This window comes from Aeromonas sp. Marseille-Q7275 (assembly GCF_965119515.1).
Genome location: NZ_CBCPLW010000019.1, coordinates 1 through 55494, shown reverse-complemented (window position 1 = coordinate 55494; position 55494 = coordinate 1). Strand labels below are relative to the sequence as shown.

Sequence of the window (55494 nt, the reverse complement as noted above, 5' to 3'; positions counted from 1 at the left end):
TCAGAAATGGTGTCCGCAGCTACGTGCAGGGTGCCGGCATCGTCGTCAAACGCCGCGCGACGGATCAATCCTTCCTTGGCATCCAGCCCCAGGGCCCCTTCAAGCTCCCCCTGGGTGGAGTGGATCTGCACCTTGATGCCGCTCGCCCCCCGGTACTGCTTGAACCAACCATGGGAAACCAACTCAGCTTCTTTACGGGTCAGGTGCTTGGCCGGCTTGTTCCCTTGTGCCATTGCCTGCTTTGAGAAGCGGATTATGCGTTCAGGCTTGTCGTCCTTGGCTGGCTCATCGGCTTGCTTGCCGATCACCTCTTCGCCCGTGCGGATGTTCTGGCGGGTGCGCTTTCCGCTGCGAATGCCTTCACCAACAGCCCGGATCAGGCTATCGAGCTCGTGCTCCTTGATGGGGCCCTTTGCCAAACCGGCCTTGCGCAACATGCGGGAGAACTCGGTCTTGATACCGTTCCATGCCTGGATGGTGCGCGACGGCAACTCGTTTTCAGTAAGGTGGGCAAACACCTCTTCCGCCTGGTGCTGCTCACTTTTATCGCCATACATCTCCGGGCGGGAGATTTCTGACCAGGCAGGAGCAAGCCATTTCTCACTTTTGGCATCACTCAGCTTTTGGAGGAGAGCTCGCTTATTTTCAGGCGTAAACGTGTCCAGGCCATAGTGACCCAGGACCTCATGACGTAACGTAGAGACGACTTCCGCTTTTGCTCTTTCAACTCCTCCCATACCCTGTTCATTTCGTGGCGCAGGTCTGTTCTGCTGTAAAAGACGGGGATCTCCAGATACCCCTCTTTCTCCCCCTGCGCCTTCGTGAACACCCTGACGCCCGGCTCTGCGGGTGATGCTGTCTGCGATGAGGTGGACTTGCTGCTTGCCGGGGAGGTATCCCCCATCCCGCCATCCAATTTGCTCGGGGCTGCCTTCTGGTCCATAAAGGTCCTCTTGAGTTTGACCAACAATAAAGTCGAGTGACTGAGCCCCTTTATACTCACGTCTAAAGTCAGAAACAATCTGAGCCACATCGTCAGCGGACAGTCCCTCCCGCTGCTGAGACATGCGGACTTTCTTGGCGACTGGCTTGGTGGTATCCCCCTCCTTCACCCAGCGCTTGAACGATTCCACCGGCATCGCCTTGATGGCACCCAGTCCTTTCCAGCCCGCCTCGTAGTTGCCAAGGTAGCCTTCCAGGGCGGCCTGCTCGTCGGCAAAGCCCATCATCACCTTGTGCTCGTCAAACTTCCCGGTTTTGGGGTCCACCTGGTCCACCACATAGACCGTCTCACTATCCGGCTTATCGCCGATGAACACATCGACATGATCGCCGTCCGCCCCCAGGGTACGCTTGATATAGCCATAGTCGTGGGCCATGGTGGATTGCCACTCCTTGCCATCCGGGTCAATACCTGAACGGGTGGATCCCTTGGGGTTTTCGAGCGCAATATCCAACCCCTGCAGCGTGAGGTGGCCCTTCTTGTAGTTCCCCGCCTCCTTCTGCGCCTCGGTGGGTTCCGGCGCAACCTCGGAGCGAGCCGCCTCTATCATCCGAGCCGGCGCACTGCCTGCCATCTCTTCTCGATCACGGCGCAACTGGATATAACGCTCGAGATCCATCTTCTCTTGGCCTGCCTGACGAGCCCCCTCATTGGCTACTGCGGCACCGGTGCGACGCCCACCATTGCCATTCATCTCGTGCCGACCAGCCAACTGCAAATCCGCAATGGTACCGCCGAGGTTCTGGTGGCGTTTTTCCAACTCATTTATGGTCATCCCGCCAAAGCGGTTGTCCATGCGCCCAGCAAACTCGCGCTCAGACTGTTCCCAGCGCTCCTCGCGAGTCGGCACGGGGTCCCCCTTCTCGAAAGCCCTCCGGTAGGCCTCCCGCGCCCTGTCAATAGCGCCCTCTTTGGTGTTGGAGGTAAACCAGCCAGCCCCAACAGCAGATCGGTACTTCCAGCGTCCGGCATGCTCCTTCAGCAAGTCGCGATCAATAAGATCTACCTCGGTTGGCTCCGGAACTACCCCACCTCGAGCAGCCTCGACCAGTGCCGAAGGCTCATTGGCGGCCGGAGCAGTAAGGCCTCGCACCTTGGCAGTGAACGACTTGGCTACTACCAGGCCACCCTTACCCGGGATCGCCTTCACGCCGTTATCCTTAGCCCACTGCTTGATGATCGGCACTTCGCCTTTCAGGGTGATGGTGCCATCAGGGTTATCAATCATCTCCGACCAGGGTGTCGGCGCCGCCGCTGGCCCGGCAGTCGTGCGAGCCTGTTCAGCTTGCGCCTCTTCAGATACAGCAACCCCGGCAGGTGCCGGGGCTGTCAGTGAATTTTCCTCTCCTGGTTGGGTAACAGGTACAGGTGCAAGAGAAGTGCCATCTGCCGGATCTCCGGGTCCAGCTCGTTCCGCGAGTTCGGCAGGGGTTGGTCCAACACTTGTTGCAACCGGATCGCCTGCGCCAGGCTGATCGCGTTGTCCTTCACTGCTGATTGCAGGTACTGGGGTAACTGGCTCATTGCTCACCTCTGTCTGGGGTTGGTTGACGGGGATCACCTCGCGGTATCCGGTATCGATAGCTGGTACTAATTGGCTGGCCTCGCCCGCTGTGGCAGACGGTGCCGGAACTGTTTCAGCGCTTACGCTTGCAACTGGCTGATCAGATGGTTGATTCGGGTCGGTGACACTGATGTCGTCGAGTTGTGGGGCGCTTGATTGCGTGGTTGCAGCCGCCTTCACCTGCTCGACTTCGGCGATCTCGGCCACCCCGAAGCCGCCGCCATTGAGCGGAACCGGGGTTTCCTTACCCTTGCGGCTGGCTATGGCGGCCTCTTTCTCGCTGGCGAACGGCTTGCCTTTGCGGGTAATGCGCAGAGATTGCAGGGGGCCAAACACGCTATCTGTGGCGCTGCCAGCCTTGACGATGGATTGCCTGACTGGGGAACGCGGATCCCGGGTGGACTCCTCCCCCAGGGTGTTATCAACCTGGTCGCGGGACAGGCGCGGCGGGGTGTACGCGCTATTCCGGGTGTCGGAGCCGGGTTTACCACTGGCGAAGATGATATCCGACTTGCCGATCTGGGCCGGCATTTTGCCCTGTGGCTGCGCTTGCTGCTCACTACCGTTGGATTTCCCAGCCTCCCGTTGGCGCTGGTCAGCACCGTAAATCACGTCTCGGTGAGGCAACTCGGTGCCCACCTCACGGGCCTCGCCATCGACCACGGCTCCCGGCAGCTCGCCGGCAGGGTTGGCGGTGGCCGCCTCTGGCGGAAGCAGATCCCCCTCCTGCCCACTCTGCCAGTGGGTGCGCTTATTTCCTCGATACTGCGGACCGGTGCCGGCCTGACGATCATCATGATCACCCGGTGCCGCAACCGCCTTTCCCTTGGGCTTGGCATTGGCATCACCGGCAAAGATAACATCCTTGAGCGGCAGCGCCAGGCGCTGGTTCTCCATAGCCACTTGCTGGGCGCTCTTATTGCCAGCGAAAGGGTCAACCCCGAGCTCACCGGCCTGAGCTCGCTCATAGAGGCTCTTGCCCTGATCACCCGCCTGCATCTGGGTGGCCACCAGATCCTGCACGGTCTGGCCGAACTCACCCGCCAAGGCGCGCTGCACCTCGCTATCAGCCGCCATCCCCTTGTAGCGATCAGCGGTATCGTCTTGACGCAGATAGGCGGGAACATCACGCAGCTCGTCAAACTGGCTCCCACTGGGACCGAGCGGGTTCAGATCTCCCTCAGCCTGTGTGGCGGAGGGCGCCTGCTCGCCACCCTCCTGTGGACCGAATGCAGAGACCGGATCCCCTGCGGGGCCTGCTGCTTCCTCCGTTACCGTCGCGGAAGGTTCTGAAACCGGATCGGTTCCTACGTCCTCCTCTGGGCCGGCATGCTTACTACCTCGCGCCCCACCGACAGCACCTACCGCACCACCTGTCCCCATCCCTATCAAGCCGCCCTCGATCGCGCTCGACATGACCCCCTTCATCGGGTCGATATCGGCGGCGGCCACCTCGTTGAGGGATTCGTTGACGGCGTATTGCTGCACCCCCTCCTCCAGGGTTTCACCCACACCCTCCCCCATGGCCCCTTTGGCTGCGCCTTTCAGCACGCCACCGGTGGCCGCCTTGCCAGCCAGCATCTTGAACAGCATGGCGTCGCCCATCATGGAGCCCATGGCGGCGGCGCCCCAGGTCTTGGCGTCGCTCATGGTGGCGCGGCTGGCTAGGTTCGCCGTCTCTTCCCGGGCCAGCGCCAGCTTCTCCTCATCGGAGAGGTGCTCAGTCTGCTGGTCCTGGTCGATGCGAGTGAAGGACTGGCGGAAGGTGTCGCTGGCCGCCAGCTCGTCAAAGCTCATGCCCAGCACGGTGTCACGAGTGTTCACCCCCGCACTGCCGACTGACCCGGTCGCACCAGTGGTGACGGCGGCGCCGGTGGCAATTTTGGACACGGCCTTGGCGGCAACCGCTTCGGCTATCTCCTGGGTCGCGCCACGCTTGACCATGGATGCGGTGACAGCGCGGCCAATAGAGGCTTTGGCTGCCACCCCTGTCACCCCGCCTGCCGCCAGTGTCGGCAGCAAGGAGCCAACCCCCTGCGCCATCTTCATGGCCCAGACATCGATATCCCCCGCGCCATCCCCCAGGGTCAAGCGTCCCTCCGGCGTTTCATCGACCAGTCGGCGGCTCATGGCCTCTTTGGCATCAGGGCTCATACCTTCGGAAAGCGACTCGGCGCCAGACTTTGCCAGATCACCCGCTCCCGCAACGAAGTCCAGCACAGGACTGAGTTTGCTCGCCAAGTTGGCGCGGGACTGATCCAGGTAGTCGCCCCCCTGCTTCCCGGCATTCTCTTTGCCGAAGTTGCTTGCCTGCCGTGCCAGCTCACCAATGCCGCCCACCAGATCAAGTGCGCCAGCGCCCACCCCGCGGGCGACATCGCCCAGGCCGACATCAAGATCACGTTTGGCTACAGGCTCGGATGGTTGGGGTGTTGCAGCCGCTGCGGCAGACAGGCTGCTATCGAGCGAGCTCCAGAAGGGGTCATTACGAGTGTCAGATTGTCGCGGTTGTGGCAGGGCGTCACGCAGTCCAGGTTTGTCCATGGTGTCCTCGGCTTTCGGGCAAAAGAAAAGCCCCGAGCGGCGAACCGATCAGGGCTTTTGAGATGGGGCGATCAGCATGCAGACTGACCGACGATGGAGAGATGCTAACGCTGGGGTGGGTGAAAGGCAACTATCGGCGGGCCTGGGCTAGGCTCATTGCCTGATAGGCGTTGGTCTCCGTGTCGCGGAGTCGATTGGCCGTGACGGCTGCCTGCTCAGTCTGCCGCTGTTTGGCCGCCTGCTGGCGCCACAGCTCAAAGGCGGTATTCATCCTGGTGGGGTTATCCAGCAGACCGCTCAGCTTACCATGCTGGTTGGCCTCCTTCACGAACTGCAGGCGCTCGGGATCGCCGCTGGTCCACTCCTTGATGGGGGCCTCCTGCTTGGGCGCATCGGCCTTGCTGGCCATGCTGTAGGTGTCCGCCAGCGCCGCCTTGCTCTGCTCAAACTGGGCGTCCAGCGCTTCCTGCTGCAGATCCTTATCATCCGCATTGCTGGCAGAGATGCGCGCCTTGTTCTGGCCATGCTGCTTCTCAAGCTCGGTGACCGCCTTCTTGTAGCCAGCCTGGTCTGGGCCGGCGGTCAGGCCGAGAGAGGTGCGCAGCTGATCGGCATTGCCAATCATGTGCTTGGCCAGGGCCGCCCGCTGGTAGGCCGGCTTCAGGAAGTCGTTGATGGGGATGACCTTGGGATGATCATCCGGTGCCGAGGTGCGGTTGTTGGTGACCGGGCGAACAGCCTTGCTACCGTCGTCATAGGTGACTTCCACCCCCAACACCACGCCACGTCCGTCCGGGGTGATCATGATGTTGTTCAACTGCTTGTCGGTGATGGTCTTGCCGCTTTCCGGGTCGATATCGCCCACCCCTTTGCTGACTTCATCCTGGTAGAGGGTGCCGGCGGCCTTGATAAATTGCGGGTTGTTGACCGCGGCGTGCCCTTCCGGCGTGCTGGGGTCCAGTTTTCCTTCCTGTGCCTGGCGCACCAGGTTTCCAGCATAGGTGACGAAGGTCTTGCCAGCCTCGGCATAATCCTGCTGCAGATAGCGCTCAGGGTTGAACGAGCCTGCACGCGGATCACGCACTACCCCCCAAAATTGCTGGCCTGGGTCTTTGCCCTCGGCCACAGCTTGCCAACCAGACTGGATGATCGGCAAATTCTCCTGCTGGAAGAGTTGTTTATTCCGCTGCTCTTTCTGCCACTCATACTCCTGCTGTTGGCGAGCCTCCTGTGCTGTGGCACGCCGTTCAGCAGCACCAGCGCGCGCCTCGGACGATTTCACCTGCCGCTCGGTCAGGGCGAGCTGTCGATCATAACGGGCATCAGCCAGCTTATCGCGCCCCTTGCCGTACTCCAGCTCCCCCTGGTAGCGCTCGTCTGCCACCTTCTGCCGCTCCTGCTCGTTTTGCCACATGGCATCCCGCAGGCTCATGGCCTTATCCATCCGCTCATCTTCTTTCTGGCCACGCTGATAGCGGTCCATGGTGTTGAACCCGGCCAGAAAGCCTTCGGCCAATCCTGAAATGCCCATCCCCACTCTCCTCAAAATAAGCTGCTTGCCAGAAAGCCCACACCCGCGCCGATAATCGCCCCGACAGGGCCGCCAGCCGACCCGTAAGACGCGCCGATCATCGCGCCAGTGGCCGCCCCTGTCCCCACTGCGGACATTTTGGCCTGCTTCTCTTGCGCCTTGAGCTGCTTGTTGCCAGCCTCAATTTCATCTTCACGGTTGGCTGCATCACGCAGCCCGGCCATCCCCTGTTGGCGCGTCTGGGCGCCAATATCCAAAATGCCATAGCCCATCAGCCCTGCCCCCCTGTCTTGATTGCCTCGCGTAACCCGGCGTCAGCCCCCGTCAGGATCCCCATCTGACGAGCTTGCTCCTGCTCACGCAGCCCGTTCTCGGTACCCGCCGTCATCAGGGCCATGCGCAGCCCCTGGCTGTTATCGTTGGCATTGCTACTGGTGCCCAGCCCCATTCGCGCATTGCGGTTGGCCGTGGCCTGCTGAGCAGAGCGCAAGGCGTTGGTGTTGTTCTCGCCCACCCGGCCCAGTTGTTCCCTGAGCAGCTCGCCGTTGGTGGCCAGATCCATCAGCTCCTGCTGCTTGGGATAGAAGCGAGTCTTCCAGTCCTGGTACTGCTCACGGGTGATTTTGGCGTAAGTGTCTGCTGCGTAACCCATGGTTACCTACCTCCCAAATACGTTTTTGCGTTGGGGTTATAGACGCGGTTATCAGCGAGCGTCTTGGTGCTATCGAGATGTGATGCAACATCACTGTTGCTGGTAACCGTCGGCGCTTTCAGGCTGGCCAGCCCATACGACGCCCCAGCCCCCAGCACAGTACCCACCATGCCGGCCGTGGCCTGTCGATTCTGGAACGAGATCTGCGCATCATTCACCGACTTGCGCAGGCTGGTTGTGGCCACATCCCCCATGCCAGCCAGGGACTCCGCTTTCTGCCCAGCGCCAATGCTCACCACATCCTTGAGGCCAGCCACATGCCTATCTTGCTGGCTGGACTGCGCTCGATTGGCCGTGTCCGTCTGGCTCAGGGCCTGATCCGTCTCAAGCCCGGCCATCGTCTCCTGGTACCGCCCACTGGTCGGGTCGATGCCGCTGGCAGCCATGGCATCGGCCTGCCCCTTTCTGGCGTCGCCAAAGGTTTTTGCCGCTCCCAGCGACGCAGTGCCAGCCAGTTTGTCGAACTCCCCCTCGCTGTTGAGGTCATCCACCTTCTCCATGAAGATGTCCTCGTACTTCTGCAGGTCGTTCTTGTAGAGACCCCACTGCTCCATCGCCACATCGGCCGCAGCCTTCTGAGCCTCGGTCTCCTTGATTTCGTTCGAACCGCCCTTCCCCATCACCCACCCCTCACAGGTTGATCTGAAACACATAGAACCCGTCAGCATCATCTTGCTGGCGGACCCATCCCATTCTTGGCGCAACCTTGAGCCACCCCTTACGCGCCGAGTGGAAACGCAGCCAGCGTGCTCCTATAAGTCGCGCCAGGCGCTTCACTTCTGGCAGATGCCGTTCAGGGGCACCGCCATCCCCCCATCCCACCCAGACCAGGACGCCGATCACGCCATCCGCAGCCTGCGGCTTGAGCACAAACCCGTCATCACCACGCACAAACAAAAACGCCACCCGGTTTCGGATGGCGTCTTGCAGTTCGGCGGATAGGTTTGGGTTGCCGGTATCGCTGGCAATGCGGTGCAAAGGATTGCCCATCAGAACAACCCCATCAGCCAGATGCTACCGCCATCTATTTGCTGATTGGTAATGTCGCTGACACTACCAAACGGTACAACTTCGAAGGTGATGGTGGCGCCGGTATAGGCCGGGATCACGAATGCTTCCTGCAGCGATACCCGCATAGTGATTCGATTGATCCCTGTTGGATAACTTGCCTGAGTGGTTGCCCTACCCTGCTCTACACCATTCATCCTGCAGATCAGCGTAACCCCGATGGTTCCAGAGCCAGACACAGCAGCACTACCCGATACCGGCTTGATACACACGATATTGCGGGCACGCTTGTAGGCAGGAATGTTGAAATTACCTGACGGCTTAACCAGCGTTGTCACATCACCCACAATCCGATCTGCCTCCAGTGTCCCCAACACCACACAGTCGGCCGCAATCGTGCAGTTGTTCATGGTCATGTTTTTCACATAACCACCTTCGGCGCGGAGTCGGTTGGTATAGATGCTGCCATCCGCATAGATCATCGTGTACCAACCGAACCCCCAACTGGCATAAGGCCCACCTTTACCAAATCCGGCCGCGCCGCCAGACAGGAAGGCATTGCCCATATCCACGGAGCCACCCGAAATAGAGGGGGCCGAGATGCTGACCCCTGCCTTGATGTAGTCCGCCGTGATCTTCTCGGAAGTCAGTATCTGGATGGTAGCCTTGCGGATGATGGCCTCGGCAATGACAGCCTGGCCATTGTCGATGGCAAACAACGGAGCCATTGGTGTTGAACTGTTCGGGTTAAACACGAACACCTGAGAGGCAGAGATTGCCACCTGGCTAGTGCCGTCAGACTTGGCAACCAGGCCGATCCCGGCTGTGATCTGGCCAGCACTAGCTTTAGCCGTCCACATTGCCTGGGCCCCATTTTGCAGGTTCGCAATCGCCTGGCTCTGGGTCTGTATGGAGGCCGCATTGGCAGCAATCCGGGGGTCGTCGGTGGCTATCCAGGCCGTGCCGCTGTAACGGTATGGCCGATTGTTGCTGTCGGTGTCGAACCACAGATCGCCGGTACCCATGCCGGTGCTGGGAGCAGAGGCTTGGAAAAAGGTTTTGTTCTTGCTGCCAGCGACCGCCGAGACCGTGTTGATCTGGCTACCAAGCGACTGCACGGCATTTGCCCTGGCGACCGACTCCGCCGTGATCTGGCCGGCGAGTTGCTGATCCCCCTGTTGATAGTTCGCCGTGACCTGCTGGATCTGCTGGGCCATGGCCGAATCTGCGTCAGCCCGCGCCTTCGCTTCGTTGTTGATGGCCGCACTGTTCTGGGCAACGCCATGATTCGCCCGATCCGCAGCCTCCTGCGCTGCGGCGGCTGCCTGCGCTGCGTCGATTGCAGCCTTGTCGGTCACGGCGATCCAGCCAGAGCCACCCCATCGCTTCGGGGTGTTGATGCCGTTGCTGGTGTCAATCCAGAGGTTCTGAGCAAGCTGGTCGCTGGCGCCTGGGGCAACCGGCTGAATGATCACCTTCCCCTTCCCATTGGCAATCCCAGCCGCCTCTGCAGCATCTAGCTTTGCCTGATCCGCGCTTTTCTGAGCGCCGGATACAGCGGCGCCCGCCGATTCAGCAGTGGCTTTCACCTGACTCAACTGCTCAGAAAGGGACTGGCTTGCCTCGGCGCTGACCCGTGACACTTCATCGATGCTGGCAGCCAGGGTCTGCTCAGCCCCCTTGAACTCTGCATCCATCGTGGACAACTGTTCAGCCAGCGCGCTATCAGCATCGCTACGCGCCCGCACTTCAGCAGCCACGGCAGCATTGGTATCCGCATTGGCCGCCTTGAACTCGGCATCAACAACGCTGATCTGTTGAGATAGAGCCTCATCCTTTGTCGCCCTGACCAACTGCTCGTTGGTGATCTGCGCCTTCAGATCTGCTGTTTCGGCATCAAACTCTGCGGTCAGCTGCTCGATGGTCCTGGCCTGCGCCTCCTGCTGATTTGCCAACGTGCTCTGCTGCTGGAGGATGGTGCCGCGAGCCTTGCGGTTCTCCCGGTCGCGCTCATCCCCGGTCAGGGCGCCTTCGACCAGACTGGCGGCGCCGATATCTACCTCTGACTCCAGTTTGTCCTGACGCTGGCTCAGCGACTCCTCATTGCTCACCACGGCCTGCTGGAGTTCTGTGATGCTGGCCACATTCTCCCCGACCGTCGCATCGATGGTAGTGATCCGCTCCCCCAGCGCCTGCTGGGCATCTGCCAGGGCTTTGCTGGACTCAGCGAGTGAGGCAGACAGCGCCGTATCCGCGGCCTTAAACTCAGCATCTACAGTGCTGATCTGCTGGGCAAGCGCCTCATCTTTTGTTGCCCGAGCCAACTCCTCGGCCGCCACCCTCGCATTCGTATCCTCGAGGTCGCTGCTGAACTGCGCCTCCACTTCGGCAACTCGCCTCGAAACGGCCTCATCGGCGGTGACCCTGGCTGATTCCTCTTGGGTGATGTTTGCGACAAGCTCGGCAGTAGCATCTGAAAGCGCGGCAGCAAGTTGATCCTGGCGAAGAGACAACGCTTCGTTTGCCGATGCGCTCGATTGTTCCAGCGCGCTGATAACGGCATTGGTATCCGCATTGGCCGCCTTGAACTCGGCATCAACAACACTGATCTGCTGAGACAGAGCCTCATCCTTCGTCGCCCTGACCAACTGCTCGTTGGTGATCTGCGCCTTCAGATCTGCTGTTTCGGCATCAAACTCTGCGGTCAGCTGCTCGATGGTCCTGGCCTGCGCCTCCTGCTGATTTGCCAACGTGCTCTGCTGCTGGAGGATGGTGCCGCGAGCCTTGCGGTTCTCCCGGTCGCGCTCATCCCCGGTCAGGGCGCCTTCGACCAGACTGGCGGCGCCGATATCTACCTCTGACTCCAGTTTGTCCTGACGCTGGCTCAGCGACTCCTCATTGCTCACCACGGCCTGCTGGAGTTCTGTGATGCTGGCCACATTCTCCCCGACCGTCGCATCGATGGTAGTGATCCGCTCCCCCAGCGCCTGCTGGGCATCTGCCAGGGCTTTGCTGGACTCAGCGAGTGAGGCAGACAGCGCCGTATCCGCGGCCTTAAACTCAGCATCTACAGTGCTGATCTGCTGGGCAAGCGCCTCATCTTTTGTTGCCCGAGCCAACTCCTCGGCCGCCACCCTCGCAGTCACCTCATCAAGGTCGCCGCCAAACAGCGCCTCAACCTCAGACACCCTCCTCGAGATGGCCTCATCAGCGGTGACCCTGGCCTCAGACTCACTGGCGATATCCGCACTCAGCGTGTTATCAGCCTCAATCATCTCGACGCGCATCTGATCCTGGCTCAGTGCAAGCGCAGCGTCAGCGTCGCTCGATACCTTCTCCAGTGCCTTGATGGTGGCGATCGTCTCATCAAGGGCTGTGTCTGTTGAGGCGCTCAGGTCGTCGATGCGCTGGGCCAGCGCGCTACCGGCGTCGGCAATAACTTCCTCCACGCCGCTGATACGTGCCTGGGTGTTGGCATCCCTCCCCTCAAATTTGACGTTCATATCGGTGATGCGCTTGGCTTGAGCAGACTGCTCATCCACGATTACCTGCTGCTGGGTGCGAATGGTGCCAAATGCGCTGCGATTTTCCCTATCCCGCTCATCACCGGCCAGCGCGGCATCAATGGCAGCCTGGCCGACATCGGCAGCCCCCTCCGCCTTATCCTTTGCCAGCTCAATCTCGACCTGAATTTCATCAAACCGCCCGGCAGTGATCCCGCCCTCCGACTCGATAACCTCCTCCAGCGCTAGGATCTTGCCCTCCGCCTCGCTGGCCCTCACCTCCAGTCCGCTGACTCGCTGGGCGGCCACCCCGTTGGCATCAGCTGTCACGCGCGCCAGCTCGGTGATCTTGGCGTCCAGCTCTTCATCACTGCTGCTGATAGTGGCCTGCAGGCCATCGATGCGTTGTGCGGCCACCCCGTTGGCATCAGCCGTCACGCGAGCCAACTCAGTGATCTTGGCGTCCAGTTCTTCGCTGCTACTGCTGACGGTCGCCTGCAAGCCATCGATTCGCTGGGCCTGGGTGGATAGAGCATCGGCATGCACCGTCAGCTTGCTTTCTGCGTTGGCCAGCCTTTGGCCCTGCTCGTCCACCTCTTGCTGGGTGGCCTTCTGGGTCAACTCCCCTTTTGTGGCGTTGAGCTCCTGTCCAATCTGGGTGACCCGCTGTTGTTCGTCAGTGAACTCCCCCTTGGTGACCGTTTGACTCAGGCTGGCATCCAGACCATTAATGCGCTGCTCTGCTTCTGTGAGACGCGAGCCCTGACTATCCACGGTCACATTGTCGGCCTTGCTGTCGATCTGGCCGGCGACGGCATCGAGCCCCAGATGGACTTCAGTGATAGAAGTCCGCATCTCCTCCCGCACCGCATTGACCGCATCCATGGTCATGCTGCCGTTTTCTGGGTCGATGACAAATACGGCATCCCGGAACGAGTCAAAGTCGCCTTTGTACTTGTCCAGCTTGGCATTGAGGCGGTCCTGCACCAGACCAAGCTCAATGCTCGACATCCCAAGCTGCTGCTGGGCATCATCCAGCAGCTCTTGCGCTACCTTCTGGCGCTCATCCAGCCCGGCCAGCTCCTGCTCGATGCCGGGGATCTTGTCCTCGATGGCGGCAACCTTGGGGCGAATCACCTCGATTTCATCAATCTTGGGGAGAATGACCTCGATCTCATCCACCTTGTGGAGAATGAGATCGATCTCATCGACCTTGGGGCGCATGACCTCGATTTCATCGACCTTGGGCTTCAGGATCGCAACGTCCAGCTGAAGTTGGGGGACTTGCTCTATTGGCGCCAGCAGCGCCTGCGCCAAGTGGCTCTCCTCTATCTTCCCCTGCAGTTCGTCGAGAATGTCCTGCACATCTCGGCTGGTTGCAGCCTCAACGCCCTGTGCGCCCTGGAAGGGCCCCCTATCATCCTTGCCGTTGACAAAGCGAACCCAGTAGTAAAATGTGGCGCCCTTGCCAATGGCGTCAGAGAAAAGGTTTGCGGACGAAGTGCCAACCAGGGTGACATCGGACTGGTTATTGCTCTCCGCTCGCCAGATCTCGGCGTGAGCATGCCCCCGGTACCGCGGCGGATCCCACTCCACCAGGACCGTGTGAAACGCGCCATTGGCGATCACGTTGACCGGGGCGTGGGGAAACTCCATCTGGCCCGCAGGGAAAAGGTCCGGGTTCTTGCCGGGGACGTACACGCCACCCGCACCGGGGCGCAGCGTGGACAACCCCAGGGCTGACAGCTCCCTGAAGGTCACGGCTTTATCGAGGCGATCGCCACGCTGACCGGTGAGCAGCTCCACGTTCTCGGCTGTTGCGGCCTGGTCACGGCCGGCGCGATATGCGGGTTTCTTGGCCATCAGTTCACCATCTCCGCCATGCTGCTCGCGAGGGTGATGCGGCTCACCACCGAGGTGCCAAAGACTTCTATCTGCCACAGCCGGCCGCGCACAGGTGGCAAGCGGAATGCCCCAGGTACCAAGTTGCCAGGGGCAAGCTCCATCACCTGCTCCCCGTCAACGAACAACTTGATCCCGACCAAGCCAACATCCTGAGCCAACACCCGGCAGCAATTGAAAGACGTTCCCTCTGGCACCATGAAGAGCTTCGACCGCCAGATGAATTGGCCATTGCTGGCGCTCCCGCCCCGCCAAATCTGCAAGCTTCGGCCCTTGGCAACGTAGAGGGAGTCGCTCTCCATATCGGAGACAGCCGCATCCCACCGGTTCGTCAGCTCACGCAAGTCGCCACTTTTCGGGTCAAAGATGAATGCGTGAGTGTCAGTCATGCCCACATATTTGCCCTCGTGGTGCCATGCCCGCATAGTTTCAGGCTTCATGGTGCGCCACTGCTTGCGGGTGATGATCTGCTCGGTCACTACCTGCCCACCGTTGGCGCCGATGCCGACCAGCCCGTCCGGGGAGGCATAGAGCACCACCCCATCCATGGCGACCATAGAGCGCCCGCTGATGCAGGCTTGCGGCAGTTGGCTCAGCTTCTGGGTGGTCACGGATGCCGGGCTCACGCCCTGGGCCAGATAAGGGTATCCCTTGGTCCCGATCACCAAGGTGGTATCGATGGCGGCGATCGCGACAATGTCGTGCTCGGTGGTCAGTCGGTACTTCTCCGGCCAGGCGTAGGGAAGGTAGGGTTCACACAGGTAGAGTGAGTTGCCAGCAAACCCGGCACACATGCCATTCGCCATTTGACACATGCCACGCATGCCATCAGGCGGCATGGTGTAGTCGTAGGTCTCCAGCACGGCGCCCAACTCACCATCTTCGCGGGTATCGACAAACGATGCCTGAGCAATGGGCAATTCGGCGACCAACAGGTAATCAGCAAGACCACCACCGGACACCGACCGATATATCCGGCGCTTGGTGATGTTGCTGTTCTGGGCAGTTGGCGGGCTCAGCATCAAGGTGACGGATGACCCCGGGATCGCGATGTTCACCTTGCCACTGGCCGGGCCCGGGGGCCCCTCCTCCCCCATCGCGGTGACGAAGGTATCCACGTAGAAGCGAGTTTCGTCGTCTGTCAGATCATCATCCACTCCACCAACTGGCGGGGTAATGCTGCCAATCCCGACCGGAACACCAGGAGCTGGAATGCCTAGCCGATACCATGCCGTCGGTTTGTTGCTGCCGCCGGTGGCGATCTGGGCATGGGTTACCTTGGGATATTCGCCGTCCGTGTAGTAAACCCGGCCATACGGGTCCTGGGCAATCGGGGAGCGAATAACCTCCACCACCTTGTTCCAGGCGAACCAGTGCTGACCATAGCGAAAGAGCGTGGTCGGCACGACCGGTAACTCAATGCCTGCGCTGGCGTCATCTTCCAGCGGGGAGATAACGCCATGGTCAAAATGGCAGTCACGTGCAATCACCGCGACTTCGTCGGACAAAAGATGTGGCTCCACGCGCGGCATAGTCCCTCGCATGGTGACGATATCGAGTACGGGCATGGGGATCTCAGAGAGGCGGAAACGAAAAAGCCCCACTCGGGAGAGCAGGGCCATGATGGGTAAATCCTAACGCTAGGCGCGTCAGGAGGCAAGCACCTGGCTCACGCCCACACTCTCACGGGCGTCTCGGGGTGGGTGCGCTGGGCATCCAGGGCAGTGGCTAGTGCCGCTGACCTGGTACGCACGTTGACGTGGTAACCAGGTACAGGCGCCGTCACCGATACCACCTCCCCCTCGATCATCATGGTTTCGCCTGTCGGCGCGTAGATAGTGCCGATCACATCGAGTGCAGCATCAGGGTGATAGAGGGCCACGCTGTCGGGGTCTTGGCTAAAGCCCGCCGCCTTGAGGGCCAATGTCATCGCCGACTCGCTGCCGGCTTTGAGGTACAGATCGATTATTGTCATGGGTCTTATCCTTCCAGAAATACCAACCGCCAGCGCGGCAAGCGGCCCAGAACAGCCAGGCCATCACCGGCTTGCCCTGGGCAATCATGCACTGGCGTAAGCGCCTGTCAGCCTCGGCGCGGGATACCCTGCCTTTGGCGCCATAGTCATTGTCGTGCTGCTTGCAGCAACTGTTAGTACCAGTGGGAACGGGGCCTAGCCCCGTGCAGTAATGGCGGGTCATTTAAGGGACATCACTTGTGAGTCAGCCAGCTCCTTGTTGTACAGTTTAAAGTTTCGGATGTGACCAAAGAGAGGGAGCGACCCACCTGCGCTTCCAATCCCCAATGACAGAGGTGATCCGGGCTTGACCGCCGGCGCGACACCTCCGCCGAATGCCTTGCCGTTGACAAACAAGTTAGTCGTGTTGTCCGCTTTGACGCGCACCGCTGCGACCCCAGAACGGTCGGACGCGCTGACGTCCGCCTTGCTTGTCGTAGAAGCCCCTCTATAAAAACTCATATGGGGCCCCCCTAAGTCCAACCGCAAGAGGAGGTTACCTTCTGCGGCCGGCCCCCCGGAATGCGATAATAGAATTCGATGTGCGTGTGAAGACCCGGCGCCCTTCAGCGAATATTCCACTGCTGCGGTGGTTTTATTGCCAATGGTCAGCAGGGGCTCTAGGTTACCTTTCCATGGTATGTAAGCAATGTCAGAGGCTCGAGTTGCAACGGCGCCATTCGTCGGGATATACGACGACGGAAATGGAAGCTTCTCGACTTGCTGACGCCTAAGGCGAATAACATCGCCTTCCTTGGCCAGGGCGGTGTTGAACGAGATCCGCAGCTCACAACGATTTTGAGCAACTTGACGGGGAACGCCCGTTAGTGAAACGAACGCCTTTTCTTTATCCGCAATATCTTTCTGGCCTGCCACGTAGCCCGCGCCATCACCGTGGACCATCGAAACAGACGCACCACCAGAGCACAGTGATGTATCTACCTCCACGGAGCCCGTGTAAGTATCTATGCCATTAGGAGCTTCACCTGTTGCGTAGATACGAATGTACGTCCCCTGACCCACCCCAGCAGCCTTGAGGGTGAGCACAAACCATCCCTCCAAATCAACTGAAATGCTCAGTCGATCTGCTGCGATTGGGGAGGAAACAGCAGGGTCAACGGCAGTGGTGTTAATGATGAGGTTGGACGATTGCCCCTCGATCAAAAGCCCCTCTTTTTCAAACCGCGGCTCGTTGATAGCGGCCGTCTTTAACTCGCCACTTTTATCAATGTAGGTCGCCGTGGTTGCCCGACTGAAATTAACATACCTGCCGACCACATCATCACCGACCTTCACTTCCCGGCCATATCCAGCAAACATGCGAAGCGAGTCGTTTAATGGGGCCCACACATCCGGGAACGGAACTGCTGCTTCCCGGACTGCGTTAACGGACAATGCGGCGGCAGCGGTCGCCTTGTCCGCTTCGATCTTCGCACGGGCGGCCTGCCCTTCGCCTTCGCTCGTGACTCGTTTCCAAGGGATCATGGTGTGACTGGTGCCGTCCGGGGCGGTCACTGTCACGCTGGAGGCGTCACTGGTCAACAGCAACTGCATCACATCTGACTGCCCCTGGTAGACCCCCAGCATGGCTGTCATGCGGCGGGCGAATTCCGGAATGGAGTCTGAGAAAGTCGTGATGACCTCGTAGGTTTTGCCTGTGGCAGTAACGCCGCGATAGGCCTGCACCAGATAGAGCTCGGTGTTCGACACCACGTAATCCACCTCGTAGAAATCCACCGAGGTGCCACTGGTGATACAAAAAAGGTGGCCCTTGGCCACCCCGTTCTTGGTGTCTGCAAAGGTAGTCCCGGTGCCGGTCACCTTCTTGTTACCATTGGTGACGGCCACCGTACCGTCACGCTTCCACACTCCAGCCATGACGCCTCCTTACTGCCCGGTCACGCGGGAGAAGCCTTCGGACTTGCGCTGCTCCAAGTTGGTATCAACCTGGGTCTTTTCACCCAGTTGCTGCAGGTAGGCGTTGTAGTGGCCGACAGCCCGATTGGAGTTGGCGCTGTACTCGGAGTCCTTCGAGAAGGCCCGGTACATGATGAAGTCGATCAGCGGGTTGATGTAGATGTCATCCAGATCGGCCAGCGCCGGCGTGCCCACGTTTTCCACGTCCGTCAGCACCTTGGATTGCGGCGCCACGGAGTAGATCACATCCACCTTCACCGCGGCGGCAGGGCCCGGGTAGAGATAGAAGTTCTTGGGATCCCGATCGTCATAGGTGTAGGCGGCCACACTGGTGCCATCCTTGCCAGCATGCCAGTCCGGGTAACTGTCATCGAGGGCGCGCCGCGGCACGAAACGGATCACCTTGCCATCGGCATTACGAAGCACCTCGATCAGCCGCAGGGCATCTGCCGGCAAGCTCTGCTTGGTGCCAGCCGCGCAGCTGAACTGGACGTTCTTGGTATGAGCATCCGGACGCATCAGCACGATGGCCTTGGCGGCGTCGTTGTAGTAGTCCAGAAGCTCCTGCTTGGGCCAACGAACCCAGGTGCGATCGTTGAGCAGGGTGTTTACCCGCTTCAGGATCGAGTCAACGGTAACGGTTGCCATGTGTGGGGTCCTTTAGAAAAATGAGTGTTTGCGGGACGGGTTGTGAAATTCAACTTGGGTCGGGGCGCTGTGCTCTTTGCGGAACCGGCCGGCGCGGCGCCAACCTTCGACGAACTCAGCCCGGTGGTACCCTGCACGCTTAGGGTCAGACCAGGGGCGGTCTGGCTGGGCATAGAGCAAGGCAGCGACGCCATGGGCAATGGAATCAGCGTGATCGTGGTAGAGCTGGGCTGGGAGATCGGTGGCACCTTTGACCGGGGCAGCCACATACCAGATCCGCGCATCGCTGAGATCCGCCAGGATGCTCAGCTCATTGGCCGACATGGCGAAGTAGTCTCGCCCGCTGACAAATGGCGTACCCCCTTCACTGGTCAGGTGCAGCACATTGCACGATGTCATCCCGCTGATGTTGCAGACCTCCACCAGGCTGCCGGCTGACGCGCTTGGCAATAGTCGGTCAAGGGTCAGCAAGGCCGACTCCCGGCAGAACGTGATGGCCGCCTCGGTGACGGCCTCACCCAGCATGACTTCGAGCGGGCCGGTGATGTGCAGCCTGATGGTGGGCAGGAACTGCTCACGCGACACCATCTGCATGCTATTCCCCCTGCTCTGCCAGCTTGGCCTTCAGGGCATCACGCACGCGCACCCGGTATTCGGGCACCTTCTCCTGCGGGCCCTGCGGCTCGATATCCAGGTCTTCCCCCTCCACCAAGGTGGCCAGTTGGGCAGAGGTCATCTTGGCCAGGTCACGCTCACCGACCACCATGCTCTGCTCTTCGGCCAGGCGGGCAGCTTCCGCGGCGAGGCGCGCCTGCTCGTCGGCAGCAGCCAGGGCAGTAGCATCCTGCCGCTCCAGTTCGCCTGCCAGTGCCTCATGGCGGATCCAGACGCTCGGGAACTCCAGCAGTTGCATGGCGATGTGGCTTTCCACATCAACAGCGGTGTGGCGCGGGAACACCAGGCGGGAGCCGGTGACGGTGTCTTTCTTGCTCGGCTTGTCGCCGATATAAACCACGGCAATTTTGTCGCTCATGGCGATGACTCCTATTCAGAAACGAAAAAGCCCGGCACAGGGCCGGGCGGACAGTGATCGGCAGCCTTACAGGTTGCCGACTACCTCGTAATGCAGCTTGAGCTTGACTGTGCCCGTCGCAGCGCCGCCGCCAACCGTGAGGGTGATCTCCTGGTCAGGCTCGGTCATCAGGTCATCAACCGGGTAATACTTTGCCACCGCCCCCACCGTGCTCTCGGCGTTGATGATGGTGGTCGTGCCGATCTTGGCCGTGATGGTGGTACTCGCGCCCAGCCCAGTGCTGAACATCGTCACACCCACCACTTTCAGGTTGGGCTCCACCTTGTCGCCGTATGCGACAACATCGCCAGCGGGTACGGCAGCCAGCTTGGCCACCAGGGTCGGGGAGATAGAGAGGTTGCCGAACGCGCCGACAAACCAGCGGTACGCTTTGGCAATCAGAGTAGTCTTGGCCATGATATGGCTCCTTGTCTGGTCAGATAGTGTTGGAATGGGGCCGTGAAGCCCCATGGGTCAGCGGCTTAGCGGCCGATGGCACTCACCGAGGTATCCAGCACCATGCAGCCGTGGTCCTGGATGTTGCCGTTGCGCTGCTTGAAGCGGATCTTCTGCAGACCGGACACCCAACTGATGGACATCTCGGTCGCGTTGCCATGGTCGGTTTTCTCTTCGTGCATGCCGAAGGAGCCGCCTTGCTCGCCGGAGCCAAAGGCGTTGGCCAGCGCCTGGCCGCCCAGTAGCACTGCGCGATCGATGGTGGTACCCGCCACCTTGTCCACCTCAACACCTGCCGTGGAATTGGCGGCGCAGACCTTGACTGTGCTGCCCTGATTGAAGCGGATTGGCATTCCCTTGTACTGCTTGACCAGGATGCCGCGCCACATGGCCCCTTCCCCGCGGAAGATGGGGTGGTTCCAGCCTTTGGCGCGCTCTGCCACCGCGGCCAGCATGGCATTCCAGTCTTTACCGGAGCTGGAGGTGTAGAAGTCATGCCACTGGCGCGGAGTGACGTAGAGCACGTAGAGCGGCTCGCCACCGGACGGGTCGGCCACCATACGGATCGGCTGGATGGGGTTGGCCATCTCGGACAGATAGAGCGCCATGTTGTCCACGCAGCCGAGATTGAAGCGATCCGCCGCGTCGATGGCTTCGAAGGTGGTCGCGTCACCACCGAAGAAGTGGCGCTCGTAGGTCGGCGCGGTCAGCGGGTTGATCATGATGTCGGCAAACTCAGCATCGTCTGCCAGCGGCAGAATGATATCGGTGGCCGCATAGTCGCCGCGTGCGCCGGCCAGCTGGGCAAAGCCGCGCTGGTCAACCAGGCGGCCGTAGTAGCCATCCGCCAGCAGTACACGGGCGGTCTTGATCAGGTCGTGCTTGGTGCGCTTCTGGCTCATCTTGCCGCCAGCATCCACACCGTGCCGGGTCTGATTGATCTTGAGCGAGAAGTCGGCGAAGGACATGCTTTCGAGCCGGCCAGCCAGCTTCTTATCGCCCATGGTCGGGCGGCCAGACAGTTGGTGGAACAGCTGCATATCTACTTCGTCGCCAGCACCCTTGCCGAGATCGGTGATACGGACAACGGGGGCACCAGCGCTGGTCTGCTTGCCGCCGTTGACCTTGGCACCCTTGGGAGCCTCTTCGGTCAGCATGTTCACCAGCGAGTGGGAACGGTTGGCAGACGTAAACAGTGCCGCCTGCAAAATCTTGTTGGCTTGCGCCGAGGTGACTTGGGTCATGGTCCTCTCCTACATGAAAACAAAAACCCCGACACAGTGGTCGGGGTTGGCTTATTGAAATGGGTGGTGGGTTAGTACCCGGCCTGCTCCAGCAGCGCCTCCATTTGGGCGTCCGTCATGGCGCCCATCTCGCCGATAAGCTCGGCCTGAGACATGGTGCCGAAGCGCTCCACACCAGTGGGGGCTGCATGATGGGTCTGGCCGAGAGCCGAGGGGCTGGACGGGATAAAGTCGGTAGGTTTCTCCGCCTCCTTGCTGGGGGCCTTGGCGGGAGGGATGACCTCATCACCAAAAGCCAGCTTGGTGCGGCGCGCCGCCTCTGCGAATCGCTCATCCAGCGACTTGCCTTGCCACGCGGGATCAGCCTGGAGCTTTTCATCGACGATGATGGCGAAGTCGAAGCGGTCCTGGTCCTTTTCCCGCCAGCTCATCAGGTCAGGTACCGCCTGCAGTGCGGCCTGAACCGGATTGGTGGCGAGGGTAACCTGCTGCGGTGCTGCCTGCTGCTCCAGCCTTTGGAGCTTGCTTGCAATGGCCGCGATGGATTTGCCCAGATCCGGGTAGTCCTGCGCCAGTTGCGCCAGCTCTTCCTGGCTGATGTCGTCCGGGTCAACGTCGGGGTTGATCCCGTGCTTCTCCATCAGCGCCTGCAGCTTGTCCCGTTCGGCCTGGGCTTGCTGCGATGCGGCCAACTGCTCACGCAGTACCTTGACCTCATTGCGCGACTGCTCCAGCACCTCATACGGGATGGTGTGTTGACCGCTCTTGGCCAGGATCACCTTCTCAGGCTCCGTGGCCCCTTCACCGCCCTGCTCGGTGTTGGCTTGTTCGTTACCGGCTGCCACCTCACCCGCCGACGGCGCGGGGTCTACGTCCGTTTGCTCGGTAGCAGTGCCATCATCCAGCTCGGCATCGGGCTCACGCTCGATCGCCTCCAGCATGGCTTCCAGTTCGTCCAGGCTCTCAGTGCCGGTCAGGTTGTCGATGTTCTTATCCATGGTTGTCCTCGTGGGTTTTCAGTGGGTGGTATCGCTGCCCAAGCGGGGGAAGGCTCTCGGTGAAAGCACTCCCCGGCTGGGGCTGGGCACAAAAAAACCAGCTCGAGGCTGGTCCATAAAAAAAGCCCGCGTGGGGCGGGCTTAAAACAAGTACGGGAGTCATAAGACTCATCGCAAATCATACGCAAAGAGAGTCCGTTACGCTACTGACTGTCAACTCAATCAAAGAAAAAGGCCCAATCTCGAGAGACTGGGCCATGTTGGGGAAATCGTAACGCTGGCAGGTCAGGAAAGCAACTATCAGAGCGCGATGGCGTCGATCTGCTGTTGGATGGTGTCCAACAGCTGGGCCTGCAGCACGGCCTGCTCACCCTGGATGCTCTGCTGCTCGGCGGCGAGCCGCTCCATCTCCTGCAGCGTCTTGCCGGTCTGGGCCTGCTTGAGGGCGTCCTCGAACCGGATAGAGTCGGTCAGCTTGGTTATGCGCTGGGCCTCAGCCTGCCACTTGGCGGCCTTGCCTTCCAACTCTGCCAGCTTGGCCTGCATCTCGCGCATGGCCAGCTCCTGCTGCATCTGGGCCTGCTGAGCCTGCTGCTCGGCAGCAGCGCGCTCCTCGTCGCTCATCTCGTCCGGGTCTTTCGGGATGTTCAGGGCATTGCGGATCCGCTCCACAAACTCGGCCTTGCGCGGTACATCCATCAGCTCGACCAGCAGGTCAAAGCAAGCACCTGCCGCCGCGGGCGGAAGTTGCGACATGGCCTGGGTCATCCGCTCGGCCAGTTGCTGCTTGTAGGCGGCAGTCTGCTGGATCGGCGCCAGTGCGATATGGGCCCGCAGCCGGGTCACATCATTGGTGAGTTTGCCATCCTCCTGCTCCACGTTGACCACCACGGCTTTACGGCGGCGGGGGTCATCCCGGTTCACAGTCACCTTGTAGTTGCGCTTGTTGGCCATGTCTTCCAGCAGGTACGCCAGAGCCAACTGCCCCACTTGCTGGCAGCCCATCCGGTAGTTGTCGTTGATCTCGGAAAGCGTGGTTGCCCCCTGCTCCACCAGGTTGCTGATCGCCACGCCGGACTGCCCGGTGGAGCCCTGCCCCAGGAAGGCGGCATAAACCCCCATGGTGTCCTGGATCAGCTTCACCGAGTCCTGCATCACCTGAAACTGCTGGGCCGCCACGTTGAAGTCCTGCTCCACCTTGAAGGCATCGCTCACGCTGGTCTTGTTGGCGCGGTCCGGGTTGAGCTCGATGTAGCCATCAGGGCGCTCGACCTGCTCCAGCACCTGACTCTGGCTCATGTTGGTGGCGTCCTTGTCCGTGATGACCCGCTTGGCCTGCAGCAGGAACGTCAGCTTGATGCGCCGCAGGTTCACCTCGTCCTGTGCCGGCATGGCTCGAACAATCAACCCATAGGGCTCACCGGTGCGGTCTTTGCGGTAACCCCAGAACGGCACCAGCGGATACATGTTGTGGGGCGCAGAGCAGGGTCGATCAACTAGGTGATGGGGGCCGACAAACCAGGATTCCCGGATCACGGCCACCGGGCAGCGCTCCAGCTTGGCGCGCCCCATGGCCACAGCAGCGAGATGCAGTTGATTGGTCTTGTCGTACTCCAGTGCCCGACCGGAGTCCAGCATCAGCACCTGACGCATGGTGTAGGTGCGGTAGTAGACCACCTGCAGAAGCACCCGATCCCGCTCCCGGCTGCACCACTCGATCTCCTTGCCGCTGAATTGGCTCCACTCGTCATAGGCGCTGACCAGATTGGGGTCCAGCCCCTCGATGGAGGCCAGGCTCACGACCCCCTCCCAGTCGTTGACGCCCCACTGCAGCGCCTGTGCCTTGCTCGGGAACATGGTCTTGGCCTCATCCAGATCAACCCAGCGGCGTCGCATCAGCCAGCGGCAGTCGCTCAGATCCGGCTCCCTGCTATGCCAGTCCCAATAAACCTCGTCACGGTGGACGTTGCTGAACTTGTAACGTGGGCCGAACGGGTCATCGCGGCGACACACCTCAACCCAGCCCAGGCCGGTCTTGATTTGGCCGCCGTAGGCCTCGCCCCGGGCGCGGTCCAGTCCGCCAAGGCGGCACATATCGGCGTATTCAGCGTTGACGGCCTCGGCCAGTTGCTCCAGCTCGTCGTCGTGGTCATCGGCGATCACCATCAGATCGGTACGGCTCTTGGCTTCCATTCCCAGCACGCCGTCAATGGTCGGCGCGATCAGGTTGTGAATGGTGATGGGCTGGCCCCGCGCCTTGAGCACACTCACCACCTCGGGCGGCAGTTGATCGCCGTCGTAGTAGGCGCACGCCCGATTGGCGATAGAGCGCCAGTCCGGCTGGCCATTGATATCGCTCATCAGTTTGAGCAGGCGCGGGGTATCGAGGCCGCCTTTTGCAGGGGCCTTGGGTTGGGCGTTGATCATCAGTTGGCCATCCAGTGCTTGGGTTTGCGGGAGGTTTCGGGTTTGACGATGCGGGCCGGCATCCGGGCGCGCATCTCTTGGGCAATCATGTAGCTCATCAGCTGGTCGTCGAAGCAGCCGTCCTGGGCGTTCATGCTGCCGCTCTTGTCGTAGACGTAGGTGGTTGCCTCGTGAATGGTGCCTATCCAGCGGATCCCGGACTGCCCGGCACGCAGCAGGGCCTTGAGGCCATCAACCAGGATCGGCTTTGACTGCCGGGTGGTAAGCCAGCCAAGGCGCGGCGTCTCGTCGTCGCGGTCCCGGTCGATGTGCTCCTGGGTGTAGATGCGCCGGGTTGGGTAGATCTCACGGAGCTTGAGCAGCACAGCGTGGCCGTGGTTGTTGCGCTCTGGTCCAATGTAGGCCGGGCCATGCTCTGCGGTGCCGTAGAACCTGCCGACGTGGGCAAGCAGCTGGGCAAACAGCCCCGGGTCGAGATGCCCGAACCAGTGGGCCACCTGCCGGCCGTCGCTCTTGGCCGTCACATCCAGGCTTGAGCGGTCGCCGTGCTCCAGCCCTTCCGCCACGTCGGCGCCGATGGCGTAATCCTCGTCAGGGTCTGGCAGCTCCCAGACCAGCAGCATGTTCTCGAGGGAGCGCTGGCCACGCTCGTCCAGCTTCTCAGGCTTGCGCGCCTTCTCGCGCCTGCCGGTCACCGGGTCGATGTCGTAGACGATGAGCGGGGCCATGCAATCGCCCTCGGCATCCATGGTATGGATGGGGTCGAACACCCGGCGCCCGGAGGTGAGGAAGGCTTCCAGTGGCGTGCTGGGGAACTCCTGCTTCATCTCGGCGCCCAAGGTGGACTCTTTCAGCACGTACCATTGCCGCTGTTCGTCGGTAATGGTGCAACCCATCGACTTCTCGACCGCGGCGAAATACTCCGCCTGGGTCTTGCTCATCACCACGCCGGATGCCGGCACGTCGGCACGATACTTGGGGTCTTGCCACCAGGCGAAGAAGTGGAACTTCCAGTCGAGCTGGCTGAGCTCACCGTAGGCGCGTGCCAGCTCGAGGGACTTCATGCTCATGGCGTGGAAGTCGCCGCCCACGCCTTCCGCTGTTGATTCGATGAAGGCCACGGCGCCCGGGTGGATCGCCTGCAAGGTACCGGTACGCACCTCCTTGGCCTTCTCGGGGTACTTGGCGCAAATCTTCCCATGCTCGGAGACATGCAGGCGCTGGACGGTACCGGAGCGGAACGAGGTGGCCACCTGGATGCTGGAGCCATGCCGGAACAGGATGTGTCCGCCATTCGCCCCGCCGCGCCGGGTCACCACCTTGAACTGGGCCTTGAGCCAGCACGGCAGGTTATCGAACGGGACTTCAATCTTGGTGCGGTAGATCTCGCCGGCGGCCGTCAGGTCCTGGGCGATGATCCCGCACTTGATGTTCTTGTTGAACAGCGCCTCGTCCAGCAGATAGATGTCGATGGCCGTAGAGAATCCGAGCTGACGCGCCTTGAGGATGATGTTCAACCACCACATGGTCTTGAACAGCAGCTCCTGCGCCGGGCGCAACCGGAAGCGCACCAGCTGGCCCTGTTCATTCTCGATCATGTAGAGGTTGTTCATCCGCCACCACTTATCGCTGAGCTTCGAGCGGATGTAGGCCATCTGCTCCTGCTCAGTCATGGCGGAGATGTCGAGTTCGGTCATAGGGGATCTCAGGCAATAAAAAACCCGCCGAAGCGGGTTTAGATATAGTTTATTCAGTTTGCTAACTCTGACTTACTGACATCGCCCCAAGTGTGAACCCAGATACGTCGCACAACCTACCGCGCCAATATCCACCACTAGTCGGCACTGGCGTAACACCAGAGTAATGCTGAGCATCTTTGAGATGAATGAAAACAGTCTTGTTGCTATCAGGATCACTGTAGATATTCTCAGACATCCACTTCATCTCTCTTGAAAGAGTATTTGAGACAGAGTCCTCTGCATGGTCATCCCGATGCAGTAAATTTGCGAGATAGTCAAAATACTCTTTTCCAGAGATAAGCTGCCCAGATATTAACGTCCCACCAACAGTGAGTGTGATGCCGAAGCCAATCCCTGGATTTTCGTTAAACAGCCCCACTAAAGTAGCTAAGTGCCCATCAATTACAAAACCATCGTGCTGAGCGGCTTGCTCATTCAGGGTATTGCTAGCACCTACATCTTTGCTCATACCAAGCTCCATTTGATGACAAAAATACACATTACATCCGGTTCAATTGTTCATCAACCCACCAGTCCCCATCCCCTGCAGCTCGGTGACCATCTCGCTGACGGGCGTTGCCTCGCTGCCGCCATCCTTCTCGAGCCGATCGGCTTCGGCGGTCAGCTTGCGGGCAGCAGCCCGGATGCGCCGAGTATCTTCCTCAATCTTCGGCACACTCACCTCGTCGATGCGCAGGGCGCTCAGGGTCCGCTCGATGGACTCAATCCGCTGGATGTTGCGGTCTAGGGCCTGCTCTGCTTTCAGGATCTTGTCGTAAAGCGCTATCCGGTCGGTCATCTCGGTGGCAGTGACCAGGTCCTGCTGCAGCCCCTTGAGCAGCTTGGTGACGGAGATGACGCGAGCCCGGGTGAAGTCCAGCTCGTCGCGCAGTTGCAACTCGCGGGCCTGGTCGAACAGCTCCTCGGCATCGAGGTACTTGGCATAACCGCCGTGGGTCTTGGCTATCTGCATGCCCGGCTTGATGTTGGCTGGCGGGTTCGGGTTGCCCTCGTACTCGCCACGGACGAAACGGCCGGAGCCATCACGCCCTTTGTTTTTCGAGGTCTGGTCAGGCTCGGGCTGGGATTGTGTCGATGAGGATGGCTTCTCCCCTCTTCGCTCTCCCCCTTTGGCCTTGGCCTCATTCCCTTTGGCTTGCGCACTTTGCGCAGATTGCGCAGTTTTGCGCACTTCGGAATGCGCAGATTGCGCAGCTACGCGAGATTTGTCAGGTTGCGCAGGGGATTGCCCCCGGGATTTCAAATAGCGACGCGCCGAGTTGTAGTTCAGGCCGCGGCTGTCACACCAGTCTTTCGCACTGATGCCGGTCGCTTCATGCTCCTGCAGGAACTCTGCATTGAGCTGTGCCCAGTCGGTCTTTGCCATTTAGAGGGATAACTCGCCTTCCACAACTGCATCACCTGGTGCCGGCTGATGGGTAGCCGTGAGCTCGACGGTGACGCCAGTATTGAGCAGCACCAAGGCGGTGCCTTCTTCGTGGGACAGGACGCAGCGCACAACGCCGGTCGCCAGCCCCTCCATTTCCAGTTCTTCGTTCCAGTGCATGCCGTCCCCCACAAAGAGAAACCCCGCCTATCGGCGGGGCTGTGTGGCTGAGAGGGAATCGTAAGCCCGCTCGCAGGCTAGTCCTGATGCTCGAGCTCTGTCATACGCTGCTGCCAGCTCACCCGCTCTTTCGTCAGCCCTGCCGAGCAGGTCGGCGAGCACCACGGCAGGCTGTTCAGCTGCCTGGCTTCCTTGGGTAGGGCTGGGATGGCTGGCGCACTGACTTGCTCTGGCTGCCAGGCGGCGGGCTTGCTCGCGCAGCCGGCCAGACTCAACGCCAGCAGCAGCGGCATCAGCCTGCGCTTGGGCGATTTCTTCTTGTGCATGGTCTCTCACCTCATCGATTTCAGCCTGCCGGCGTTGCTCCTCCTCCCGGGCCTCCAGCTCTGCCTTGGTCCTGGCAGTAGCGAGGCGGGCAGCCTCTTCATTCCACTTCGCCTGCCAGGCCTTGCGCTCCCCCTCCTCCCCAGCCGCATGACCGGAGCGATAGAGCGCCACCCCACCGCCTGCCAGGGCGGCTATCACCAAAGCGCCAGCCAGGAACGGCACAGCCTTGCTCTGCGGAGTCATCCCCATCATGCCCCCTTGCACTTCGCATTGAGGCGCAGCCGGTCTTTCCAGAGCCCGGGGCATACCCGGTTCCCCGGCGCCGAGCAATCCTGATTGCCGGCACGCTTGAACAGCAGGATCGCCTCACAGGCCCCGGGGTAGTCGCCAGCGTTCAGGCGCTTCACGATGGTGGAGCGGCAGAAGGCGCCGGGACCGATGTTGTGGGAGAGCTCGACATAGGCGTCGAACTCATACTGGTGGAGGGGAGCATGGATACAGGCCTTGAGGGAATCCTCGAACACCCGCACCTCCCGCAGGCTCCGATTCACAGCAGCAACAGGGGTGATGGTGTCGCCCATCCTCACCCCTTCAGTGCTCCCGAACCCGATGGTGGGGAGCTTGGTGCCGTGTACCGGGTCGGGGTAAGCCACCGGCCCCCACCCCTCCCGATTCAGGATCCCCACAAAGCCGGCGGCGCTCAGCGTGAGAGCTGCGATTGCGATGCGGACCTTGCTCACTATGCACCTCCCTGCTGGCGGCGCGGCTTGATGATGTTCGACCAGATAAACCAGCCCATCTGAACCGCTATCCACATCAACGTGGCGGCCAGTACCCAGTCATTGAGCGAATACCCGGCCAGCGTCATGCCGGACACCACTACCGGCGGCGCGCTCTTTGCCACCCCCGCAGCGGCCGCAGCCGTCGCGAGCTCTTCTTCTTTCCCCATGCATCGCTCCTCCAGAAACGACAAAGCCCGCACGAGGCGGGCCAGAAATGAAAAAGACCAGGGTCACGGGGACTCTGGCCATCTTCTAGAGATGCTAACGCTATGAGGTTGGGCTTTCAACTCTTCATTTAGATGAAGGCCACCACTTCCAGCCCCTTTTCGAATCTAGGGTCTCACGGGCTAAAGCTTTCATTTTAACCCCACCATCCATTGCAGCGTTGATTGCATTTTTTATTTCATCCCTACTAGAACTTAATTCATCACGTGCCCGTTCATAACGTTCTTTTGCATCATCTTCTAGGCAATATATATCCTTATTGTACGAAGATAGTTTGCCATGATAACTCCGCAACATAACATAAATTTGCTCATCTATCCAAAATCGATTCTTCCCCATCAATACTGATGATGACTCAACAATTTTATTTAAGCTATCGACATATGGCATAAAATCTTTCTTTACAACAGCATCTACGGCCTCTTTTCCCAATTTTTGAAATGCCATTATAATTATATCTCTAGCCTCATCGAATGAAATACTCTGACCTAACTCAGGAACGTTTTCGATGCCATGCTTCCTCATCTCCCTTACTAGTATGTCACTAAACCTGTATGGGGAATGAAGTACCATGATCTCAAACTCTGCCAACGAATCACAAACAGCAGTTAACCTCACAACCTTTTGCTTTTGAAATTCATCAGAAAATGCTTGTCCGCTTTTGTACCTCTCAAGCATTTTACTGACTTGATATCCAACAAGTAACAGTATCGCTCCAATTAATAGCTTATCAATAACCAATAAGCCCACTTGTGAATTCATAAAACCTAAGAACCCCATAATTCTCCTAGCAGTTTTACCGATAATACTTATAATTTTAATGACATGATTTTTATCATATCGCTCGCATTTTATCTAATGTTACAAACATATTTCAGGTTCAATGCACACACTACTAATATTGCCATTTCATCGTATGTTTTTCCGATACTGCTCTACCCGCTGCAGGAAGTAGGCCTGCATCTCCCCCTTGTAGTTCCCGGCCTCGCTCTCGGCTGGGATCTTGATCTCGGGGTTCCTTTCCTTCCATACCGCATAGGCGGCGGCCTTCTCTACCTCGACCTTCTCCTGCTCGTCTTTCGGCAGGGAGCACAGATTGAATGACATTGGCGACTCCACGCATAGGGCACCTGCCGATATTACCCGAATCCGGAGCCAATCGCTCCACGGTGATCTTCGCCATGGGTATCGTTATACTGTGTTTATATACAGCATTGTGAGCCTAAAACCATGTTTGCAGTTCCCGACCTCGACGCCCCAGCGTTGGAAATCCCGTTGTTCCTCTCTCCTGCCGCCTGTGGCTTCCCGTCCCCCGCCCAGGACTATGTGGAACAGACCATCGACCTGAACCAGCTATGCATAGCGCACCCGGCCGCGACTTATTACGTTCGGGCAGCCGGTGACAGCATGGTAGAGCACGGGATCCACGATGGTGACATGCTGGTCGTAGACCGCAGCAGCAAGCCAGTGCATGGCAGTGTGGTTGTTGCGGCCGTAGATGGCGAGTTCACTGTGAAGCAGCTCCAGCTCAGCCCCTCAGTCTGCCTCCTACCAGGGAACCCTGCCTATCGTCCCATCCACTTCAGTGACGGGCAGCACTTGGAGATCTTCGGTGTGGTTACCTTCGTCATCCACAAGATGCCCGCGCCATGAACAAGAGCTGCGCCGTTGCCCTGGTTGATGTGAACAACTTCTACGCCTCCTGCGAACGGCTGTTCCGGCCTGATTTGAAGGGGCGGCCCATCGTCGTGCTCTCCAACAACGACGGCTGCGTGGTGGCCCGTTCGGCGGAGGCCAAGGCGCTCGGCATCAAGATGGGGGTGCCCTACTTCCAAATCCGCCAGTTCTTCGAGGCCATGGGCGGGGTCTGGTTCTCCAGCAACTACGCGCTCTACGGTGACATGAGCCAGCGGGTGATGAGTATTCTGGAGGGGATGGCCCCGGCTGTGGAGGTCTACAGCATCGACGAGGCCTTCATTGAGCTGAGCGAGTCCTGGGCCGGTGACCTGGTGGAGTACGGGCGACAAGTCCGCGAACGGGTGCAGCAGTGGACCGGGCTGGTCGTTGGGGTCGGCATCGGCCCCACCAAGACGCTCGCGAAATTAGCGAACTACGCAGCCAAGAAGTGGCCGGCCACCGGGGGCGTGGTGGATCTGCGGGATGAAGCGCGGCGCGCCCGGCTGATGGCGATCACCCCGGTGGAAGAGATATGGGGCATTGGTCGGCGGCTCACCGCCAAGCTGGAGGCCCAGGACATCAAGACCGTGGCCGACCTGGTTGCCGCTGACCCGAAGAGCCTCCGCCGCCGGTATGGCGTAGTCGTAGAGCGCACTGTGCAGGAGTTGCGGGGGATCCCCTGCGCCGAGCTGGAACAGGAGGCGCAGGCCAAGCAGCAGATCATCTGCAGCCGGAGCTTCGGCGAGCGCATCACCCAGATCGGCCCCATGCACCAGGCGCTGGCCGGCTACATGGAGCGGGCCGCCGAGAAGCTCAGGGGGGAAGGGATGTGCTGCCGTCATGTCACCCTGTTCATTCGCACAAGTCCGTTCAGCGACCGAGAGCCCTACTACGGCAACCAGGTGAGCACCAAGCTGGCGATGCCCACCCATGACACCCGGGCGCTGCTGGCCCTGATCCCGGAGCTGCTCCCCCGCATCTGGCGCGACGAGCAGCGATACCAGAAAGGGGGCGTCATGCTGGCCGACTTCACTCCCGCCAACATGCAGCAGGGCGACCTGTTCGCAGCGGAGCAGCAATCGCCCCGCAGCGAGGCACTGATGCAGGTCATCGACAAGATCAACCAGGGGCGATTGGGATCGGTTTACTTTGCCTCGAGGGGCCGGGATACCCGGGAGTGGATGATGAAGCGGGAGCAGCTCAGCCCCCGCTACACCACCTGCATCAGCGAGCTCCCCGAGGTGAAGGCATAGCCTTGGAAAGGCGGGCCAGCTTTGAGTGCAGGACATTGAGCTTGAAAGATTGTGAACCTTGAGGCGGTTCGGGGTGGATGGCCAGGACCTTGATAAACACTCGCTTTGAGCTTCTCTTGCCCACCTCACGCTTGCAGCTTCTCGACTCCGCCAGCGTCTCCACATAGCGGAGTGACCGGAGGTAGACGACCGCCTCGCGAGCAACCTCCGCAGGTATGCCCAGCCGTTCGGCCACCTCGTGAAAGTCAAAGAAATCGCCGTGTAGCAGCCCCCAACCAGCGACCTGAAGAGCGGTAGGTTTCAACTTGCTTTCCATGCGCGCAGCCTAATGAATGAGGGATGTCAAGGTCCCGAATCTGACCCAGACTCCGAGACATAGCTAAGTTCACAGAAAGCAGATTAGCCGACAATGGACTCGTTTTCCCTGAATCCCTTACGTAACAGGGCATGCAGAGTGATTTTGCTACGAAAATCACACGGTTTTTGCAAGCAAAAAAAGTTCAATAAAATTACTGCGCACAAAAATCAGACTTGCATTTACCGGATCAATCTGATGTAAGCCCACTCGCCGTGAGCGTCCACTAACCCCCATCCCAAAGCCCACACCTTATCCACAGCTTATGGGTTATTCACAGATTGCAATGCCGCGACGACCTCACTATCTTGTAGTTCGCATTGAAAACAACACTATATCTTGGGTTTACAGCTCAAGAAGCTAAGCTCAGTGACACCGAGCAGGTATCAAAAAAGGAGATATGGGATGAGGCAATACGTGAAAATTTATCCACCGCCGTGCAAGGAGAAACGATATGGCGAAATCAAGACGCTCGATAGGGCGACGAAGTGCGGCTTCGGCCGAAAATGCAAAGACCCCACAGCTTGCAACTGCAGGGCCTTCGAAGCTAGCTGATAAGCTACTTGCAATAGCTAACTCAGCAGAATCAGTCCTCAAGCTAGCCAACGCGTGTATCAAACTTGTCAGGCTTGCTATAGATGTTTATAAGCATCTCGAGGACAAAATCACCTAAATCCAAGGGCCTTCGGGCCCTTTTTTACACCTTTAACTTACGATTCGTTAGTCAAACGTGTAACTGGAATCATGGACAATCATGACCTAGCCGTCAACAAAATTATAGCACTATCTGTGCTACACCAACGCTTAGAAAAAGCAAAAAATAGTCAATATTCAACAAGTTACACCATACACCTTTGCCTCGCAAATTTTGCGTTTCGCAAAATTCCATTCTGCATGGTGTATGATGATTGCCTACGTCGCCCGCATCTCCCTCACCTGTCGGTCCATGAGCTTGGACAAGTCTGACGCTTGGTGGATCACGTCATCGACCACTTTCTCAACGAGCTGGCGCATCTCCTGCCCGAACCGGCGCGACACCAACTCTACGTGTGGCTCGACCCGGCCGGTGCCTTGGCACTTGGGGCAGTCGTCACCCTTACGCGGGCGGATCCCGGTGCCATTGCAGTGCGGGCAACGCCCTGACCGGAGCATCTCGGCGACACAGTGGTCGCGGGCCAACTGCAGGATCTCGTTCCGCTCGGCCAGCAGGCGCTGGTACTCGTGGTCATTGCCGGACCGGTGGGCGCGCTTGGCCTTCTCCATCACCACGGCGGCCCGGCGGCGCTCCTTGTCATAGTGAGGGTGAGACAGCACCAAGTGCTCCAACTGCTCAGGCAGCGGGCGGCGCAGCAGGATTGCCATGGCCATACCACCGGCCTCGTCACTGTCCAGCGTGGCGCTGAAGTGGGCCAACAATGACGCCAGGGCTTGCTCATCCCCCAGGTGGTCAGCCATGAGGAACTGGAGTCCTTGCGGGTTGCTCTTTGCGGCCACCTGCAGGGCCCCCAGAAACTCCTCCCTCCCCAGCGTGCTGGAGCGACCAGACGAGGGTTCATGTAGTGCGCCTTTCGGCGAGAAAAGGCGCAGAGCCATTTCGATAGCGTGGGTCATGGTTTGGTCCTCTGGTCTGGGTCCTGATTGAAGGCGGCAAGCAGCCAGGCGCGCAACTGGCCGGATTTGATGTGCTCCGGGGTAACTTCCAGTACGGTCCACCCGAGCAAGGTGGCCTCGTTCATCTTGGCCCGGTCCTCTACGAACCCCCTCCCCCGGGTATGCCGGCCACCGGAGTGGATCCCGCCGTGGACCTCAAGGGCGACCATGCGGGTGGGCCAGGCATAGTCGAAGCGCCATTTGCGCTTGGGGTGAAACAACAGCTCGGTGGCGGGGTCAGGAAGGCCGACCAGTTGGCTCAGCACCTTGTCGTGCAGAGAAGTGACCTGCTGGGCTTTCTTGACCTTGTTCACCACGGCCTTGGCTTTCGGGTTGTTGCCGAGCAGGCGGCTGGCGGCGATAGCGGAGAGGTGGATCATGCAGTCCCCTTCACACTGACGAGCCCACGCACCACCCAGCTGTGCAGCTGACGGGTCAGGGCGCTATAGGTGACCTCTTCACGCTCCCCGGGCTGCCAGTCGTAGGCAATACGGCCATCAATGGCGTCATGGCAAGCACAGCACGCCTCAACCGCCACCAAATCATCCCCCTTGAGGGCCATTCCATGCGGGGCGCTTGGCAGGTGAGCCAGCACCGTGGTTTCGGAGCCACCGATGCAGACCCCGGCAAGCTGGATCTTGCAGAGCTGGCCGCGAGCGCCATCGCGCAGGTCGCTGGAGCGGATTGGGCTGGTCTCGAATCTCATCCGGCAAACCCCATCAGCTGGGCGCAGGCGTTCTCAGCCTCCTCCTCGGTGGCAAACTGCTTGCTCAGCACATAGCGCCAGCAGACCCCGAACACAGCCCGGTACAGGTCGGAGAACTCAGTCTGATCCATCTTGGCAAAGCTGACGCTCTTGGCCTCCTTGCGCATGCCGCCATCCGGCAGCATCACCACGGTGTAATAACCGGCCTCGACGGTGAGCCACTTGCGCATCACCTCAAACGACTTCTCAGCCTGGGGGCCGTGGCGCTCGATACGGCTGCTGGCCAGCTGGTCGATAAACTCATCCTTGGCCTTGTTCAGCACGTTGCCAGCGCCGAACTGGGCGAGGTAGCGAACGAACCGGGACAGGATCCCCTGCTCGGCTGGCGATACCATGCCGCCAGTTGGCTCCCAGTAATCGAAAGTCAGGTTGAGCAGGGCGAAGAAGCGGCGATGAAACGCCAGGTTGCGGCGCCCCTTGCCCTTGGCCAGGATGGTGGTACCGATCGGCATCAGCTTGATGGCTTCGGCATCGGCCGGAGTGGACGGGGCAAGTACCCCGCCGGACATTTTCAGAAGGGTGAGTTCCATCCTCACCCCCGCTTGGCTTTGTTGCGGCGCTTGGAGGCGGCACGCTGACGCTGTGCGGCCCGGTCATTGCGCGGGTTGGGGATGCAGAAGCCATGGCCAGGCTTGAAATCAAGCGGGTTGAACCAGGGCGATTGGGCAGCAGTGGCGGCCAGAACGGCTGCGATAGCGTGGGTGAATCTCATGCTGCCACCGCCTTAGCCGCTACGGCCTCGGTAGTGGGGAACGGGGTCAGGTGGTAATGCCACACCTGCTTGCCGTCGATGACCTGTTTGCTGGAATACTTCGCCCAGCCGTAGCAGCAAACTTCACGCAGTCTGGCGCTGATGGCGGCCTGGGTGTCGGCGTGGCCGTAGCGGCTCCAGCACTCGCGCTCGATGTCGCGCAGGGTGCGGGCCTTGCCGTCGCTCATGATGGATATCACGCGCCCCAACTGGGTCGCGATGGATAGATCTCGGGTATGCGGTTTGGTCATGGTCTGGGTCCTTTGGTCAACGGCCGGGTGGTCTAGGTCCGGCCTGAAACATGTTACGGCGCGATATACCGATTGTCACTGGTTGGCAAGGCCCTCCCCTTCGAAGTTATCCACAGCCCCAAACGAAGCATCACACCGCAACGCCAGCACTGGCGCGGCTCTCAGCCGTGCGGCTTCCTCCGCCACTCGCTCCGGCGTCGTGCTCTGCACCAACCAATGCCCTGCGCCACGCTGCTGATCGGTGTATCCAAGCGCATCGATCTCGTCGGCGACCTCGAGCTGCACCCGCTCCCCGCACCAACCCCGCACGGCGGGATAGATCACCACCCGGCAGAACTTCGCGGCCACGACCGCGGCGATCACGTCAGGATTGAACATCGGACAGCCCTCCCCGCTTGAACAGCGCCTTGAGACTTTTCACGCCTCGCTGGCCGGTCTGCTGGTAAAACTCAGGGCTGTGCTGGATCTGCTCCCGCGACGGCAACCCCTTGCGCACCTGGGCCCCCAGGTCCTCCCCGGCGACAACACGGCGCAGCAACTGCGCGTAGGCCTGCTCGAACACCGGGCGGTAGGCGTCAAGGCTCAATGTCTGGCGCTCCCAGCTCGTCGCCTTGGCGGCCAGCTCCACGGCGGGATGGGTAAACCGGCGGGTGCGCACTTCGACCAGCGCAGTATCCAGTGTCGGCAGCCCCAGCGACTCCGGCGTGATCTGGCACCACCGGATAAACCTGCTGGTGCTCGGAAACCACTCTCCACCCTGGCTGCGTGCAGTGCGCATTCCCTGGCTTAGCTGATCACGGCTGGTGCAGTTGGCCTCGACCAGCGCCACGGTCCACTCTCGCAACGCCCTGGCCTGCATCTCGGGATTGGGGAAAGCCCGCTGCCAAGCAGGAAAGATCACCTTGAGCTGCTCGAACAACTTGGCGACCACCTGGGTATCCTGCTCGGTTACCACCGCAGCAACCGGGCGAACCGGCACGGGAGGCAGCTCGCTCGGCATGCTGGCCAGGACTTCGCTCAACGGTTTCATGGTCATCAGTACCCCTCCTGGATCAGCTGGTTGAGCTTGTCGGCGGTCATGGTCTTGGTCAGATCCCACTCGTCCCCGCGCGCTGGCTGGCGCACCACCCCGGCACGCTTGGCGGTGAGCTTGTCCCACTGCTTGCGCAGGGTCTTGGGGCACAGCACGTTGGCTGACCAGAACGGGTCGAGGTTGGCCCACTTGAACAGCGAGCAGATTTCGTGATGGGTGTACCCCAGTTGGGTGCGCATCAAGCGGATATCGTTCGCCCACTGCGCCCAGTTGGGGGCCTTGGCAGTCGGGTTCACCACCAAGACCTTGCCGTGAATGAACTCGGCTGCCGTCAGGTCATCCTGGGTACCCCAGAACTTTCCACTCGGGGTCTGCACGGCGGCATCGGGTCGGATCTTCTCGACAGCAGCAGAAACCGATTCAACAGCTCCGGCGTCGGGGGGCGCGTCAGCGTTCTTCGACGAAGAGATCTTTATCTGTTCTTTTCTTTTGTAGTTTTCTTTTGTTGTGGACGGATTTCCGTGATTCGAATCTCGGATTTCCGTGATTTTATTCACGGATTTCCGTGATGCTTTCACGGATTTCCGTGCGGCATCTCTGGACTCAATTTTGTCCGAAATCCATTCAGAAATGACCTTGTTTACCGCCACCATGAAGAAGATGCCACTCCCCCGCTCTATCTTCAGGATGTTGCGCTTCTCCAGCTCCACCACTGCATCCTTGATGCGATTACTATGAAGGCCTGTCAGCTCAGCCAGATAACCGGTATGAACGCGATCCTTCGCCTTACGGTAGCCATAGGTTTGACGAATCACAGCCATTACCACCTGACTCTGTGTGCCGCTCATCTTGGTGCGCATCAGCGCATCCAGAAGCTCATTGGCAACACGGGTAAACCCATCATCAAGATCTGCGACCACGCGGGCCTCCTTCTGAGGGGGGTTATGTGGGGCGCTCGGCCCCGGGAATTTGATAACGGCGCTCATGCGGCCTCCTCCTGCGCATCTGCGCACATCTCTGGCAGGTTTGCGCGCACCAGGGCGGCAGCCAGTGGCGGGCACACGGCATTGCCGCAGCGGGCCACCTGCGCTGTCTTGGTGAACTTCTTGCCGGTGGCGTCGTGATCGATCACGTAGTCGGCCGGGAACCCCTGGGCGGCGAACAGCTCATGGGGTTCGAGCATCCGCATGCCGATATCGACGATCTGGTAATCCTCGCCGCGCACGGTGACCAGACCGAATCGGTCCCGGGTGGTCACGGTATGCAGTGGCTCAGAGCAGGGGATGGTTGAGTCGGTTCCGTAATACTTGAGCAGGAAGGCCCGCACCTCGCCGATGTGCAGTCCCCCGGCGGTGACGGTGGGCATGGGTTCGGTTACTGGCTGGCCGTGCTGACAGGTGCCGCGCAGTTTTACCAGGTGGCTGGTGACCAGCGCATTGTGGTCAACAGTGGTCACGGTCGGCAGCGGCTGGGTCAGCTCGGCACCCACGACGCCTGTGTAATGCTTGGCCAAGAAGGCAGACACCAAGGCAAAGTGACCTCCCTTTACCTGGGCGCAGATGGTGCGCAGCGGCTCATCTGCAGGCATGTTGCGCTGATGGCTGGCGTTGGCGAACTCGGTGATGAAGGGGGCAAGCGCTGAAGTGTGGCCTACAGGCACGATAAACGGCTGGGCTGTCTCGATGACGAACCGCTCCAGCCCCTTGGCAATCCGGCGCAGGGTATTCTCGGCCAGCGGCCGCTTGCGCTCGAAGATAGAGGGACACGGGATCGACCAGTCGATCACGTCAGCAGCGGTTGGCCACGGCAGCAGCTTGCCCGCTTTCACCTCGGCACTGGCTGGATCGCCATGGGTCGGCTTGGGCCACACGATGGGGGCGCCATCCCGGCGGGCGATCAGAAACAGGCGCTTGCGGATGGTGGGGGTGCCGTAGTCGCAGGCGCGCAGCTCCCGCCACTCCACCTTGTAGCCCTGGCGGCGCAGGGCGTTGATGAAACTGTTGAAGGTGCGGCCCTTCTTGGCCGGGTCCGGGCGAGCGTTACCCTCAGCGTCGATCAGCAGCGGGCCCCAGGTCTGAAACTCCTCGACGTTCTCCAGCATGATCACCCGGGGGCGAACAGTCGCAGCCCAACGCAGGGTGACCCATGCCAGCCCCCGGATCGTCTTGCTGACCGGGGTCGAACCCTTGGCCTTGGAGAAGTGCTTGCAGTCGGGAGACAACCAGACCAACCCCACAGGGCGGCCGGCCACCACATCACGCGGCACGATGTCCCACACCGATTCGCAATAGTGCTCGGTGACTGGGTGGTTGACGGTGTGCATGGAGATCGCGTCAGGGTCGTGGTTGATGGCGATCTCCGGGCTGCGGCCCAGCGCCATCTCGATCCCGGTAGACGCCCCGCCGCCACCGGCGAAGTTGTCCACGACGATCTCATTGAAGAGGCTGAAGGTGTTGCGACAGACAGCAGCCAGTGGCGATTTACGCATGAGCCACCTCCTGCTCGGTGTACTCACAGGTGGGGCACTCGTAGGCGCGGTCATTGGTGCCGGACTGCAGATCACTGCCGCACAGTGGGCAGTGGTTGAGGTCGTTCAGCAAGGGGTGGCCCCCATGGGCCATGGTTGAATTGGTCATTGCTGGGTCCTGTTGTGTTGCTGCCCGGTGGTGAGACGGGCCAAAGAGGGTTATGCGCTGGGTTGTGCTTCGGCACGCTCCAGGGTGCGGGCTTCCAGCTCGCGGGCCAGGCGGACGGCTTGGCGATCGGTGCCAGCGGCGTGCGCGGTCGAGATCAGCGGCTCGTCGAGGGCTAGGGCCAGCTCGTGCATGACCGACTTCAGGATGATGTTGTCGCGATCGCTGACGTGCTGGGATGCCGGGCGCGGCGGACGGTGTTGCATGGTCATGGGTTACCTCCCGAGGACAAAGTTGATGAGTTTTTGCAGGGGGCGCAGCGGGCGCTCCTCGTTGTAGGCGGCCTCGTCTTCTTGGCTGAACTGGAGCAGGCCGCGCTCGGGCAGGCCGGAGCCCTCCAGGATCTCCTCGACGGTCACGGGCGGAAAACCCTGCTCCAGCAAGCTCCGATTGGCCCGTTTAACGGCCCTCGCCAATATGGTGGGCTCGTGCTGAGATATGGCCTGGAGCAGGATCAGCAGCGAGGTGCGGGCAAATGCGGTTTCGGTCATGCCACACTCGGCGCCTACTTCCTGCCATACCTGGCGCTGAGCTGGGGTGCCGCGCACCCGCAGCGGGGAGCGGGTGCTCATATTTTCATGATCGGGGAGCGATACTCTTCCCATGGGGTTGGTCCTCTATGTTGGGTGGAAAAGCTGGCCGGTGGTCAGGCGGCCTGCTGGGTAGAATGGTCTTGCTCCTTGAGCAGGGGGTAATCCTCCAGGCCCAGCCGCAGCTCGCCGTTGCTGGCGATGACAAAGCTGACTGCATGCTGGGCAGGGATCACCTCCCCCCACTTCACGGCAAGACTGCGGGAAATACCGATCGCTTTCATGGCGCGGGCCATATTGCCGAAATAGCCGATTACTTCATGTTTCTTCATTGGTCTGGGTCCTGTGCATGGTGACATGCAAATGATGTCCTCTATAGAGAACGATGTCAATCTTCAACGTCTCCCAAAGTGATCAGTCAAGGAATTACAATTTAGTCTCTAAAGAGAACAAGAGGTTATTGATGAAAACTTTCGGGCAACGCCTTGAGGAAAAGCTGCAAGAGTTGGGCATCAGCATGTCTGAGCTTGCGCGCCGTACCGGCTTATCCAAGAGCGTGATTAGCAACACCATCAATAACCCGAATCGTGAAATGCGAGTGTCATCCCTGATTTCCATTGCCAGGGTGCTGAAGGTTGATCCCATATGGCTATACACCGGCCGCAGCAGTGGTGATCTGCTGAACGACATTCAGTTCAATTCGGATAAAGTGCCGGTCTGGACCTTGGATGACGTGGGGAACCTGGCAACAGATATGCTGCCGAACATGAATAGCGGGCGGTATGTGGTGGCAGAGAACCAAAGCCACAGCATTGCCATCGAGGCCACAAACGATCACCTATCAAAATCAGGCATTGTGGCCGGTGACATCTGCATCTTCAGCTTGGCTGACCGCACTCCAGAGGAGGGTGCTGTAATGCTGATCAGGCTCGAAAAGAATGATCAAGCGCGGCTGCTAAGGGCAATGTCGGGGATTGATGGATGGGTTTACGGTGTAGACGATCCAAGGCTTGGCACGGTCACATCCAGTGAGGCTATCGTGCTTGGCAAGTTGTCAGAACTGAGGCGCAACGAGATCAAGTAACCCCCCTCTCCTCTCCCTCCCCTTAACCCGCTTCGGCGGGTTTTTTGTTGTTCAAAAAAAATATCGTTTATTTTAGAGATCGATGTTGACCAATCGTTCTCTAAAGAATACAGTTTGCACATCGTCCTCTTGAGAGAACGACCAAAGCCGGGAGCAACAAGGGGCAGCGTGGAAGGCGGCCAATCGTGGTGAAGGTCTTGGGAAACCTCCCGCTCTGGCGGAGTAAAAGGCCAGAACACAACTGGGATTGCATTCCTAACTGGACTTAGGGCGTCAAACAAAACGCCCGGAAGACACACTTGAGTGAGTGCAATCCACAGTTGTGGTGAATGCGCAGGCTGATGCTACGCCCATCGGTGCGGTTCAAGTCCATGAGGGTCTTCCTCGAAAACAGAATATGCCGGGATCAGCTCCGGCCACCACACAGAACTTAGACACCCGGCAACAGGACCCAGCCCCAACCAGGGCAGCAGTGAAGCGCCTGACCAGCGCGTAAGAACGACAAAGCCCGCACAAGGCGGGCTTCGAAGGACCGGGTACCACCCGGTCAGTGAAAGCCGAGGGACCAACCCCAGCAATCAGGACCCAGCATGACGAATCAACTGGGAATTAGCGAGGACCAACTCGCCAACAGGAGTGAATGTACCATGACCAGACGCCTTTTTTCCAGAGCCGCGAAACGCGCCGACCAGATCGTTGCCGCCATCGCCGACCGCCTGAACGGCAACGCCGCCCGCCGCCGAGCCATCAAGCAACGCTTGACGGTTGCCATGATGGCCACCGAGCGGCACCAGCTCGTCGCCGCCCGCACCGCCCAGTCTGCCAAGGTGCGCACCCTGACCGCCATGAAATGCCGCGCCCTCCTCCACTGGCGCGCCGAGTTCCACCGCAACGCCGTCTGACCCGGGTCTGGCGCTTCCCTCATAGCGCCGTAGCCAAAGCCTCTTTCTCAAGCACCGCAAGGATGCTTTGGCTTCGCTCACGCCAAATTCGGCTGGGCCTGCTCTTTAACAACCTGGAACCGGCTCACAACCACGAATCCCGATGCCGGTAGGGATGCGCCGATACCCCGTTCAAACCGGAAAGCAGCGCGTGAACGTGAACGCTGGCCACTGGCAACAGTGGCCAGCCTGGAGCCCCTTGCATCAGGGGGTTGCAGGCTGGAATCGTTGACAGATGTCAGATCTACGCAATAAATAGCGATATAGCCTCAACATCATTATCATGGGTCCATCTGACTCAAATTAACGTGATGCTGTGGCTCTGAATTTTACCCCCAAAAAAGGTCAAATCCTTCTTTGTGACTTTGAACCTGGCTTTAAAGAACCCGAAATGACCAAAATGGCCAGGCCCGTGATCGTGCTCGCAGCCAAACACGGCCTAGTGACCGTGGTCGCATGTAGCACGGTTGAGCCGGACAAAATTCAGGAATGCCATTATCAGCTTCCCCGACAATCGATGCCTAAGTGCAAACACTTCATGGGTCGAGACAGTTGGGTTAAAGGCGACATGGTCTACACCGTCGGTTTTCATCGTCTGACCGCCGTATGTATTGGCAAAGAAGCTGGGCGGCGGATTTATCACAGGGACACCCTGGGCAGAGAGCAGATGGCAGCCATTCACCGCTGCGTCCTGCATGGCATCGGTATGGGCTTTCTGGTCCACCACGTCTCGGCAACATAGCTCAACGTAACCTGGCTTAATGAGTTCTGCTTGCCTGTAATCGGCCCAACCATTATCATTCTATTGTCTCCTGCGTACTCATCGAGTAACGACAGGCATCTAGACTACTCTAAGGTGCGTCCATTGTAGCCAGCGCGGTAACCGAGCGATAACAAGCTCCCTCCGCTGCTGTGTCAGCCCCCACTTCTGGGGGCTTTGTTTTATCTGAACGCTACAGAATTTTTAAGCCCAGCCCTCGCGCTGGGCTTTTTGTTGACTTGCCCACCAACCCCAGCCCTCGTGCTGGGGTTTTTGTTTTTAACAACCACAGGACCCAGACCATGACCATGACCAACGAAACCGCCCTGCTTGCCATGCTGGAGAGCCAGGAGGCCGAGGCCAACGCCAAGGCCGAGTGGATCGCCGAGTGGGCCGCGACAAACCGCCCTCTGCTGCTGGCCGGGATGCTTGAAACCGACCCGGCCACCCTGCTCGCCGAGGTGAATGCCGACCAGCACCGCCACTACAACCAGGCTATCTGGCTGCTGATGCACGAAGGCCGGCAAGCGCCACTGACGCAGTTCATTGACCAGGTGGTCGATGCCGGGCTGACAGAGCTCGCTCAGGCCGCCTGGCGCAGTCACCTCGCCGCCCTGCACGACGCCATGAGCGACCAGCAATGGGAGCAGTACCAGCAAAGGAGCGCCGCATGAATGCCATCGCCGACACCTCCACCGCGCACCCGCTTGGCCGGGTGTTCGGCCTCTCCAACGAGGAGTACCACGCTGGCCCCGGGGTCAGCAAAAGCCAGCTCGACCAGATAGCCGAGAGTCCGGCCACCTATATCTGGGCCAAGAATGCCCCGGTAGATGAGGATAAGCTCAAGGCCTTCGACATGGGCAGCGCCATCCACTGCCTGCTGCTGGAGCCCGACGAGTTCAAAGACCGCTTCATCATCGCCCCACCGTTCAACCGCCGCACCAACGCCGGCAAAGCAGAAGAGGCAGAGTTCCTGGCCAGCTGCGCCGAGCTGGGCAAGACGGTGATGGATGCCGAGGAGGGACGCAAGCTCTACCTGATGCGCGACAGCGTGATGGCCCACCCGGACGCCCGCTGGCTGCTGGAGCAGGAAGGGCACAGCGAGGCCTCCTTCTACTGGATTGACCCCCAGACCCAGGAGCTGTGCCGGATCCGCCCCGACCGCCACCTGAGCAATCACCCCGTCATCATTGACGTGAAGTCGGTGGACGACATGGGCCGCTTCGAGCGCCATGTTGAGGAGTTCCGCTACCACGTTCAGGACGCTATGTACTCCGAAGGCTTCCACCGGGTGATGGGCGAGGAGCCGGAATTCGTCTTTCTGGCGGTAAGCACTAGCGTGAACTGTGGCCGCTACCCAGTACGGGTGCGGCCCCTCCCCGACGACTGGAAGGATGCGGGGAAGGACCTGTTCCGCCGCGATCTCCAGCGCTTCCACGACTGCCGGGTCAACAACGACTGGCACGACTTCAAACCCCTCCAGCGCCCAGCCTGGGCGACAAGGAAAGCCGCATGAACGACGTATCAAACGTAGAGACTTTGGTGCCATTAGAGGGCAGCTCTGGCCACTTCTTCGCAATGATTGCACCCCAGCTTCGCAGCCAGGGCATTGAGGCCCTTCTGCCGTCAGGCGTGAGCTTTGAGGCTTTTGTGCGGGCCGCCGCCACTGCCATGGCACAGAACCCAGAGTTGGCAAACGCCGACCAAAAGTCAGTCATCCAGTCCCTTATCCGGTGTGCGACACACGGGCTTGTGCCGGACAACCGAGAGGCGGCACTGGTCACCTTCAAGGAGAAGCAAGGCACCAACTTCGTCCTCAAAGCGCAGTACATCCCCATGGTTGACGGCGTGCTAAAGCGCGCCCGCATGAGCGGTCAGATTGCCGTCATTGCCGCCAAAGCCGTGTTTGATGGCGACGCCTTCGATTACTGGATGGACGAACAAGGTGAACACATCAACTACCGCCCCACCTTCAAAGGCCGGGGCGAGTTCTCACTGGCTTTCGCTTTTGCCAAGCTGCACTCAGGCGAATTGATTGTCGAGGTCATGCCAAAAGAAGATATCGAGCGCGTCAAAAGTGCCAGTAAGACCGGTAATAGCGAATACGGGGCTTGGGCCAAGTGGTACGACAGGATGGCGGTAAAAAGCGTCCTACATCGCCTCGCCCGACGTCTCCCGTCCGCATCAGAACTGGTTACCTTGCTGGAGTCTGGCGATGAGTTCGACTTCTCGCGGCAGCCAGAGAAACCCATCCCAAAACAAGGCGGCAGCCGCGCCCTGGATGCCATCCGCAGCCAGAGCACCGAATCGGTCACCCTGGAACATGAGCAGATGGCCGAACCCGCCCAGGCGGACCACGCCAACGCCTACGCCGACCACTGTGCCGCCATAGAGGGATCCAGCGATACCGCCGAGTGGCAGCAGGCCTACACCACCGCCTGGACCTGGGCCAACGAAACCGGCGACCAGAACATCATTGCCGGTATCAAGCAGATCGCCGGCGAGCGCAAGAAGCAGCTCAGTACCGGGCACAGCGCCCAGCAATAACCAACAAGGCCCGCACACTGCGGGCCTTTTCAATCCCAAGGACCCGCCATGACCGAACAAGCCAAAACAGAGACAACCCAGGCCCAACTGGTTGTCATCGAACCCACCACCGCCGTCGCCCTGTTCACCGAGGGCCAGGGCGTGGCTGAACTGCTGGCCGACATCCGCCAGAAGGCAACCAGCCTGGTGCCCGACATTACCACCCCCAAGGGGCGCAAGGAGATCACCAGCATCGCCCATGCCGTTGCCCGCACCAAGACCTACCTGGACGGGCTCGGCAAAGAGCTGACCGACCAGTACAAGGAGATCCCCAAGCGCATCGACGCCAACCGCAAAACCCTGCGCGACACCCTGGACACCCTGAAAGACGAGGTGCGCGCCCCGCTCACCCAGTACGAAGCGGCAGAAGAAGCCCGGGTGGCAGCACTGCAATCCCGACTGGCCCGCCTCAATGAACTGGGATCCTCTGCCAGCATCGAGATCGCCGCCGCCGACCTGCAGGTCATGCTGCAGGAGGTCGAGCAAAGCGCCCTGGACGACACCTGGCAAGAGCTGCTGCCCCAGGCGACCGTCGCCAAGGAGCTCGCAGCCAAGCGCCTCGGCGACGCCCTGTCTGCCCGCCAGAAGTACGAAGCCGAGCAGGCCGAGCTGGAGCAGCTGCGCCAGAAGCAGGCCGAACAGGATCGCATCGACCGCGAGCGCCTGATAGCCGAGCAGGCGGCGGAGCAAGCCCGCCGGGAGGAGGAGAATCGCCAGCGCCTGGAGCGTGAAGCCGCCCAGCACCGCGAGCAGGAGGCGCAGCGCCAAGCCCAGGCCGCCCGTGAACGTGAAGAACAAGCCCGGCGCGATGCCGAAGCCGCCGAACTGGCCCGCCAGCAGGCCGAAGCCAACGCTGCACGCCAGGCGGAAGAGGCCGCCGCTCGCGCTGCTGAGCAAGAGCGCCAGCGCATCGCCGACGAGCAGCGCCAGAAAGCCGCAGAGGATGCTGCGCGCTCCGCCGATATGGAGCACCGCCGCACCATCAACAACGCCATCCTGATGGACCTGATGGGCTTGGGGATCGATGAGGGGAAAGCCATCAACCTCATCAAGCACATCGCCAGCAACAAGATCGACCACCTGACCATCAACTACTGATCACCCGCCCCGCCGCCAACGGGGCTTCCAATTTCCGAGGACCAACCATGACCACGCTGAACCCCAGCGAGGCGACCAGTCTCGCCCTGAACACCCTCACCAGCCAGATCAGCAACATCCTGCTGATGCCGGATGGCCCGGCCAAGGCCGCCATTGGCAGCTTCGAAAGCCTGCTCACCGCCAACCTGACCATGATCAGCGAGGCCGCCAACGCCCACATCGACGAGTTCAACACCCTGATCGGCGAGCTTGAAGGCCGGGATGGCGAACTGCTCACCCAGACGGCCCTGGTCAGCGAGCTGCGCCAGCAGGTTGCCGAAGCCGAGCAGCGCATTACTGTCGCACGACAAGAAGGCTACGCCGGGTTGGAAGCCAAGGCCGACGAGCTCTACAAGGCCCAGCGCGCCCTAAACGATGTCCAGACCAAATACAGCGCCCTGCAATACAACGCCCGCCAGCTCGAGCGTCAACTGGCCGACCTCAACGCCATGGATCCGGCAGGCATGAAACGCCGCATCAAGGAGAAGAACGAGCTGCTTGAGGAGCAGCGCACCGCCATCGCCAAGCACAAGAGCAACGAGGCCGCCTACCGCGCTGAAGTGTTGAAGCTGGAGCGCCGTATCAGTGAGCTGCTGGGCGTCATCAACGATCAGGATCGTGAGCTGGAGCGCCGCCACACCGTCATCATGGAGCTGGAAAGCGCCCGCGCCGCCAAGCTGGTCTGGCACAAACACCTCGCCAACACCTACAAGGGTGAGGATGGCATGCTCTGGAACGTCTATCTGGTGGATCACGGCCTGAAATCCAACCTCCCCTACCTCATCAACGACCTCAACTGGAAGCTGCACGCCATGAAGTCCGATGGCTCCGGATGCTCGGTCATGCTGAGCCAGTGGATGAACCCCATCTACCCGACGCCCTATGGTGCCGGGGCCCCGGACGACATGACTCAGGACATCTTCGCCTTCATGCAGGAGGCGCTGGAGCAGAGTCACCCCCACCTGCAGCCCCGCACCGAATGGGCCAAGACAGTCAGCATCCATGAATGCGGCCTGCCGCCGCGCACCATCAAGCCGCTGGAGGAGGCCGGGATCGACACCCTCTACAAGGTGATGAGCCACCAGGGGAACAAGCTGGACAAGGTGAAGGGGATCGGCGCGAAGCTGGTCGGCCAGATCGTCTATGCCTGCGAGCTCAAGGTGAAGCTGTGGGAGGAGAAGTTCGCAGCTGGCCAGCACGCTGAGCAGCACAAGGAGGCTGCATGAAGATCGACATCCACAGCACAAACCACAAGTACCGAGTGATCTACGCAGACCCAGCCTGGCAATTCAAATCGAAGAAGTCAGGCGGCTCAATGAAAAGCGGGGCTGCGCAGGTGTACAGCGTCACATCGATAGAGGACATGAAGGCGCTGCCAGTGGCGAGGCTGGCAGACGACAACTGCATGCTGGTCATGTGGTGGGTAGGCAGCATGCCACAAGAGGCCATCGACCTGTGCCAAGCCTGGGGATTCCGGATCATGACCATGACCGGCTTGGTGTGGGAGAAGCGCACCGTAAACGACAACCCCCACTTCGGTATGGGGTGGGCAACCCGGGCCGGTGCGGAGTGCGCCCTGATCGGCATCAAGGGCAAAGTCAGCAACCTGGTAGTAGACAAGGCTGTGCGCTCGGTCATTCGAGCCAAGGTGGGGCGCCACAGCGAAAAGCCGCACGAGTGCCGAGAGGCGATCGAGAAACTGTGCGGTGATGTCCCACGCATCGAGCTCTTTGCCCGCTCTGCAGCCCCAGGCTGGGATTGCTGGGGCAATGAAGCCCCATCACTACCAGAGCAGTCCGCCGCCTGATACCCCCAACCCATCCACCGCTGGCCACACAGAAACGGTGGATAAGTCGAGGACCCCCATGAAAACCACGGAAAACCCCTACTGCGGTGCAGTAGTCATCGGGTTGGGCGTCGTCATGCCCCATCCCAAGCAGCCCGGCAAGTTCGTTCTGCCAGGCGGCATCACCTGCGACAGGCAAACCGCCGAGGCCGCAGCCAAGAAGATCCACGACCTGCAGGCCAAGAAAGCCCGCAACTAACCGACCAACAACAGGACCCAGACCATGTGGTTTAAAAACCTTCAAATTTACCGCTTCACCCGCCCGTTCGAGTTGACCGCCGAACAGCTGGAAACCCAACTGGAGGCGTGCGCCTTCACCCCCTGCGGCAGCCAGGATATTTCCCGCTTTGGCTGGACCCGACCCTTCGGCAAGCTCGGCCACACCCTGACCCATGCCGCCAACGGCCAGATCCTGCTTTGTGCCCGCCGCGAGGACAAGATCCTGCCGACCGCCGTCATCAAGGAAGCGCTGGCAGAGAAGGTGGAGGCCATCGAGTACGAGCAGGGCCGCGCCCTCAAGAAGAAAGAGAAGGAGGCACTGAAAGAGGAGCTGCTGCACACCCTGCTGCCCCGGGCATTCAGCCGTACCGCCAACACCTTCGCCTGGATCAACCCGGCAGACGGCCTGCTGATGGTCGATGCCTCCTCCGTCAAGAAGGCAGACGATGTGCTGGCTCTGCTTCGCAAGTCAATCGGCAGCCTGCCGGTGGTGCCGGTGGCGCTCAAGAACCCACCCGAGATCACCATGACCGCATGGCTGCAAGAGGGCAACCTGCCGGCAGCTTTCACCCTGGAGGATGAATCCGAGCTGCGCAGCGCCATGGAGCACGGCGGGATCGCCCGCTTCAAACAGCAAGACCTGATGACCGACGAGGTAAAAAACCACCTCGCCAACGACAAGCTGGTCACCAAACTGGCCCTGAACTGGGGTGAGCGCCTCAGCTTTGTACTGGGCGACGACCTCTCTATCAAGCGCCTCAAGTTCAGCGAGGACATGCGCGAGCAGAACGACGACATTACCAGCGAAGATCCGGCCGCCCGCCTGGACGCCGACTTCGCCCTGGTTACCGCCGAGCTCTCCCAGTTCATCCCGGCCCTGTTCAATGCCCTGGGTGGTGAGGAGGCTCCGCTATGACCGACATCACCATAACCGACACCAAGGAGGTCTGGGTGGTTTACACCAACTCCGACCTCACCGAGGGGCGTGGGCATCAGTACCCGATCCACGTCTGCGGATCACCCGCAGCAGCCGCACGCATGTCGATACGCAAGGGCGTCCAGGGGAGCGACGCCAACGTCAGCAAGGAGATCGCCGTGAAGGTGCGCGGCAGCTGGCTGGCGCCGGTGAGCATCATCGAGCCCAACGACGCAGATCGCCGCGCTGACGCGCTCAACGCCGAGCGGCTGCGCGTTATGGACAAGGCACGGGCTGCCGGCCTGACGGACGACGAAATCAGAATGCTGGGGGATATATGAGCGAACACACCAAGGGCCTGCTGCGGGTGGGCCATTCCGGGGCGGTTGTGGCAGACCACCCCGTCCCAGAAATGAGCGGCAGCGATGCCGTCGAATACTACGGCGGCCACTTGGTCGCCGAGTCAGTCACCGCCGCCAATGCCCGGCGGCTGGCCGCCTGCTGGAACCTACTGGACGGCTACGACACCAAGGAGCTGGAGGGCGTGAGCCTGGCCGAGTTTGTGGCCAAGCAGGCTTACCTCAAAGAGATGAACACCCATGACGGGCTCAACATCTCCATGTCAGGCATAGCGCTACAGATGGTGGCGGCATCATTCGCCGGACAGTTCAAGGCCAACAGCGCCACCAACTACCTGGAGCTGAGCGGCAACCACCCTGAAACCGGCCCCTTTACCATCACCATGCAGCGTACCCATGGTCTCACCCCGGCGCAGAAGCTTGCCGCCATGACCAAGCAGCGGGATGTGCTGCTTGAGGCGCTGAATGGCGTACAGGGCGTGATGAACAACAGCCAGGGCGTGGCCGGTTGGCACCAGAACGGCGCCATTGCTACCTGGGACGAGCTGCTGCCGGAGGTGGCCGCCGCCCTCGAATTTGCGGAAGGAGAGAAATCGTGAAGCGATTCAACTGCACGCTATCCGACAAGAGAGGCGAGTTTGGGGAATGCATGGAGGCCCACAACACTGGGCGCTATGTGCTGTTTTCTGATGTGGAGAAACTGCAGCGACGCATGCAGGAGATGCTGGATAAGAGCAACAGAACCGGCGTGGCAATAGAGCGCGCCATCTCCACCGGATTCGTGCTGGCAGATCACCCGCTCAAGTCGCGGCTGGAGCTGCTGGCAAACCACTACAAGCGCGAGCAGGCCCTGGCTGACGGCATGGTGACGATGGCCGACCGCTGCAAGCTGCTCATCGACCTGCTGCGCGAGGCCAGAACCAATGTTGATCAGGTCCGTCGCTGGGGTCGCTTTGACCATGACGAAGGATGCGGGGCAGAGGCTGCATTACTGCTGGAGCGCATCGACGCCCTGCTGGCTGGCCAGGTGAAAGGCCGCACCATCACCGAAGGCCAGGAGTTCGAGCTCACCACGGTGCTGCAGTCCATCGCCAACGGGTTCAGTGACGACCCGGCGCACGATGCGGCGGCTCTGCTCAAGCGGATCGCCGGCGAAGTGCCGTGGACGGGTGACTCCTTCCAGCTTCCACCACGCCAAGGAGGTGAGCCGTGCGCTTCAGAGCCCCCATCATCCAGCCCGGCCTGACCCGCACCGAAGCCGAAGAGACCCGCGCCAGATACCTCCGCATTAACCCCGGCGCCCGGGTCACCATCGACAGCCAACCCGATAACCCCCAGCTCAAGACCCTGATAGCCCACCTCCCCGTCCTGCCGTTCAGGCAAGTCATGGATCCCGGCTTTATCGGGTACCGGGGCTGGCGAGCATAACCAGATCCCCGGCCTGCCCGGGGCTTCCAATTCAAGGACTCACCATGGCGAAAATCTACATAGCCGGGCCTATCTCAGGCCTGCCGAACTTCAACCGCGACGCCTTCAATGCCGAGGCGCACCGCCTGCTTGGCCTGGGCCATGTGGCCCTAAACCCGGCGATCCTGCCGGATGGGCTGGAGCAACACGAATACATGGCCATCTGCATCGAGATGGTCAAGATGGCAGATCAGCTGGTCATGCTGCCTGGCTGGGAGCGCAGCGCCGGCGCCAGAGCAGAGCACGCCCTGGCCATCAAGATCGGCAAGACCATCATCCTACCCGTGCCGCACTTGGCTGACGAGGTGGCGGCATGACCAGACAGCGGGCCGCCGGGCTCACCATCCTGGCGCTCAACACCCTGGCCGCACTGATGGTGCTGACCCTGCTGTAATAGCGGCCCTTCCTTCAACTCAATCGGCGCCCCATCCTCTGGGACAGGAGGGCCACGCCATGCAACAACTTCAACTGACCATCGACCAGGACAGCCAGCTTCTCAACGAGCTGGTCAGCGCCGTGCGCTCCCCCACCCTTTCCCGATCGGCCAAGCTCGCCGAGATCGGCCGCATCCTGGCGCACTTCGACCTGCCTATCGAAGCGCCCCGGGTTGCCGGCCAGCTCTGGAGCGCCACCGAGCTGGGCAAGGAGCTGGGGGTCAGCGCCCAGGCCATTGGCCGGCTGGCCAACCAGCACCAACTCAAACGCCCGGCGTTCGGGGAGTACCGCCTTGACCAGGCGGTCAGCAGCAGGAAGCAGGTGGAATGCTTCCTCTACAACCGAGCGGGCCGGGATGAAATAACCAGACTAATGAGGACCAACAGATGCAGCAATTCGTCTACCCATGTGCCAGGTGGGTGAGGCCGAAGTTATTCGCCGAACTGACAGGCATGACAGAAAAAGCCGCCGAAGGACGGCGCTTGAAAGGAGAATGGCCGGAAGGGCGGGTATGGTGCCGAGCCCCGGACAACCAGATTCGTTACAACGTTGCGGAGTATGACAAGTGGGTCGAGTCAAGCATGATGATCTAGTGGCTGGAGTCACTGGATTGGAGGTTCATGGCAAAAAGCTGCGCATCACCTTCACCTATAAACGGGCGCGCTGCCGGGAGGTCCTCGACCTCCCCATCACCAAGGCGAACGTGAAGTTTGCCACCAACAAGCTGGCAACCATCAAGCATGAGATTGCGATCGGCACCTTCAGCTACGCACATCATTTCCCTGACAGCCCAGCACTGACTCGATTTGGAGGAAGCCGGCGAAATGTCACCATCTGGGAAGCCTATCAGGACTTCTGGCGGCTGCACAAACCCATGCTGAAGCCTACTTCTCGTCATGGCTACCCGTTCGCCATTGAGGCGTGTATCAATGTCCTGGGTAAGGACCGACAGGTCTCAACGCTGATGCCCAAGGACATTGAGCTGATCCGCAATGAGCTGCACATCTCACTCAAACCCAACTCCATCGTCACCTACCTTGGGCGATTCAGGCAGTTGCTTCGCTGGTGCGAGAAGAACAACCTTCTTGCGGATGCAGCAAGACTCACGGGAGGAGTGAGGCCCGTCACCACCAGAAAAACCTCACCGGCAGACCCTTTCGAATTTGATGAATACACCCGGCTGCTGGAAGCCTGCTCCCACGAGCAGCAGCGCAACATGATCACCCTTGCCATCTATACTGGCCTCAGAACTGGAGAGCTGAGGGCTCTTGCCTGGGAGGACATCGACCTCGAAAAAGGGATCATGGTCATCAGCAGGAACATCAGTAACGAATCGGACTATTTCAAACTGCCCAAGACCAACGAGCCCCGGGAGGTTGATCTGCAGCCTCCCGTGATCGCAGCTCTCAGATCACAGATGGCATTGTCGTTCATGCGTACTGTGGTGCCGGTAGATGTGGACATGAATGGTCGAATCGAGCGCCAGAGCATCAGGCCGGTATTCACGCCTAAGGTGACGGGCCCCCATGTTCCACACGCCAAGGAGTTCTTCACCGCCGCCGGGGTGTCTCATGCCTGGAGCAACATCATGAGGAGAGCCGGAGTAAGATACCGGCGCTTCTATCAACTTAGGCATACGTTTGCTAGTTGGAACCTGACGTCGCATGGAAATCTCGCGTATATTGCAGCGCAAATGGGTCACGCTGACCTTGAAATGTTACAATCCGTCTACGGAAAGTGGATCGTCTCGGCGAGCAAATCTGAGGCGGTCAGGATCTGGGAGCAGATGCAATCAAAAGGCCTTTTTGCCCCAATGACGCCCCAAGAAAAAAAGATCCAAGAGTAAGCGATTGATTTATTTGATGAAAAATCAACACCCACAATTCCCGGCAAAGGAACTGGAACCCCCCATGAACAAATTGCTTATCAAGAATGCCACCCTGGTCAACGAAGGCCGCATCTATGCTTCCGACGTCTTGATCGAGGGTGAGCGGATCGCCCGCATCGCCCCGGACATCAGCGCCCCCGATGCAGTGGTGATCGATGCCGCAGGCCGTCACCTCATCCCCGGGATGATCGATGATCAGGTCCATTTCCGGGAGCCTGGCCTGACCCACAAGGGGACCATCGCCAGTGAATCCCGGGCCGCCGTCGCCGGTGGCACCACCAGTTTCATGGAAATGCCCAACGTCAATCCCCAGACCACCACCATCGACGCCCTCGAAGCCAAATACCAGATAGCCGCCAACTCCGCCGCCGCCAACTACAGCTTCTACCTGGGTGCCACCAACGACAACCTGGAAGAGATCAAGAAGCTCGATCCCAAGCAGTCCTGCGGCATCAAGATCTTCATGGGGGCCTCCACCGGCAACATGCTGGTGGACAACCAGGAGACACTGGCGGCCATCTTCCGCGAGAGCCCGGTGATGATAGTCACCCACTGCGAGGACACCCCCAGCATCAAGGTGCTGGAAGACGAGGCCCGCGCCAAGTGGGGCGAGGATGTGCCGATGCGCGAGCACGGCCGTATCCGCAGCGCCGATGCCTGCTACAAATCCTCCAGCATGGCGGTCTCCCTGGCCAAGCAGTACGGCGCCAAGCTGCACGTGCTGCACCTGACCACGGCCAAGGAGCTGTCGCTCTTCACCGCCACCCCGGATCTGAAGGATCTCAAGGACAAGAACATCACCGCCGAGGTGTGCGTCCATCATCTGTTCTTCAACGAGGCGGACTACGACACCCTGGGCAGCCAGATCAAGTGCAACCCGGCGGTGAAGAGCGCCGCCGACCAGCACGCCCTGCTGGATGCGGTGCGCAACGACGTGCTCGACATCATCGCCACCGACCACGCCCCCCACACCTGGGAAGAGAAGCAGAACAGCTACTTCAAGGCGCCGTCCGGCGTGCCCCTGGTGCAGCACTCCCTGCAGGCACTGCTGGAGCTCTACCACAACGGCGTATTCTCACTGGAAACCATCGTCAAGAAGACCTCCCACGCGGTGGCCGAGCGCTTCCAGGTGCAGGATCGCGGCTACATCCGCGAGGGCTACTTCGCGGATCTGGTGCTGCTGGATCTCGGCAAGCCCTATGTGGTCAACGACAGCAACCTGCTCTACCTGTGCGGCTGGTCCCCCTTCAACGGCTACCGCTTCCAGAGCACCATCGAAATGACCCTGGTGAACGGCCAGATCGCCTGGCAGAACGGTCAGGTCACCGATCAGGTACTGGGCAAGCGACTGACCTTCAACCGCTGATCTCTGCTTGAGAGCGACGCCTGTCACTCACGCCAGACGGCCGCCCACCAGGGCGGCCGTTTTTCATGCAAGAGGGCGGCTAAGTGCTGACAAAATGCGCGACTGGTCGCACTTTGATCCGAAGTTGCTCGCAAAGCAGGCAAACGATCTCGGCGCGGGATTTCCCCTGTTGACAGGGTCGGGGCATCTCCATAAACTCCCTCCCCGTCAGCCGAGCTGACTCCGTCGGTGTGTAGCGCAGCCAGGTAGCGCATCTGCATGGGGTGTAGAGGGTCGGAGGTTCGAATCCTCTCACACCGACCAAATTCCCCGAGAAAGGCCTTGTCAGACGACAAGGCCTTTTCTTTT

The 55494-nt window shown here is 60.3% G+C and carries 62 protein-coding genes and 1 tRNA gene (1 of these 63 only partly in view); 22 read left to right on the top strand and 41 right to left on the bottom strand.

Annotated elements, in window-relative coordinates; all coding sequences use genetic code 11:
- The 26 genes from ACWPWQ_RS16850 to ACWPWQ_RS16725 form a co-directional block, all read right to left on the bottom strand.
- On the bottom strand, positions 1-5111 hold the 5' portion of the coding sequence (locus ACWPWQ_RS16850) for an LPD38 domain-containing protein (RefSeq protein ID WP_454010309.1). It extends 3034 nt beyond the left edge of the window; the window shows 5111 of its 8145 coding nt (coding positions 1-5111); its start codon is at positions 5109-5111; its stop codon lies off the left edge, out of view.
- Positions 5112-5241: 130 nt separating this feature from the next.
- Positions 5242-6642, bottom strand: a complete 1401-nt coding sequence (locus ACWPWQ_RS16845; RefSeq protein ID WP_454010308.1) for a hypothetical protein — start codon at positions 6640-6642, stop codon at positions 5242-5244.
- 11 nt (positions 6643-6653) lie between these two features.
- A complete protein-coding gene (locus tag ACWPWQ_RS16840; protein WP_043133153.1) occupies positions 6654-6914 on the bottom strand; it encodes a bacteriocin in 261 nt (86 codons plus the stop codon).
- A complete protein-coding gene (locus ACWPWQ_RS16835) occupies positions 6914-7294 on the bottom strand; it encodes a hypothetical protein (protein ID WP_454010307.1) in 381 nt (126 codons plus the stop codon). Before ACWPWQ_RS16835 ends, ACWPWQ_RS16840 begins: the two co-directional genes overlap by 1 nt.
- Before the next feature lie 2 nt (positions 7295-7296).
- Complete coding sequence (locus ACWPWQ_RS16830; RefSeq protein ID WP_454010306.1) at positions 7297-7974, bottom strand: hypothetical protein; 678 nt, start codon at positions 7972-7974, stop codon at positions 7297-7299.
- Positions 7975-7984: 10 nt separating this feature from the next.
- Positions 7985-8344 carry a hypothetical protein gene (locus ACWPWQ_RS16825; protein WP_454010305.1) on the bottom strand — a complete coding sequence of 120 codons (360 nt, stop codon included), beginning with the start codon at positions 8342-8344 and terminating at the stop codon, positions 7985-7987.
- Positions 8344-13728, bottom strand: coding sequence for a phage tail tip fiber protein (locus tag ACWPWQ_RS16820; RefSeq protein WP_454010304.1), 5385 nt, complete (start codon positions 13726-13728; stop codon positions 8344-8346). The genes ACWPWQ_RS16825 and ACWPWQ_RS16820 overlap by 1 nt, the downstream gene beginning before the upstream one ends.
- Entirely contained in the window at positions 13728-15389 is a 1662-nt protein-coding gene (locus ACWPWQ_RS16815) for a hypothetical protein (RefSeq protein WP_454010303.1), read from the bottom strand. The genes ACWPWQ_RS16820 and ACWPWQ_RS16815 overlap by 1 nt, the downstream gene beginning before the upstream one ends.
- 47 nt (positions 15390-15436) lie before the next feature.
- A complete protein-coding gene (locus ACWPWQ_RS16810) occupies positions 15437-15742 on the bottom strand; it encodes a hypothetical protein (RefSeq protein WP_454010302.1) in 306 nt (101 codons plus the stop codon).
- 219 nt (positions 15743-15961) lie between these two features.
- A complete protein-coding gene (locus tag ACWPWQ_RS16805; RefSeq protein WP_454010301.1) occupies positions 15962-17659 on the bottom strand; it encodes a phage head spike fiber domain-containing protein in 1698 nt (565 codons plus the stop codon).
- Between the two features lie 9 nt (positions 17660-17668).
- Positions 17669-18346, bottom strand: coding sequence for a phage adaptor protein (locus tag ACWPWQ_RS16800; RefSeq protein ID WP_371165101.1), 678 nt, complete (start codon positions 18344-18346; stop codon positions 17669-17671).
- 12 nt (positions 18347-18358) lie between these two features.
- The gene (locus ACWPWQ_RS16795) at positions 18359-18940 is read right to left on the bottom strand and encodes a hypothetical protein (RefSeq protein ID WP_454010300.1); all 582 of its coding nucleotides are present in this window, start codon (positions 18938-18940) and stop codon (positions 18359-18361) included.
- A 1-nt stretch (position 18941) separates the two neighbouring features.
- The gene (locus ACWPWQ_RS16790) at positions 18942-19379 is read right to left on the bottom strand and encodes a hypothetical protein (RefSeq protein ID WP_454010299.1); all 438 of its coding nucleotides are present in this window, start codon (positions 19377-19379) and stop codon (positions 18942-18944) included.
- Positions 19380-19445: 66 nt separating this feature from the next.
- Positions 19446-19835, bottom strand: a complete 390-nt coding sequence (locus ACWPWQ_RS16785; protein ID WP_043162873.1) for a hypothetical protein — start codon at positions 19833-19835, stop codon at positions 19446-19448.
- Between the two features lie 65 nt (positions 19836-19900).
- Positions 19901-21118, bottom strand: coding sequence for a phage capsid family protein (locus ACWPWQ_RS16780; protein ID WP_182785873.1), 1218 nt, complete (start codon positions 21116-21118; stop codon positions 19901-19903).
- A gap of 71 nt (positions 21119-21189) precedes the next feature.
- Positions 21190-22116: a hypothetical protein gene (locus tag ACWPWQ_RS16775; RefSeq protein ID WP_454010298.1), complete on the bottom strand. Its 927-nt coding sequence runs from the start codon at positions 22114-22116 to the stop codon at positions 21190-21192.
- Positions 22117-22416: 300 nt separating this feature from the next.
- Positions 22417-24543: a CHASE3 domain-containing protein gene (locus tag ACWPWQ_RS16770; RefSeq protein WP_454010297.1), complete on the bottom strand. Its 2127-nt coding sequence runs from the start codon at positions 24541-24543 to the stop codon at positions 22417-22419.
- Entirely contained in the window at positions 24543-26240 is a 1698-nt protein-coding gene (locus tag ACWPWQ_RS16765) for a terminase (RefSeq protein ID WP_454010296.1), read from the bottom strand. Before ACWPWQ_RS16765 ends, ACWPWQ_RS16770 begins: the two co-directional genes overlap by 1 nt.
- A 61-nt stretch (positions 26241-26301) precedes the next feature.
- Entirely contained in the window at positions 26302-26751 is a 450-nt protein-coding gene (gvpU, locus tag ACWPWQ_RS16760; protein WP_454010295.1) for a gas vesicle accessory protein GvpU, read from the bottom strand.
- Positions 26752-26793: 42 nt separating this feature from the next.
- Positions 26794-27669, bottom strand: a complete 876-nt coding sequence (locus ACWPWQ_RS16755) for a terminase (RefSeq protein ID WP_454010294.1) — start codon at positions 27667-27669, stop codon at positions 26794-26796.
- Positions 27670-27849 carry a hypothetical protein gene (locus ACWPWQ_RS16750; protein ID WP_454010293.1) on the bottom strand — a complete coding sequence of 60 codons (180 nt, stop codon included), beginning with the start codon at positions 27847-27849 and terminating at the stop codon, positions 27670-27672. It abuts the gene before it with no gap.
- A 27-nt stretch (positions 27850-27876) separates the two neighbouring features.
- Entirely contained in the window at positions 27877-28419 is a 543-nt protein-coding gene (locus ACWPWQ_RS16745) for a DUF2514 family protein (protein WP_454010326.1), read from the bottom strand.
- A gap of 5 nt (positions 28420-28424) precedes the next feature.
- A complete protein-coding gene (locus ACWPWQ_RS16740) occupies positions 28425-28916 on the bottom strand; it encodes a lysozyme (protein WP_454010292.1) in 492 nt (163 codons plus the stop codon).
- A complete protein-coding gene (locus tag ACWPWQ_RS16735) occupies positions 28916-29125 on the bottom strand; it encodes a hypothetical protein (protein WP_421279854.1) in 210 nt (69 codons plus the stop codon). Before ACWPWQ_RS16735 ends, ACWPWQ_RS16740 begins: the two co-directional genes overlap by 1 nt.
- A 124-nt stretch (positions 29126-29249) precedes the next feature.
- The gene (locus tag ACWPWQ_RS16730; RefSeq protein ID WP_454010291.1) at positions 29250-29963 is read right to left on the bottom strand and encodes a hypothetical protein; all 714 of its coding nucleotides are present in this window, start codon (positions 29961-29963) and stop codon (positions 29250-29252) included.
- A gap of 129 nt (positions 29964-30092) precedes the next feature.
- On the bottom strand, positions 30093-30290 hold the full coding sequence (locus ACWPWQ_RS16725) for a DUF3283 family protein (RefSeq protein ID WP_045789812.1): 198 nt from the start codon (positions 30288-30290) through the stop codon (positions 30093-30095).
- 123 nt (positions 30291-30413) lie between these two features.
- Here ACWPWQ_RS16725 and umuD point away from each other — a divergent pair, with 123 nt between their 5' ends.
- On the top strand, positions 30414-30836 hold the full coding sequence (umuD, locus tag ACWPWQ_RS16720) for a translesion error-prone DNA polymerase V autoproteolytic subunit (RefSeq protein ID WP_042880557.1): 423 nt from the start codon (positions 30414-30416) through the stop codon (positions 30834-30836).
- Complete coding sequence (gene umuC / locus ACWPWQ_RS16715; RefSeq protein ID WP_454010290.1) at positions 30833-32113, top strand: translesion error-prone DNA polymerase V subunit UmuC; 1281 nt, start codon at positions 30833-30835, stop codon at positions 32111-32113. The genes umuD and umuC overlap by 4 nt, the downstream gene beginning before the upstream one ends.
- On the opposite strand, the gene ACWPWQ_RS16710 is transcribed toward umuC, so the two are convergent.
- The 15 genes from ACWPWQ_RS16710 to ACWPWQ_RS16640 all read right to left on the bottom strand — a co-directional run bounded on the left by ACWPWQ_RS16710 (position 32085) and on the right by ACWPWQ_RS16640 (position 40474).
- Positions 32085-32429, bottom strand: a complete 345-nt coding sequence (locus ACWPWQ_RS16710; protein ID WP_454010289.1) for a hypothetical protein — start codon at positions 32427-32429, stop codon at positions 32085-32087. The two genes, umuC and ACWPWQ_RS16710, sit on opposite strands and share 29 nt — an antisense overlap.
- Positions 32430-33380: 951 nt before the next feature.
- Positions 33381-34079: a TIGR02642 family protein gene (locus ACWPWQ_RS16705; protein ID WP_454010288.1), complete on the bottom strand. Its 699-nt coding sequence runs from the start codon at positions 34077-34079 to the stop codon at positions 33381-33383.
- Complete coding sequence (locus tag ACWPWQ_RS16700; protein WP_454010287.1) at positions 34076-34498, bottom strand: hypothetical protein; 423 nt, start codon at positions 34496-34498, stop codon at positions 34076-34078. The genes ACWPWQ_RS16705 and ACWPWQ_RS16700 overlap by 4 nt, the downstream gene beginning before the upstream one ends.
- Positions 34495-34824 carry a nuclease domain-containing protein gene (locus ACWPWQ_RS16695; protein WP_270663234.1) on the bottom strand — a complete coding sequence of 110 codons (330 nt, stop codon included), beginning with the start codon at positions 34822-34824 and terminating at the stop codon, positions 34495-34497. Before ACWPWQ_RS16695 ends, ACWPWQ_RS16700 begins: the two co-directional genes overlap by 4 nt.
- Positions 34821-35414 (bottom strand): DUF1367 family protein, encoded by a 594-nt coding sequence (locus ACWPWQ_RS16690; RefSeq protein WP_053288673.1) that lies wholly within the window; start codon positions 35412-35414, stop codon positions 34821-34823. The genes ACWPWQ_RS16695 and ACWPWQ_RS16690 overlap by 4 nt, the downstream gene beginning before the upstream one ends.
- Positions 35415-35416: 2 nt before the next feature.
- Positions 35417-35596, bottom strand: coding sequence for a hypothetical protein (locus ACWPWQ_RS16685; protein WP_143237284.1), 180 nt, complete (start codon positions 35594-35596; stop codon positions 35417-35419).
- Positions 35593-35886, bottom strand: coding sequence for a hypothetical protein (locus tag ACWPWQ_RS16680; RefSeq protein WP_454010286.1), 294 nt, complete (start codon positions 35884-35886; stop codon positions 35593-35595). The genes ACWPWQ_RS16685 and ACWPWQ_RS16680 overlap by 4 nt, the downstream gene beginning before the upstream one ends.
- A 75-nt stretch (positions 35887-35961) precedes the next feature.
- Positions 35962-36264 (bottom strand): hypothetical protein, encoded by a 303-nt coding sequence (locus tag ACWPWQ_RS16675; protein ID WP_454010285.1) that lies wholly within the window; start codon positions 36262-36264, stop codon positions 35962-35964.
- Positions 36251-36922, bottom strand: coding sequence for a replication protein P (locus ACWPWQ_RS16670; protein WP_429169176.1), 672 nt, complete (start codon positions 36920-36922; stop codon positions 36251-36253). Before ACWPWQ_RS16670 ends, ACWPWQ_RS16675 begins: the two co-directional genes overlap by 14 nt.
- Positions 36922-37905 (bottom strand): replication protein, encoded by a 984-nt coding sequence (locus ACWPWQ_RS16665; RefSeq protein ID WP_454010284.1) that lies wholly within the window; start codon positions 37903-37905, stop codon positions 36922-36924. Before ACWPWQ_RS16665 ends, ACWPWQ_RS16670 begins: the two co-directional genes overlap by 1 nt.
- Positions 37902-39407, bottom strand: coding sequence for a DNA cytosine methyltransferase (locus tag ACWPWQ_RS16660; protein ID WP_104452582.1), 1506 nt, complete (start codon positions 39405-39407; stop codon positions 37902-37904). Before ACWPWQ_RS16660 ends, ACWPWQ_RS16665 begins: the two co-directional genes overlap by 4 nt.
- Positions 39400-39555 (bottom strand): hypothetical protein, encoded by a 156-nt coding sequence (locus ACWPWQ_RS16655; protein WP_199770457.1) that lies wholly within the window; start codon positions 39553-39555, stop codon positions 39400-39402. Before ACWPWQ_RS16655 ends, ACWPWQ_RS16660 begins: the two co-directional genes overlap by 8 nt.
- Positions 39556-39605: 50 nt before the next feature.
- The gene (locus tag ACWPWQ_RS16650; protein WP_043129254.1) at positions 39606-39824 is read right to left on the bottom strand and encodes a hypothetical protein; all 219 of its coding nucleotides are present in this window, start codon (positions 39822-39824) and stop codon (positions 39606-39608) included.
- A gap of 3 nt (positions 39825-39827) precedes the next feature.
- The gene (locus tag ACWPWQ_RS16645) at positions 39828-40217 is read right to left on the bottom strand and encodes a hypothetical protein (protein WP_043129255.1); all 390 of its coding nucleotides are present in this window, start codon (positions 40215-40217) and stop codon (positions 39828-39830) included.
- Positions 40218-40258: 41 nt separating this feature from the next.
- Positions 40259-40474, bottom strand: coding sequence for a Cro/CI family transcriptional regulator (locus ACWPWQ_RS16640; protein ID WP_064339872.1), 216 nt, complete (start codon positions 40472-40474; stop codon positions 40259-40261).
- 53 nt (positions 40475-40527) lie between these two features.
- On the opposite strand from ACWPWQ_RS16640, the gene ACWPWQ_RS16635 reads away from it, so the two are divergent.
- From ACWPWQ_RS16635 to ACWPWQ_RS16540, 20 genes are all read left to right on the top strand, one after another.
- The gene (locus ACWPWQ_RS16635) at positions 40528-41226 is read left to right on the top strand and encodes a helix-turn-helix domain-containing protein (protein WP_235680071.1); all 699 of its coding nucleotides are present in this window, start codon (positions 40528-40530) and stop codon (positions 41224-41226) included.
- 590 nt (positions 41227-41816) lie between these two features.
- A complete protein-coding gene (locus ACWPWQ_RS16630) occupies positions 41817-42128 on the top strand; it encodes a hypothetical protein (RefSeq protein ID WP_454010283.1) in 312 nt (103 codons plus the stop codon).
- 355 nt (positions 42129-42483) lie between these two features.
- Complete coding sequence (locus tag ACWPWQ_RS16625; RefSeq protein WP_043129260.1) at positions 42484-42909, top strand: type II toxin-antitoxin system PemK/MazF family toxin; 426 nt, start codon at positions 42484-42486, stop codon at positions 42907-42909.
- A gap of 320 nt (positions 42910-43229) precedes the next feature.
- Entirely contained in the window at positions 43230-43601 is a 372-nt protein-coding gene (locus tag ACWPWQ_RS16620) for a hypothetical protein (RefSeq protein ID WP_235210039.1), read from the top strand.
- Positions 43598-44443 (top strand): PD-(D/E)XK nuclease-like domain-containing protein, encoded by an 846-nt coding sequence (locus ACWPWQ_RS16615; RefSeq protein ID WP_454010282.1) that lies wholly within the window; start codon positions 43598-43600, stop codon positions 44441-44443. The genes ACWPWQ_RS16620 and ACWPWQ_RS16615 overlap by 4 nt, the downstream gene beginning before the upstream one ends.
- Positions 44440-45474, top strand: a complete 1035-nt coding sequence (locus tag ACWPWQ_RS16610) for a recombinase RecT (RefSeq protein ID WP_064339865.1) — start codon at positions 44440-44442, stop codon at positions 45472-45474. The genes ACWPWQ_RS16615 and ACWPWQ_RS16610 overlap by 4 nt, the downstream gene beginning before the upstream one ends.
- Before the next feature lie 48 nt (positions 45475-45522).
- Positions 45523-46611, top strand: coding sequence for a hypothetical protein (locus ACWPWQ_RS16605; protein WP_454010281.1), 1089 nt, complete (start codon positions 45523-45525; stop codon positions 46609-46611).
- A gap of 47 nt (positions 46612-46658) precedes the next feature.
- Entirely contained in the window at positions 46659-47876 is a 1218-nt protein-coding gene (locus tag ACWPWQ_RS16600) for a hypothetical protein (RefSeq protein ID WP_454010280.1), read from the top strand.
- Entirely contained in the window at positions 47873-48457 is a 585-nt protein-coding gene (locus ACWPWQ_RS16595; protein WP_064339862.1) for an MT-A70 family methyltransferase, read from the top strand. The genes ACWPWQ_RS16600 and ACWPWQ_RS16595 overlap by 4 nt, the downstream gene beginning before the upstream one ends.
- A gap of 58 nt (positions 48458-48515) precedes the next feature.
- Positions 48516-48695, top strand: a complete 180-nt coding sequence (locus ACWPWQ_RS16590; protein WP_104452567.1) for a hypothetical protein — start codon at positions 48516-48518, stop codon at positions 48693-48695.
- Positions 48696-48719: 24 nt separating this feature from the next.
- A complete protein-coding gene (rdgC, locus tag ACWPWQ_RS16585) occupies positions 48720-49631 on the top strand; it encodes a recombination-associated protein RdgC (RefSeq protein WP_454010279.1) in 912 nt (303 codons plus the stop codon).
- Positions 49628-49972, top strand: coding sequence for a hypothetical protein (locus tag ACWPWQ_RS16580; protein ID WP_454010278.1), 345 nt, complete (start codon positions 49628-49630; stop codon positions 49970-49972). Before rdgC ends, ACWPWQ_RS16580 begins: the two co-directional genes overlap by 4 nt.
- Positions 49969-50589: a hypothetical protein gene (locus ACWPWQ_RS16575; RefSeq protein ID WP_454010277.1), complete on the top strand. Its 621-nt coding sequence runs from the start codon at positions 49969-49971 to the stop codon at positions 50587-50589. Before ACWPWQ_RS16580 ends, ACWPWQ_RS16575 begins: the two co-directional genes overlap by 4 nt.
- Positions 50586-51236, top strand: coding sequence for a hypothetical protein (locus ACWPWQ_RS16570; RefSeq protein ID WP_454010276.1), 651 nt, complete (start codon positions 50586-50588; stop codon positions 51234-51236). Before ACWPWQ_RS16575 ends, ACWPWQ_RS16570 begins: the two co-directional genes overlap by 4 nt.
- Positions 51200-51418 (top strand): hypothetical protein, encoded by a 219-nt coding sequence (locus tag ACWPWQ_RS16565; RefSeq protein ID WP_447187377.1) that lies wholly within the window; start codon positions 51200-51202, stop codon positions 51416-51418. The genes ACWPWQ_RS16570 and ACWPWQ_RS16565 overlap by 37 nt, the downstream gene beginning before the upstream one ends.
- Before the next feature lie 44 nt (positions 51419-51462).
- On the top strand, positions 51463-51774 hold the full coding sequence (locus tag ACWPWQ_RS16560) for a DUF4406 domain-containing protein (RefSeq protein ID WP_045789785.1): 312 nt from the start codon (positions 51463-51465) through the stop codon (positions 51772-51774).
- 136 nt (positions 51775-51910) lie between these two features.
- Positions 51911-52315 carry a hypothetical protein gene (locus ACWPWQ_RS16555; RefSeq protein WP_043129276.1) on the top strand — a complete coding sequence of 135 codons (405 nt, stop codon included), beginning with the start codon at positions 51911-51913 and terminating at the stop codon, positions 52313-52315.
- A gap of 169 nt (positions 52316-52484) precedes the next feature.
- Positions 52485-53738 (top strand): Arm DNA-binding domain-containing protein, encoded by a 1254-nt coding sequence (locus tag ACWPWQ_RS16550; RefSeq protein WP_454010275.1) that lies wholly within the window; start codon positions 52485-52487, stop codon positions 53736-53738.
- Positions 53739-53802: 64 nt separating this feature from the next.
- Complete coding sequence (locus ACWPWQ_RS16545) at positions 53803-55146, top strand: dihydroorotase (protein WP_042649277.1); 1344 nt, start codon at positions 53803-53805, stop codon at positions 55144-55146.
- A 226-nt stretch (positions 55147-55372) separates the two neighbouring features.
- Positions 55373-55449: transfer RNA gene (locus tag ACWPWQ_RS16540), tRNA-Pro, on the top strand.
- Positions 55450-55494 lie beyond the last annotated feature (45 nt).

Bases quoted from the DNA above. Each gene is read 5' to 3' on its own strand.
- ACWPWQ_RS16845 (WP_454010308.1), bottom strand. From the start codon at position 6,642: ATGGGCATTTCAGGATTGGCCGAAGGCTTTCTGGCCGGGTTCAACACC.
- ACWPWQ_RS16840 (WP_043133153.1), bottom strand. From the start codon at position 6,914: ATGGGCTATGGCATTTTGGATATTGGCGCCCAGACGCGCCAACAGGGG.
- ACWPWQ_RS16835 (WP_454010307.1), bottom strand. From the start codon at position 7,294: ATGGGTTACGCAGCAGACACTTACGCCAAAATCACCCGTGAGCAGTAC.
- ACWPWQ_RS16830 (WP_454010306.1), bottom strand. From the start codon at position 7,974: ATGGGGAAGGGCGGTTCGAACGAAATCAAGGAGACCGAGGCTCAGAAG.
- ACWPWQ_RS16825 (WP_454010305.1), bottom strand. From the start codon at position 8,344: ATGGGCAATCCTTTGCACCGCATTGCCAGCGATACCGGCAACCCAAAC.
- ACWPWQ_RS16820 (WP_454010304.1), bottom strand. From the start codon at position 13,728: ATGGCCAAGAAACCCGCATATCGCGCCGGCCGTGACCAGGCCGCAACA.
- ACWPWQ_RS16815 (WP_454010303.1), bottom strand. From the start codon at position 15,389: ATGGCCCTGCTCTCCCGAGTGGGGCTTTTTCGTTTCCGCCTCTCTGAG.
- ACWPWQ_RS16810 (WP_454010302.1), bottom strand. From the start codon at position 15,742: ATGACAATAATCGATCTGTACCTCAAAGCCGGCAGCGAGTCGGCGATG.
- ACWPWQ_RS16805 (WP_454010301.1), bottom strand. From the start codon at position 17,659: ATGGCTGGAGTGTGGAAGCGTGACGGTACGGTGGCCGTCACCAATGGT.
- ACWPWQ_RS16800 (WP_371165101.1), bottom strand. From the start codon at position 18,346: ATGGCAACCGTTACCGTTGACTCGATCCTGAAGCGGGTAAACACCCTG.
- ACWPWQ_RS16795 (WP_454010300.1), bottom strand. From the start codon at position 18,940: ATGCAGATGGTGTCGCGTGAGCAGTTCCTGCCCACCATCAGGCTGCAC.
- ACWPWQ_RS16790 (WP_454010299.1), bottom strand. From the start codon at position 19,379: ATGAGCGACAAAATTGCCGTGGTTTATATCGGCGACAAGCCGAGCAAG.
- ACWPWQ_RS16785 (WP_043162873.1), bottom strand. From the start codon at position 19,835: ATGGCCAAGACTACTCTGATTGCCAAAGCGTACCGCTGGTTTGTCGGC.
- ACWPWQ_RS16780 (WP_182785873.1), bottom strand. From the start codon at position 21,118: ATGACCCAAGTCACCTCGGCGCAAGCCAACAAGATTTTGCAGGCGGCA.
- ACWPWQ_RS16775 (WP_454010298.1), bottom strand. From the start codon at position 22,116: ATGGATAAGAACATCGACAACCTGACCGGCACTGAGAGCCTGGACGAA.
- ACWPWQ_RS16770 (WP_454010297.1), bottom strand. From the start codon at position 24,543: ATGATCAACGCCCAACCCAAGGCCCCTGCAAAAGGCGGCCTCGATACC.
- ACWPWQ_RS16765 (WP_454010296.1), bottom strand. From the start codon at position 26,240: ATGACCGAACTCGACATCTCCGCCATGACTGAGCAGGAGCAGATGGCC.
- gvpU (WP_454010295.1), bottom strand. From the start codon at position 26,751: ATGAGCAAAGATGTAGGTGCTAGCAATACCCTGAATGAGCAAGCCGCT.
- ACWPWQ_RS16755 (WP_454010294.1), bottom strand. From the start codon at position 27,669: ATGGCAAAGACCGACTGGGCACAGCTCAATGCAGAGTTCCTGCAGGAG.
- ACWPWQ_RS16750 (WP_454010293.1), bottom strand. From the start codon at position 27,849: ATGCACTGGAACGAAGAACTGGAAATGGAGGGGCTGGCGACCGGCGTT.
- ACWPWQ_RS16745 (WP_454010326.1), bottom strand. From the start codon at position 28,419: ATGACTCCGCAGAGCAAGGCTGTGCCGTTCCTGGCTGGCGCTTTGGTG.
- ACWPWQ_RS16735 (WP_421279854.1), bottom strand. From the start codon at position 29,125: ATGGGGAAAGAAGAAGAGCTCGCGACGGCTGCGGCCGCTGCGGGGGTG.
- ACWPWQ_RS16730 (WP_454010291.1), bottom strand. From the start codon at position 29,963: ATGGGGTTCTTAGGTTTTATGAATTCACAAGTGGGCTTATTGGTTATT.
- ACWPWQ_RS16725 (WP_045789812.1), bottom strand. From the start codon at position 30,290: ATGTCATTCAATCTGTGCTCCCTGCCGAAAGACGAGCAGGAGAAGGTC.
- umuD (WP_042880557.1), top strand. From the start codon at position 30,414: ATGTTTGCAGTTCCCGACCTCGACGCCCCAGCGTTGGAAATCCCGTTG.
- umuC (WP_454010290.1), top strand. From the start codon at position 30,833: ATGAACAAGAGCTGCGCCGTTGCCCTGGTTGATGTGAACAACTTCTAC.
- ACWPWQ_RS16710 (WP_454010289.1), bottom strand. From the start codon at position 32,429: ATGGAAAGCAAGTTGAAACCTACCGCTCTTCAGGTCGCTGGTTGGGGG.
- ACWPWQ_RS16705 (WP_454010288.1), bottom strand. From the start codon at position 34,079: ATGACCCACGCTATCGAAATGGCTCTGCGCCTTTTCTCGCCGAAAGGC.
- ACWPWQ_RS16700 (WP_454010287.1), bottom strand. From the start codon at position 34,498: ATGATCCACCTCTCCGCTATCGCCGCCAGCCGCCTGCTCGGCAACAAC.
- ACWPWQ_RS16695 (WP_270663234.1), bottom strand. From the start codon at position 34,824: ATGAGATTCGAGACCAGCCCAATCCGCTCCAGCGACCTGCGCGATGGC.
- ACWPWQ_RS16690 (WP_053288673.1), bottom strand. From the start codon at position 35,414: ATGGAACTCACCCTTCTGAAAATGTCCGGCGGGGTACTTGCCCCGTCC.
- ACWPWQ_RS16685 (WP_143237284.1), bottom strand. From the start codon at position 35,596: ATGAGATTCACCCACGCTATCGCAGCCGTTCTGGCCGCCACTGCTGCC.
- ACWPWQ_RS16680 (WP_454010286.1), bottom strand. From the start codon at position 35,886: ATGACCAAACCGCATACCCGAGATCTATCCATCGCGACCCAGTTGGGG.
- ACWPWQ_RS16675 (WP_454010285.1), bottom strand. From the start codon at position 36,264: ATGTTCAATCCTGACGTGATCGCCGCGGTCGTGGCCGCGAAGTTCTGC.
- ACWPWQ_RS16670 (WP_429169176.1), bottom strand. From the start codon at position 36,922: ATGACCATGAAACCGTTGAGCGAAGTCCTGGCCAGCATGCCGAGCGAG.
- ACWPWQ_RS16665 (WP_454010284.1), bottom strand. From the start codon at position 37,905: ATGAGCGCCGTTATCAAATTCCCGGGGCCGAGCGCCCCACATAACCCC.
- ACWPWQ_RS16660 (WP_104452582.1), bottom strand. From the start codon at position 39,407: ATGCGTAAATCGCCACTGGCTGCTGTCTGTCGCAACACCTTCAGCCTC.
- ACWPWQ_RS16655 (WP_199770457.1), bottom strand. From the start codon at position 39,555: ATGACCAATTCAACCATGGCCCATGGGGGCCACCCCTTGCTGAACGAC.
- ACWPWQ_RS16650 (WP_043129254.1), bottom strand. From the start codon at position 39,824: ATGACCATGCAACACCGTCCGCCGCGCCCGGCATCCCAGCACGTCAGC.
- ACWPWQ_RS16645 (WP_043129255.1), bottom strand. From the start codon at position 40,217: ATGGGAAGAGTATCGCTCCCCGATCATGAAAATATGAGCACCCGCTCC.
- ACWPWQ_RS16640 (WP_064339872.1), bottom strand. From the start codon at position 40,474: ATGAAGAAACATGAAGTAATCGGCTATTTCGGCAATATGGCCCGCGCC.
- ACWPWQ_RS16635 (WP_235680071.1), top strand. From the start codon at position 40,528: ATGTCAATCTTCAACGTCTCCCAAAGTGATCAGTCAAGGAATTACAAT.
- ACWPWQ_RS16630 (WP_454010283.1), top strand. From the start codon at position 41,817: ATGACGAATCAACTGGGAATTAGCGAGGACCAACTCGCCAACAGGAGT.
- ACWPWQ_RS16620 (WP_235210039.1), top strand. From the start codon at position 43,230: ATGACCATGACCAACGAAACCGCCCTGCTTGCCATGCTGGAGAGCCAG.
- ACWPWQ_RS16615 (WP_454010282.1), top strand. From the start codon at position 43,598: ATGAATGCCATCGCCGACACCTCCACCGCGCACCCGCTTGGCCGGGTG.
- ACWPWQ_RS16610 (WP_064339865.1), top strand. From the start codon at position 44,440: ATGAACGACGTATCAAACGTAGAGACTTTGGTGCCATTAGAGGGCAGC.
- ACWPWQ_RS16605 (WP_454010281.1), top strand. From the start codon at position 45,523: ATGACCGAACAAGCCAAAACAGAGACAACCCAGGCCCAACTGGTTGTC.
- ACWPWQ_RS16600 (WP_454010280.1), top strand. From the start codon at position 46,659: ATGACCACGCTGAACCCCAGCGAGGCGACCAGTCTCGCCCTGAACACC.
- ACWPWQ_RS16595 (WP_064339862.1), top strand. From the start codon at position 47,873: ATGAAGATCGACATCCACAGCACAAACCACAAGTACCGAGTGATCTAC.
- ACWPWQ_RS16590 (WP_104452567.1), top strand. From the start codon at position 48,516: ATGAAAACCACGGAAAACCCCTACTGCGGTGCAGTAGTCATCGGGTTG.
- rdgC (WP_454010279.1), top strand. From the start codon at position 48,720: ATGTGGTTTAAAAACCTTCAAATTTACCGCTTCACCCGCCCGTTCGAG.
- ACWPWQ_RS16580 (WP_454010278.1), top strand. From the start codon at position 49,628: ATGACCGACATCACCATAACCGACACCAAGGAGGTCTGGGTGGTTTAC.
- ACWPWQ_RS16575 (WP_454010277.1), top strand. From the start codon at position 49,969: ATGAGCGAACACACCAAGGGCCTGCTGCGGGTGGGCCATTCCGGGGCG.
- ACWPWQ_RS16560 (WP_045789785.1), top strand. From the start codon at position 51,463: ATGGCGAAAATCTACATAGCCGGGCCTATCTCAGGCCTGCCGAACTTC.
- ACWPWQ_RS16555 (WP_043129276.1), top strand. From the start codon at position 51,911: ATGCAACAACTTCAACTGACCATCGACCAGGACAGCCAGCTTCTCAAC.
- ACWPWQ_RS16545 (WP_042649277.1), top strand. From the start codon at position 53,803: ATGAACAAATTGCTTATCAAGAATGCCACCCTGGTCAACGAAGGCCGC.